Raw genomic sequence first — 41,479 nt, 5'->3', positions numbered from 1 at the left:
TACTTATTCAGAACTTTCGAGGATGTGTTTCACTGTTTAATTATCAAGGATCTCTGCCGTTCCGACTCGGATCAGCTCGTTTATTTTATCACAGAGCTTTTCATTTGTCAAGAACTTTTTTAATTAATTTTTTTGAAGCTCTTTCGAACTCCCTGAGAACGTTTTGTTCTCTGCCGTTCTCTCGATCAGCAACTCGTTTATTCTATCAAACTCATTTGCTTTTGTCAAGAACTTTTTTCAAGTTTTTTTGAAGTAGTTTTGCAACCCGCGGCAGCCACCCGGCTCCGAACTAGGTTTTTCTGTTTCAAAAGAACTCATTCACTGTAGCTCTCGCTGACAGCTTAGTTATAATAACACCCCCGAAAGCAAAAGTCAACACCTTTTTTCGAATTTTCTTATTTTTAGAAAAATACGGTCAATTCTGCATATTCAGTATTTTATCTGACTATTTCTTTTTTTACTCCATCATCAAAATCTTTTTCGGCTGATATCGTACAATCTGGTATACCATAACCATAGAAGAAGCCAGCACAACCCCCATTCCACAAAGATACAATATTATAATCTGCTGTGTCTTAATTGCAGCCTGCACACCGTTCGAAAGATCTACAGCTATTTTTATCACATTCGCCAAAGGATAAGAAAAAATTACCCCCGCTGTAATTGCCAGCAATACCGGGCAAAAAGATTCCATCAACATCTGCAGCATAATCCGCATCTTTGTTTCTCCAACAGAAAGAAGAATGCCAATCTCAAACATGCGATCCCGCAAATTCATAAGAATCAAAAAACTTAATGTGATAGTTCCAAGGATTACGGAAACTATCACCATGAGATTCGAAATCCCTGCCAGGCTCTTCAGGCTGTCGGCCACCGCTTTATAAGCTGAAACATTTACCGTATAGTCCATATCATATTCTTCTTTGATATATTCCGGCATTTTTTTCGCATCTTCAGCAAACGCTCTTCCTTCTTCCGGGTCCTTCAACTGCAATGTAATTTCTTTTACATTATCATTTTCATTCATCTCATAAACTGGTGTATCCAGGGTATAGATAGCATTTGCTGGGTTATTATATACCACATTTCCACTGTAAGCTGCCTCGTTCGTACTGTAAATACCACTGATTTTAAATGTATACCGCTCCTTTGTGTATGGTGAAAGAACAGCTATGGTATCTCCTATTCCCAGTCCATTCCGTTCCGCAATCCCATCACTGACTACCGCTTCTTCTGCATTCTGCGGTACATGTCCCGAAATCAGTGTAACTACAGAAGAAACAGAACTAAAATACTCGACAGGATCAGATGATCCCTCCACATAAATATTTTCTGTTCCATTTTCTTCCTGTCCGTCCATAATTTCAGCTGTAAAGTTATCCGCCAGAGCAGCTGTCACCGTATTACAGCTGCCAAACCGAATTCTTTCATCAGCGCAGAGTTCCAAATATTTTTGATGTGAAATCGAATTCACACCGCGCGGCTCTTCACTGTATATCTGACGCTCATTCGATACAAGCACGCTTCCTCCGATGCTCGTCCGAATCTCCCATATCCGTTCCCGACTTGCCGCGCGGATACATAAGCCAAACAGGATCAGGATGGATAAAATCAGGAAACTTAAAAACATCAGAATTGTATTTTTTTTATGATAAGAAATACTGCGAAATGCTCTTTTGATCCAGTTCATAAAAACTTTCCCTCCCCCTCATGTTTAATCCTGCAATTTTTTCTTTTCCAGCCGTACCACCACATCTGCCTCCGCGGCAAATGCTTCCGAATGTGTAACTGCTATTACACATTTCTTATCTTCATGAGCCAGCTCTTTGAAAATTTTCACAATGCCAGCCGCCGTATCAACGTCCAGATTTCCCGTCGGCTCATCCGCAAGAATCACCTCTGCATTTGTCGAAATCGCACGCGCAATCGCTACGCGCTGCTGTTCGCCTCCTGAAAGTTTATTGATATTGCGGTTCATCTGATCTTCTGTAATTCCCATTCGTGTCAGAAGTTCCCGCGCCCGTTCTTTTTTGTTTTTAATCGGATTTGACGTAATTTCCATTGCCGCCAGCACATTCTCCAGCGGGGTCAGATAAGGCAGCAGATTATACGCCTGAAACACAATTCCAATCTTGCTGTTTCGATATCTTGTATAGCCAATTTCCCGGATATCTTTTCCTTCAAAGCACACGCAGCCGCTCTTAGGTTCTTCCAGCGCACCCGCCAAAGTCAGCGTCGTTGTTTTCCCCGATCCAGAAGGACCAACAATCGTGTAAAGAGTACCCTTCTCAAATGAATAGCTGGCTTTATCCAAAATATCAATTCTCTTTCCGCCGCTCTCGTAAAAATAGCTTACCTCTTTTAATTCCAGTTCTGCCATATTGTTCCTTTCTACTATAATCTAGTCGCCTCTACATTTTTCCAGTTCTCACTTCCGTAAGAAACCCATCTTTTACCAAATATACTTTATCAAATTTTTCCAGTTTATCATAATGATGTGTAATAAAAATCACAGATTTTTCCGGCATTTCTTCTGTTATAATTTTATAAAGATATTCATTGGCTTCTACATCAAATCCACTGGACGCTTCATCAAAAAGCATAACCGGCGCATCTTTCAATAGTGCCCGTGCAACCACAAGCTTTTGTCTTTCTCCTCCTGAAAGAAATGCTCCATCATCTCCTATTTGTGTTTTTTCTTTTTCTGGAAAACGTTGCAAGTATTTTTTCACGCCACTTTTCCTTAGTACCTCATTCAGTTTTTGTCTGTCTGCTTTCCCCTCCAAATCTATATTCTGCACAATGTCCCCCAAAAACAACGCTGATTTCTGACTCACAACAGAAAAAAGGCTTCGGTATTCTGATAATTTTAGCACTTTTATATTTTCACCATTACATAAAATTTCTCCTTCTTCCGGTTCATAAAATCGTAATAGTAATTCCAAAATTGTTGATTTTCCACTTCCATTTTTTCCAATAATAGCCACTTTTTCTCCCGGCTCAAGTTTAAAAGATACTTTCTTTAACACTTCCCTATCCTTTGTATACTGAAATCTCACATTTTTAAATTCTAATATTGGCGAAATCTCTTTTTCCACTCTTTTACTTCCACTTCGTTCCTCTTCCATATTCAAAAATGTATAAAGTCGTTCAGCGGACGGTTTGACACTTGCAAAATGCATACGCAGATCAATTAAACTATTTACCGGTCTTGTAACATAACTAGAATAAGAAACAAAAGCAAAAACTGAACCTATGGAAATTTTTCCCACGAACACCAAATATCCACCAACTAAATAAATAAGAATTGTTACACCCCACTCTAAAACAGCATCCCCAAAAATATTCCATGTCTCAATCATGGTTCCTTTCATTTCAACCGCTAACGATTTACAAATCTGTTTTAAAAATTCGCATTTTCTTAATTCATATAGATTCCACAATTTAATTTCTTCCACAGTATTAATTGTATCGCCAAGCCATCCTCCAAATTGTTGCTCAACTTGAATATACATTTTCATGTTTTTCTCACGCTTTTTAGCAAGACATTTTACTAACACGTATTTCACTGGAATTACTATCACTACAATGCATAACAGTTCAGGACTCAACAGCATAAGTCCAGCAAGTCCACTAATTACACGAAAAACATACGAAAAGCTCATCACTACATATCTATCTGTCATAGACGCAACCTGAGATACATCGCATTGTAACATTTGCACTATTTCCATACTATTTTTCATTTGAAAATAATGTTTTTTTAAATGCAATAATTTTCGAAATACATTGCAATACAAGTTCTTATAGAATGAATTATGTATTTCTGCAAAAGTTTTTGCCTGCACAACTTCAATCATTAAATATACCAGCACACAAACAAATAAACCGGCTACTCCATTAACAATTTGGGGCATATTTTTTTCGAGTATTCCGATGTCTGTGATCTGTTTTATCAATAATGGTTGCAGAAATACAGTTACTGTAGAAACAATAGTGCTTATACTCAAAATACCTATTTCTTTTTTATATTTGAGTAACTCTTTTAAAAAATATAAACATTTATTATTCTCTATTATTTTCTTCATTGTTCACAAATATAATATTTTTAATCCTTTAAGCAAACACTGATTCCTATTAGTCCAACCATACACACCCCAAGAAATATGTCCATCCAGACTATTTTCCCACTTTGCTTTTCTCCACTCGAAGGAGCCTTAAAAAATACTTTTTCAAAGCCTGTATCATTTTTATCAAAATATTTTTGTCCTATAACCTCTTCTTTCGTTTCATTCTCCTTCTTCTCAAGCCAATACTGGATCGAAATTTCCTGCATTTCTTCACCACCATATTCGGCTCTTTGATTATCTTTTGCAAGTTCTTCCGCTATTTTTCCGCCAAAAATCTTCATCGCACTATCTTGACTTTCTTCATAGGGTTTTCCAGCTCCCAAAAATAAAAATTGTCCTACTTTCTCCACGCTATCTGGAATCCGTATTTTTGACAAAGAAGAGCAATACATAAAGGCATTATCACCAATGCTCTCTAAACCATCATAAAAATAAATCTGTGTGATTCTAGTTCCCTGAAATGCGCTTTTTCCTACCTTTTTTAGTGTTTTTGGCATTACAATGCTGATAAACCCAGCAGTTGTATCACTGTACTGACCATCTTCCGCAAAGGCAGATTCCCCGATTTCAACAATGCCTTCGGATATCTGCACTGCCCGAAGATCCGTTTTTCTCAAAAAGCAGGAATCTCCGATTCTCGTCACTTCTTTCCCACCTACTTCTTTCGGTGTGACAATCACGCTTTCCGTCCCGATATAGTTTCGTAAAGTTACAGTTTCATCTTCTTCCACGCTATACTGGTAATCTCCCTCTTGGAGCCAGTCTGCCTGTAGCGAAACCTGTGTCGTTCCAGATTCCACTGCAAAAACGTCTTCCCGCCATACCAGCACCAGAACCATCGCTACGATCATTATCATTCTTTTTTTCTTCATGAACACCTACTTTCTGTCCAGCAATATAGATGCCGGGCTTTCTCTAGTTATTTTGCCGACTTGCAGAATTAATATCAAAAGGAAAAGATCTAAAATACCAAGAATCATCCCCGTCATGATTTTCCAGTTCCACTCAATGGACAAATCCGTATCAACAGTTACTCCCGTTGATTCATACGCAGCTATTTCGCTTGTCGGGAGCGCGTTTTTAATATTTCCCGACAGATCTTCATTTTCCTGCTCCACTTTCTCAGCCTGATTCGAAATCATCCGATCTGCGAAATACTCTGCTGTTGGTGTCGCACACAGCGCCGCAAAAACCAGGGCAATCAAAACCGGAACCAAATTCTCCAAAACGAACTGTCCTAAAATCCTTTTTCTGTGTTCCCCCATCGAAAGTAAAATTCCAATCTCACGTTTTCGCCCTTTGACTGACAGGCTGGTCAGAATGCCGAACAGTAAAATTCCGGCAGTCACAAATCCTACGATCATATATCCTATCAGACGATTCAATTTTTCAACAGGTTTCGCAACCATCTCATACCATTCCTTGTTTCGAATCAACTGATAGGACCATTCTCCAGATTCCAAATCCTGCTGTGATATTACCATTGGCTTTACGCTGGAACGTATTCCATTTTCATCGGTCTGTACAACATCATCCACACTTCCTATTTTTATTTTGTTTTTTGTTTCTTCTATGAATGGTTCAACTGATTTTGTATCTTTCAAATAGACCGTAACTGTATTAAATCCCACATTTTGAATTTTTAATGCTTTCATAGAATACTCGCAGAAAATATCCAGTGGAATAAAAATTAAATTATTGTGCCAGTCATTCACAACGGAATCGGACTGATAAACCTCTGGAGTTCTGTAAATGCCTCGAATTTTGAAACTAATTTCTTCCGGGGCACTTACTTTATAGTATTCGATCGTTCCCTGCTCCATTTTATATTTAACAGTATCGCCCACATGGAGATGATTTTTTTCGGCGTATTTTTCTCCTACCACAGCTTCGTATTTGCCCCGTTCTCCGTAGCTCAGTCCGCTTCCTTCCACAATCCTGTAACCCTTTGCCAGAAAATAGGTATCGTATGCGCAGTCCAGTGTTCCAACAGCCGTCATCGTATACATGCCTGAATCTTTCAGATAACCTTTTAGGCGCTGTTGTGTCTCCTCGCTGATATATGTTTCCGTATCCACCGGATCAAGCCAATATGTTCCCGCTTCCATGGTGTACCCCTGAACATAATTGCTGTCAATGAACTTTTCTACGATTGCGGACGGGATCGCATATACAGTACATGATTTTCCAGCTTCTCCCTCGGCCGGCCCGCGCAGAGTAATAGAGTTGGCCAATGTTTCCTGTGCTCTTTTCACTTTATTTCCACTTGCAATTCCAATCATCAGCATAGAAAATATCGCCAGGAAAAGTACTAAAAACAGTATGATATACATCAATGTTTTCGCAGGAGTACTTCTTAATTTTCTGCTTGCTCTTTTCAACATATTCTTTCTTCCCCCTATATATTTCAAAATGCGACAAGCTTATGTTTAATTTTCAAGTGTCCAAATAATCCTATCGCTCAATTTTTCTATTTGAGAATCACTTTTAATATCAACAACTGATATTTTTTTCAAATGCTCAAAATCCCTTTCCTTGTCAATTAATTTTAAAAAACACATCTTTTTTTGTTCAAAACTCGCATCCATATCAATTGCAAATTCTGATATTCCAATATCATTAATTGTAATATCATATCTTTTTTGAACCTCATCTTTAACATGACTAATAAACGCTTCTTCATAGCGCATATATGGTAGCATCAAAACACTATAATCTGGTTCTATTGCACACATAAACAATTGTGTAGTAATGCCAAAATCATTAGAATATTGTGGATTAAACGAGAGACATGCTCCTGGTATCCCAACAATTACAATATCATAATCTTGTTCTAACCGCTTTACAGCCGCATTTATATTTATAATTATCTCTTCATTCCTATTTTTCCCATTTAAATATTTCTTTTCAAAGCAAAATGTATCTTTCCCAATTAATCCATTTAATCCAGAAACAATTGCTGCAACTTTATATCCTTTTTGTTTCAAACATTTTTGCAGTTCTAATTCCATTTTCAATTTTCCACTATTTTGTGTCAAACCCAAAACGCAAATAACCGGAATATTTATCTTTCTTACTCTTAAATCGTCACACTTTTTTTGAATTTTTAATTTTTTAGCAACAACGACATTTTCATAATGCTGATCTATCTCTAAACTGTTCCTGATATTATTAATAGAAACTATCGTTATGGATTTCTGCTTTGCTGTTTTCACCACGCTCTTTATATATTCAGGCGATGCATCGTGCCAACTTTCAAGAAGAATTAACACTTCACATTCTTTTATAATATTACCTATTCCCTCCTCTATTATTATCTCACTACCATCACAACGTTGAATTTTTTTCCCGCAAAGTCCCCATGCTTTTATTGAAGCAATATGCATAATTTCACCATATCTACATTCATGTATGTTCTCAAATAGTGTTATACTTTCTTGATCTACCGGAAATATACCTACTCTTTTTAACATTTTCATTCATACTCCTCAAATTTATAACCAAGTTCTTTTAAAGTACAGTAATTTTTCATTGCCTCTTCAAATCCCCCTCTAACCTTCCAGCAATGTTTTTCTATTTCTTTATTTGAAATATTTTTAGTGTCATCTGCACATGCTATACAAATTGTGCAATGTTGATATGCCCAACAATCCTTACACCGGTCTTGCGAATATCGTTCTATATTTAGCAAATTTAACACTTTGTTTTTATCTATTCCTTTTTTTATATCACCTATTTTGGAAACTTCTGATATTTCACTCACTCGCTCACACGGATATATATTTCCTTCTGCTGTTACAAAAATTTTTTTCGCGCCTGGAATACAGGGACCACTATGATGATTTACCTTTGAAATCTCTTCTTGCATTTTTTCCTCATGTTGTTTAATTTCTCTCATTTCATTATCAAATTCTTCTTTTACTGCTCTAGCCACAAATTTTTCATTAATTCGTTTTAATTTTGAAAGAAAACATTTAAAATATTCATATTCCTGTTCTTCAACAAATTCTCCGCTAAATTCACATTGTTTATCCGTATAATTATCATTCAAAACAGATATTCTACTCAAATTTTTCGAAATCAGCCTATCTTTATCCAAAAACTCATATATTGTTCTTAACTCATTTTGGGGATCTAACACTGTGTTGAAAGACACATTTTTTTTATAATATTTTCTGTCCATACTATATATCATTTTCATGCTATCTCTCAATTTTTCAAATGATCCTCTATTACTTCCTGCAAATATTCTATTTTTATCGTGCACTTCTTTAGGCCCATCCAAACTAAACATAATTTGTATATTATTTTTAATAAAATACTGAACAATTTCTGGTGTAAACAACGTTCCATTAGTGGTCAAATTAAAATGTACCGTTCTTTGGCAATATTCTCTCTTCACATACTCAACTACTTCTTTTATCAATCTGAACATTAATAATGGCTCTCCGCCATAAAATGATATATATATGTCTTCGCTAGACATCGAATGCCCATACAAATAATCTACTGCTTCTTTTGCAGTTTCCCAGCTCATTTCTTTTTGACTATGATTTCTATTTTTGTAATCACCAGAATAAACACAATAACTGCAACGCAAATTACATTTTTGTGTCACTTGCAAAACTAACTGATTCATTCTATTTTCTAAATAAGATTCTAAAAAGTCCGTAGCAAAATGTTTTACCTCTTCTACCCGCGTTCTTTTCAAATATCCTTCATTTATTAGCTTTTCTATTTCTCTTTCCGCTTTTTCATCCCAAATATTGTTTTCCAAAAAATTATATGTTTCGAAAGACACCTGAATAATTTTATCAGTATTCACATCATATACATAATATTCTTTTGCAGTTTTGAAACAATGAATAAATGGTTTATGCATGTTCTTTTCCTCTTGTTTTATATGCTATTTCTTTGTTAATCAATTTTATTATGTCATCAAATGTATCAAATTTTCCAGCCACAATATCTTTTTCCTTAAAATGAATATCAAATTCTTTTTCTAACTCCACATATACATTTATCAAATCTCTTGCGCTGAATTTTAGATCATTTCCTAAAAGCTTTTGATTTTTCCAGTCTTTTTTCTGTTCTAAATTTCTATATTTCTTTAATATATCTTTCACTTTTTCTTCTATCATTTCTATTCTCTTTCATCAAATCTACTATTGTCAGCATTTTTACTCTACAACAAACATATCAACATTTTAACAAACGCTATTTCAAAGGATCTATAATACTTCTAGCCATATTCTTAAACGATTTTTTATAATGCTTAAATCAACTTTTAAACTTATCCTCTAATTAAAATGAGGACTACCACTAATTAACACTGTAGCAACCCTCATCTTTCTTACATTTTAGTGATTAGCATTAGATCCAAATACACTTGTGTATAACTGATTCTGCGCCTGAGCTTTCTGAACATAGGCAGACCCACACGTAGAAAAGCATGTGCATGAACACGGTCCATTTGCATAAACACTCACATTATTTCTTCCCTTATGTTCTTTCTTTTTAAGCGTTTTCTTCATTTGAATACCTCCCTTCGAGCATAATTTTATTACCCATTGCGATCGCAAAAGTAATCCAGTAAATTTTAGTCGTCTAAAAGTTGCATTATTATCCATTTATATGCGTTATAACAATTTTCAAACTGCATTTGCTCCATCCTTGTTTTCACATTCCATCCTTTTTTATCAAAAACCTCAAAATCTATCAAACTATTACTTTCAAATATATTTTTATCCGTTTGAATAATAAGCACATCTGGATTGTATATTGTATTTACTGCCATTATTAACGTCTCTGTCACATTCCCATGCGTATAAAATTCTAATGGAATTTCTGCCACGCAAGACTCTTTTAGGTTCTTTTCTGATGTTAATACTATACACTCATAGTCTTCCTTCCCAAAACACTCATATAACAACTTTGCCCCAATAACAGTACGTGTTAAAATTATCGGAATTGACCACGCTTTATTATTCACAATCCCATTCCATTCCAATTCTTTTTCATAGATACATTTGTTTATATGATTCATAATAAATTTTTTTGCATCTTGGTATGAACCTTTTTTATTTTTCCTTAAATAACATATCAAAAGCACAGTAATAATCGGAGCTGCAAAACTATTTGATTTGTATTCTTTCCCAACAATCTTCTTTAAAACGTCATCAAAATTTAACTGTATCGAATTCATTTCCGAAAAAGGAAATGATTTAGACACCGAAATTTCTTTTTCCTGCAATTTAGCAATATAATTTCTTACCCCGAAAACCCCATCAAAGCATGCCGGCCATGTAGGAAAGTTTGTATTTGATAGCGCTGCACATAATATCATTTTATTAGAAACCATTTGTTTTATAATATTTTCTATCTTTTTTGCATCTATATAATTTGTTGTTCCAACACTCATATGCACAAGTTTTATCTTTTCTTTTAAGCACCATTCTAACGCCGCTTTGAATGAATCAATGCTACCTCTTTCCCCTGTTTCCATAATTTTTATAGAGATAAATTCTACCTCTGGGCAAAAATATTTGATGATACTATAACACTTATCGCCATGTGTTAGTTTATATCTCTTTCTAAACAGATTATCTTTTTTTTCAGAATTGCACAAAACAACTTTTTTATTCTCATCAACATAGTATTCATTCTCACTCAGAAACAGTCCCCCTGCTGTCCCGTCATCTATAATTACATATTTTCCATCGTTTTTTTTATTTTTCATATGCAAATAGTCTTGTTCAGCTTTTCTTTTTCGTCTACATACTTACATTATATCTATATTTCTTCTTTTTTCAATGTGCTTTTTGTACATATTTTCAGTTTTTATTCATTATAAATTCACATAAATATTTTTTTCACAAAAACATGTAATTTTTTTTATATAAATACGTATATTTATAGATATTTCTTTTCATATCAGTTCAACCCCCATATTTTCCACAACTCTCAACTTTTTCCACTAATATCCTATTTGTTCTTTCATTTCCATTCTTATCCCCTTCTATCTAGCAGATTCTTCCGCTCTCAACTTCAGAGAAAAAGCGGTCGGCGTGTGGGCGGCGGATGCGGTGGGAGGGGAGAAACGTGCCGGGGCGCGGGGCATTGATTTGGGTGGGAGCGGAACCTGACGCGGACGGGACGGAACGGGGGAGATGAAATCCGGCTCACAAAGCCGGATTTCAAGAGACACTGAGTCGGGAAAACATCAGTTTTCCTGACGAATTGTCTCGGTGCTCCCCCGTTCCGTCCCATCCACGCCAAGGTCTCCGCCCCACCCAAATCACAGCCCCGCACCCCGGCACGTTTCTCCCCTCCCACCGCATCCGCCGCCCACACGACGCCCGCTTTTCCTCGTCCCCCCTCCCACCAAAAAACGGCCCCACAAGGAACCGTTTTTTCTCATCTTATAATACATTCTTCAACAGCATCAGCACCGGATTATTCTCCCGAATCCATGCCAGCGCCATATCGCCCTGGATCTGCTTCATGCATACATTCCCCCAGTGTGTCGCCTGAAAGCAGTACACCACCGCAAAGAAAATCCAGATCCACAGCACCGCACGCACGACACCAAGTCCTGCTCCTCCCATGCGGTTCAAAAAGCTGATCCCCGGAATCTCCGCAATCAATTCCACAATTTTCACCGCAATCGTCACGAAAACAACGGCAAGCACCAGCGTCAGAAAGAAAGCAATCCCTTTCATAATCTTTTCCGATACCGCCTTCGCCGCGTAGGATGCCAAACTGTGCAGCTGTTCCTCCTGGTACTCCCGCACCGCGCCGCTTCCGAGAATCTGGTTCACCAGCTCCTCCGGCACGCCCATGCTCTCCAGCCATTTCTTCTGCACATCCTGGTTTTCCCCCGACAGAAATTCATTGTTTTCAAATGTCTCTAAGCATTTCTTCTCCACATACTGCGGCAGCTCCGTCCGCTCATTCAGCACATCCGTCACATACGGATTCATCCAGATCGCCAGTCCTGTCACCAGAATCAGGGACACCATGGACAGCACTGTCCGGACCAGCCCCTTTCGATATCCAGCCAGCGCGGAAAGAATACACACCGCAAGTAATACGTATCTCAGCCAATTCATGTTTTTCTTCTCCTATTTCAGCCGGATCATCGAAACGCCGTCCTCCTCCGCGAGCAGATACCGGTTCTGCCCCATGCCGAGGATCTCGTGAATCTGTGTTTCGCTGACCACGCCGCTGTACTTCTTTCTTCCATTTAAGGTATATACACACAGCTCCTGCCGGTTCGTCAGCAGAATCTGTTTTTCTTCTATCTGAAGGTTCTGGTAATAGAAATCCAGATTTTCATCCGCAAGCTGCTTTCCTTTCAGATTGTAGATTTTCATCCGGTAAGGATGATCGTCACTCTCCCCGCGCAGAATCAGAACCACGCGGTCGTCCGCATACGCGCAGCTTAAAATTTCTCCATCTTCCGATACGCTCACCGTTTCCTTCGGCTTGTTTGTTCCTTCATAAACGCGGAAGCCGTTGTCAAAGAAGGCAACCCATGAGGATGTTCCCGCGGTTTCGATCTGTGGGCACAGCATATCGGTGTAGCTCGATGAGCTTGCAAGATTGTCCACCAGATCCTCGCCCCTGCTTCCGAAATTGTAGAAAGCGACCTGTGATTTCATCTTGCCGCCGTCTTCGTAAGCGTAGGAAACCGCCATCCAGAGTCCGTCCGCAGAAAGTGAGAGATCCATCGGATAGCCCGGGCTGTCCATGTTCGGGTGAGAGGAGGCGATCTCCGTTCCATCGGTATTATAGTATTTGATCCAGCTCTCCCCGTTGTTTTCCAGAATCGCCGCAACGACGCCCTGGCCTGCAATGGATGCTTTCACGATCGGATACGACGCGGTAATTTCGCCGGCCTTTCCATCGGCATCGTATACAACAATTTTGGTTCCGTTTTTATCGTAAATGGCAATTGCATCGCCGCAGGATATCATCTGCGGATTTTCCATGGTATAATGATCGCTCCAGAGGGTCTGATTTTTCCGGTCGCGCAGTTCGATGCCGTCGATACCGTAGCGCACGATCTTATTTCCGGATTTCTGAAACATATACGTATCGATGTCCTCGGTCTCTGTTGCCTGTACTGTGTCGTATCCCTGAAAAGTACGCAGCTGAAGCCATACCCCTGTACCAATTCCGGCCGCGAGAATGGCTCCTGCAAGGATTCCAACGGTGATCCGGCGTCTGCGTTTTCTTTTTCTGTTTTCTGCTTTATACTCCTCAAGATCCCGGACTTTTGCTCCGTTCTCCTGTTCTTCTCTGTTTTTTCCGTCCATTTTCATTCCCCTTATGTTCTTTTCGGACTTATTTTCTGCCGCCCTTTCGGCCGCAGTTTGATTCCGCTCTAGTGTACCATATTTTTCTCTATTTTGGGAGGTATATTTTCTGCCCCGCATATATGAGATCTTCCACCGCGATCTGGTTCAGTTCGCAGATATCTTTCACTCTGCTCATCGTTCCGTAATATCTCTCACTGATTTTCGAGAGGCTGTCCCCCTTCTGTACGGTGTACTCCTGCCAGACCTGTGCGGCGGTTTCTGCCGTCTCACTGCCGGAAGCAGTTCCCGGGGCGGACGATGGCTCTGCTCCCGGTGCTGGATCTGTCTGCGCCGTACCGGTATTGTTCTCCGCTGCACCAGTCTGCTCCCCGCCGGATGTGCTTTGCTCTCCGCTGCCTGCCGGATCCGTTCCGGATAAATTCTGCTCCTCACTTACCGCCGCGCTCCCGCTCTCATTTTCCGTTTCCAGTTCCGTTCCTGTGCTTTCCGGCGTCGAAGTATTTTCCCCTGTGTTTCCCTCTTCCGCCGCTGATGCTTCCGCTGCACTCTCCGCCGTCTGTGTCTTCTCTCCCTGTACGTTTCCCGCCACTGCTACCGTCTGCTCCTTTGTTTTCCCCGGAAACGGCAGCGCATCTCCGTATTTCTGCGTCACCGTTACAAGAAGCGCCGCAGCCGCGCATGCTGTCATCGCATAGAGGATCGGCTTTCTGTGATCGTGTTCCGGCTCCTCCCCGCTCTTCTCCTCAATCATCTTCCGAAAATCGCTGACCGCGCGGTCGGGCACGCTCTCTCCGTTTTCGATCGACCGGTTCTGATTCTGATCGATCAGATACGACTGCATCGGCTCATTCTTTTCATAATAAATGTAAAAGCCTCCCGTGCTCCGCAGGGTGCCGCCCTCGTACGTATAGAAGGTTTCCTCTTTTTCCTGTCCGTTGACGCGGAACAGCGTCTTGTCATTTCCGCCGAAGTGGTTCAGATGCGCTCGGATGATCTGTTCATTCAGATCCTCCCCGTATCCCGGAAGAGAAAGTGCCCAGCCGAGGATCTGCTGGTTTTTGAAATATTTTTCCATCACATCGTGGACCTCCGTCCATACTGCATCATCGAAGACCAGGTGATCCGGCGCCGGCTCCATCGTATGAATCGCGGCCGCGCTGCGGATAAAAAAGTAGGAAATTCCGTCCGCCCACTTAAATTCGCCGAACAGCATGGCGGCACGTCCCTCCGGTGCGGAAAAATATTTTTTCAGAAAGGTTCCGACATAATCTTCCAGATAAATCCGCTCCCTGCCGTTCGTATCACCGACCTGGCGGATATTTTTCGGCAGATGAAAGTATCCTTCGTTGCCGTTCGCCTGCTCTTTGTTTTCTTTATAGACAATCTCAATCATGCTTTTCACCCCTTTTTGCCTACTTTATCACGGATGTTCCGCGAAAAAGATCGTTTTGGGGCAGGGCTGTCACGGTTTTTTCCGACTGTTTTCCCGTTTTTCTGCACCGGAGGGCATGTCATGTTTTTTTCATTGCAGGAATAGTTTATACCATATACGGTTAAACTGTGGATGATTCTTCTGAAAGGCAGGTACCGGTCATGTTTCGAAAAAAAGACGCCGAAGTTTACTACATCAATGAGCGAAGCCGCAGCGCCAGCGAAGAGCTGGCGTCGCTGTTTTCTTACTGCATTCAAAAGGACGGACGCATGTTCCGTGAACTGGTATTTCTCTGCATCGGAAGCGACCGGATCACTGGGGATTCCTTAGGACCGCTGATCGGGTACCAGCTTTCGCCGTACTGCAGCCGCGTTTTTCATGTCTATGGAACGCTGGATGACCCGGTGCACGCCCTGAATCTACCGGACCGGATTTCGTACATCCATTCCCGCCACCCGGAGGCACTGCTCGTTGCGATCGATGCTTCGCTTGGTTCGCGGCGTCATCAGGGATATATCACGATCGGAAACGGGGCGATCCGGCCGGGCGCGGGGGCAGGGAAGACGCTGCCCGAGGTCGGGGATATTTTTATCACAGGCATTGTGAATGTATCGGGCAGTTTTGAACAGCTTCTTCTGCAGACAACCCGGCTTGCCACGATTTTCCATATGGCGGAATCCATCTCGCAGGGAATCCTGCTCGCCTGCCGGGAACTTGAGGCGGCCGGGACAAGCGAACTTCTGCTTTAAGAAAAACTGCAGACAACAAAACAGGCAGAGACCGCACCGTTTTCCGGTGTAGCCTCTGCCTGTTTTCTTTTGTCATTTATTTCGAAAAATCTTATTTACAGAACTCTTTTACCTGCTCGTAAACGCCCTCGCCGTCGAGTTTGTATTTTGCAAGAAGAGCGGCTGCCGGGCCGGACTCTCCGAAGACGTCCTGTACACCGATTTTCTTCACCGGAACCGGGCATTTCTCTGCCAGTGCGTCGCAGACTGCGCTTCCAAGTCCTCCGATCACCGAGTGCTCTTCTACGGTTACGACTTTGCCAGTCTCTTTTGCTGCTGCAACGATCAGCTCCTCATCCAGCGGTTTGATGGTGTGGATGTTGATGATCTTGGCATCAATGCCGTCTGCGGCAAGTTTCTCTGCTGCTTCCAGAGCGGAGCTTACGCAAAGGCCTGTTGCAACGATGGTGACATCCTTGCCTTCACGAAGAACAACGCCTTTTCCGAGCTCAAATTTGTAATCCGGTCTGTCGTTGATCACCGGCACTGCCAGACGTCCGAAACGAAGGTAAACCGGTCCGTTGTATTCATAAGCTGCTTTCACGCAGGCTTTTGCCTCTACATCATCTGCCGGGTTCAGGATGACCATGCCCGGGATGGTTCTCATCAGGGCGATATCCTCGTTGCACTGATGTGTTGCGCCGTCTTCTCCTACGGAAATTCCGGCATGGGTAGCACCGATTTTTACGTTCAGATGCGGGTATCCGATGGAGTTGCGCACCTGCTCAAACGCACGGCCTGCGGCAAACATCGCGAAGGTGCTTGCGAACGGAACGATGCCTGTGGTGGAAAGACCGGCAGCGATTCCCATCATATTACATTCTGCGATACCACAGTCGATGTGGCGGTCCGGATATGCTTTTTTGAACACACCGGTCTTGGTTGCTGCTGCAAGGTCAGCGTCGAGTACGATCAGATTGTCATGCTCTGCGCCAAGTTCAACCAGTGCATTACCGTAACTTTCTCTTGTTGCGATTTTCTTTACTTCTGACATAACGCTTCACCTGCCTTTTCCAGTTCTGCCATAGCAATTGCGTACTCTTCATCGTTCGGAGCTTTTCCGTGCCAGCCTACCTGGTTCTCCATGAAGGAAACGCCTTTTCCTTTTACGGTCTTTGTGATGATGGCGGTCGGCATGCCTGTTACGGTGCGCGCCTCATCAAATGCAGCTTTCAGCTGATCGAAATCGTTGCCGTCCGCTACGTTGATTACGTGGAAGTTGAATGCCTCGAATTTTTTGTCGATCGGGTACGGACTGTTGACATCTGCTACGTTTCCGTCGATCTGAAGTCCGTTGTTGTCTACGATCACAACGAGGTTGTCCAGATGTTTTGCTCCGGCAAACATGGCTGCCTCCCAGACCTGACCTTCCTGGATTTCACCATCGCCAAGAAGTGTATAAACACGAAATGCTTTGTTCTGCAGTTTTGCACCGAGTGCCATTCCGACTGCTGCGGAGATTCCCTGTCCGAGGGAACCGCTTGACATATCAACGCCCGGGATATGTTTCATATCCGGATGTCCCTGCAGGTAAGAGCCAAGGTGACGAAGGGTCAGCAGGTCTTCTTTCGGGAAGTAACCTTTTTCAGCCAGTGCTGCGTAGAGTCCCGGCGCTGTGTGGCCTTTCGAAAGTACAAAACGATCGCGGTCCGGATCTTTTGGATTTTTCGGATCCACGTTCATTTCTTCAAAATACAGATACGTGAAAATATCGGCTGCAGACAGAGATCCGCCCGGATGGCCGGCCTTTGCTGCATGAACGCCGCTGACGATCCCTTTGCGGATCTCATTGGCCGTCTTCTGAAGTTCTAACTTGTTCATGTCTTTTCTCCTTGTTTAGTTGGATCGGAATCAAAAGCTGGAAATATCGCTATTGTTCACTTCGTTCACAATACCATATTTCCAGCTTTTATGCAATCATGTTTAGGTCTTATTCGCCGAATACAGCTTTGTAGTCAGCCTGGAATTTTGCGATTCCGGCGTCGGTCAGAGGATGTTTGGTCATCTGCACGATTACGTTGTATGGAACAGTTGCAATGTCTGCACCAGCCAGTGCGCAGTCGGTTACGTGGATCGGGTTGCGGACGCTTGCTGCGATGATCTCGGTGTCGATGCCGGCTACGTCGAAGATCTCAACGATTTCACGGATCAGATCAACGCCGCGGGTGCTGATGTCATCGAGTCTTCCAAGGAATGGGGAAACATAAGTTGCACCTGCTCTTGCAGCCAGAAGTGCCTGGTTTGCGGAGAAGATCAGGGTTACGTTTGTCTTGATGCCCTCTGCGCTCAGAACTTTAACAGCTTTGAGTCCTTCTACGGTCATCGGGATTTTAACAACCATGTTTGGATGGATGGCTGCGATCTCACGGCCTTCTTTGATCATGCCTTCTGCATCTGTTGTGGTAGCTTTTACCTCGCCGCTGATCGGTCCGTCTACGATCTCGGTGATCTCTTTGATGACCTCTTTGAAGTCACGTCCTTCTTTTGCGATCAGGGACGGGTTGGTGGTAACGCCGCAGATAACGCCCATGTCGTTTGCTTTTTTAATGTCCTCTACTTTTGCTGTGTCGATGAAAAATCTCATGTTGTTTTTCCTCCCATATTCATACTTTCGTAAGGTTTCGGGGCCTGTTGTTTTCCGCAGAACGGCTCCGTTTTTCTGTTATCTCCAGTATAGATATGTTTGGTTTTTCCGTCAAGTCTGCCTCATTTTTATTAATTAATTTTATTATTTATAAATACTATTTTATAAATTATTCTGGCGGATTTTTTCTCATTTTTTCCGGTTTTTCCTTTTCTTTGTGTTTTCCCGGTTTGCGTCAGAGCTGTTTTATTCAAAATTATTAATAATAATTTCAGCCGTCCTATTTATTTTTTAATTTTTCGGTTCTTGCATACGAAGTGCTGCGCCGCACGATCAGTTTCGGCTCATACTCGACATGATACGTGCTTAAGGGTTCATTGCCGTCCTGGCTTTCCCGAAGAGACTGGATTTTCCGCAGGATGATATCGCACGCATCGCGGCCCTTCAATGGCACATAGTGGTCGATCGTCGTCAGGGAAATCGAGCGGAAGCTGGAATAGACAGTGTTGTCACATCCCACTACGGAAATATCCGCCGGAATGCGCAGTTTGCTCTCGAGCACGGCGTCCATGATCCCGAACGCGATCATATCATTCATGCCGACGATTGCCGTAAGGTTCTTGTCCTCCCGCAGCAGTTCCTTCGTCAGATAATAGCCCATCTTGTACTCAGAATCCATGCTCGGGATCACCTCGTCGAGGTCCTCATCCGCCGATTTGACGATCACGCCGTCGCCGTATCCTGCCTCCTCAAACTCGCGCACAAAGCCCTCCACGCGTTTCAGGCGCTGGCCCTGTTTGGAAGTCAGCGGAGGTGAAACAAACGCCACATGCCGGTGTCCCAGTTCCAGCAGGTGGCGTGCCATCAGCCTGCCGGGTTTTGCATTGTTCAGCTCGACCGCATCAATTTCCAGCAGTTCTTCTCGGTTGTTGATGATGACAAGCGGAATCTCCGCGGCCAGCTCCTCCACTTTTTCCTTGCAGCTTCTGCTCGGATTGCAGGTGTAGATAATGCCGCGCGGGCGCACACTCTTCATCATCCGAAGATAATTCTCTTCGATTTTCAGGTCCCTCTGCGTATTGCAGACAAAGACCCCGTAATTCTTCTCTTTTGCAACTTCTTCGATGCCGTGCAGCAGCATCACATAGTAAGGATTCGTCAGCGTCGGACAGAAGACGACGATCAGCTTGTTGCCGTTCGACTCTCTTCTCATCTTCCGCCGCGGAATCTGGTAGCCCAGCTCTTTTGCCGCCGCCTCCACTTTTTCTACGGTTTCCCGCGAGAACGAAACGTTTTCCCGCCGGTTCAGGATCATGGAGACCGTCGCCTGGGATACGCCTGAGGCTGCTGCGACATCACTGGATGTCACTTTTTTTCTGCCCATAATTACAGCTCCGTTCTGCCCTCTAACGCACGCAGAAGGGTGACTTCGTCAATATTTTCCAGATCGCCGCCCACCGGAACACCGCTTGCAATCCGCGTCACCTTGATGCCGGTCGGCTTGATCAGCTTGCTGATGTACATGGCCGTTGTCTCGCCCTCCAGGCTGGAGTTCGTGGCAACGATAACCTCCGAGACATCGCCCTGGAGGCGCTGCATCAGCTCTTTTAACCGGATGTCGTCCGGCCCAATCCCCAGCATCGGGGAGATGGCCCCGTGCAGGACGTGGTAAACGCCGTCGTATTTTCCGGTTTTTTCATATGCCGCAAGATCCTGCGTCGTCTCCACCACCATGATCACGCTGTGGTCGCGCTTGACATTTGCGCAGATCGGGCACAGCTCTTTGTCGGTCAGGGTCTGGCAGCACTTGCAGTACTGGACGTGGGATTTTGCTTCTGTGATCGAATCGGCCAGCCGTTTTGCCTGGTCGGCTGGCATATTCATAATATGAAAGGCCAGTCGCTGTGCGGTTTTCACACCGATGCCAGGCAGATGGGACAGCTGCTCGATCAACTGATTGATGTATCCGCTGTAGTAATCCATCAGAACGGGAATCCTCCGCCCATGCTGCCGAGTCCGCCGGCAAGTTTGCCCATAGCTTTGGCTGCCTCGTCCTCAACTTTGCGCAGTGCTTCGTTGGTTGCTGCCATGATCAGATCCTCGAGCATTTCTACGTCGTCCGGATCTACGGCATCTTCGCTGATTTTAACTTTGGTTACTTCTTTTTTACCGGAAATGGTTACTTCTACGGCTCCGCCGCCTGCTGTCGCAGTGAACTCTTTCTCCTCCAGTGCTTTCTGGTTCTCTTCCATCTGCTTCTGCATTTTCTGAGCCTGCTTCATCAGATTGTTCATGTTGCCCGGCATTCCTCCCGGGAATCCTCCTCTTTTTGCCATGGGTAATATCCTCCTGAAAAATTTGTTTTTAATTTATTCTTCCCCGTCGTCGAAGTCGCTCTCGTCGTCCTCCTCGACCGGGATTCCATGAATCGCCTGCGTCAGTGCATCATCCACGGAAATCGTGGAGAGCGCGGCGTTTGCATGCTGGTCTGCTAAAATGAGCTGGACCTCTACGGTTTTTCCAGTCATCTGTTCAATAATGGTGCGGATCTCATCGGCTGCCTCCGGCCGCTCAACGTAGATGGATGCGAGCTGGTCTGCAAACTCAACAAACAGTTTGGCGTCGCCCGTCTCGCTGTTGTATTTCGGAACGGCGCTCTGCAGAAACTGGCGGAACATGCCGCTTGTCTGGCCGACAATTGCCTTCCAGGACGCGCTGATGCGCTGTAAATCCGCCGGTGCAGCTTTCACTGGTGCCGGTGCACTCTGCGGTGTTTCTGCCGCCGCATAGCCGTCTCCGGCCGCTCCGGAGCCTCCTGCACTGCCGTTTCCTGTTCCCGGTGCATTTGTCACCATCATCGGGATTCCGCGCTCCATTTTTTCTTCGAGAATCCTAAGCCGTTCCAGCACGGATTCGATGTTCTGCTCCATCTGCGGTTTACAGAGTTTGACGAGCGCCACCTCAACGAGCACGCGCTTCTGCGCCGCATAGCGGAGCTGGCCGGAGAGCTCGGATAAAACGCGGATATAGTGGATCAGCGTCTCATCGTCTACCATCGTGCTCTCTTCTTTTAAGAGCTTCAGGTTTTCTGTAGAGACGTCGAGCAGTTCTTCGGTTTCATCTGCGCTTTTTACCAACAGCAGATTCCGCAGATACCACGTAAAGTCGGTAACGAACTGTCCCAGCTCTTTTCCGCGGTTTAAAAGGGTTTCCAGCGTGCGGATGCTTCCCGTTACATCCCCGGCGAGGATCGTGCGGAGCATCTGGCTGAAGATTTCGGTATCAACAGTTCCGAGAACTTCAAGAACTTTATCGTACGTCAGCTTCTGCCCGAGGTAGAAGGCGATGCACTGGTCCAGGAGGCTTAACGCGTCTCGCATGGAGCCGTCGCCCGCCTTTGCGACGTAGCGGATGGCTTTTTCTTCGACGTCCACGCCCTCTTTTTCCATCAGTTCACCAAGACGCGCCGCGATGGTGTCGATCGTGATGCGGCGGAAATCGTACCGCTGGCATCTGGAAAGGATCGTCACCGGGATTTTGTTTGCCTCTGTGGTCGCCAGAATGAAGATGACATAGGACGGCGGCTCCTCCAGGGTTTTTAAGAGTGCATTGAACGCTCCGGTAGAAAGCATATGCACCTCGTCGATGATATAGACTTTATACCGTCCCTGTGTCGGCCGGTAGGCTACCTCCTCACGGATTTCACGGATGTTGTCGACACCGTTGTTCGATGCCGCATCGATCTCGATGACGTTCGTGGAAACGCCCGCCAGAATCGCCTTACACGTCGGACATTCGTTGCACGGGCTTCCGTCCACGGGATGTTCGCAGTTGACCGAGCGGGCGAGAATCTTGGCGATCGTCGTTTTTCCTGTTCCGCGGGTTCCGCAGAACAGATACGCATGACCGATGCGGTCCGCGCGGATCTGATTTTTTAATGTTGTTACAATGTGATCCTGTCCTTTTACATCCTCAAAGGTGGAAGGACGGAATTTTCGGTACAGAGCAGTATAGCTCATAAAATTTTTCTCCTTTTATTGCATCGGCATGGAAGCCTGCCGCCGGCAGTTTCTTTTGGACAGCAGTGCAACAGAAGAACGGAGACCTTGTTGTTCTTGCTTTAAGGCCTCCGTTCTTTTTCCTTGCCTTTTTCGGGAACGCATCAATCGCCGAAGCTGATTCCCATCCGTTTTGCCTGCAGGACTTCCTGTGCATTCGGATCTACGGTCTTTAATTTTCCGGCGCACTCGCCCAGCGGAATTTTCTTTACTTTTCCGTTGACCATTCCGACCATGTAGCCGTACTGTTTGTCCAGAATAAGCTGTGCTGCCTCGGATCCGAGTCTTGTGGAAAGGACACGGTCATACGGACACGGGCTGCCGCCTCGCTGCATGTGGCCCGGTACGGTGACGCGGATTTCCATGCCTGTCTTTGCCTCGATTTCTTCTGCGATCTTGTAGGATACGGACGGGTATTTCTTTGCGATTTCTTCCTGACGTTTTTTCAGCTCTTTCTTCGGAAGTGCTGCGTCTTCTTTTGCAATTGCACCCTCGGCAACGGCAAGAATGGTGAATCCGCTTCCGCGCTCTTTTCGTCTGTTGATGGCCTCGCATACTTTTTCAATATCGTATGGAATTTCCGGAATCAGGATAACGTCTGCGCCGCTTGCGATTCCGGCGTACAGCGTCAGCCAGCCTACTTTATGACCCATAACCTCTACGATAAAAACTCTCTGGTGAGAGGAGGCTGTTGTATGGATGCAGTCGATCGCATCGGATGCAATATTGACGGCACTGTAGAAACCGAAGGTCATATCCGTTCCGTAGATATCATTATCGATGGTTTTCGGAAGATGGATAATATTCAGTCCTTCCTCTCTCAAGAGGTTTGCTGTTTTCTGGGTTCCGTTTCCGCCAAGAATGACAAGGCAGTCCAGAAGGAGCTTGTGGTAGGTATGCTTCATTGCTTCCACTTTGTCCAGACCGTTTGCATCCGGGGTACGCATCAGCTTAAACGGCTGACGTGAGGTTCCGAGAATAGTTCCTCCCTGTGTTAATATACCGGAAAAATCTTTTGCACTGAGCATGCGGTAATCGCTGTAGATGAGGCCTTTATAGCCGTTCATGAATCCGTATACTTCGAGATCTTTTACATTGTTTGCAAGGCCTTTTACGACTCCGCGCATGGTCGCATTTAATGCCTGGCAGTCTCCGCCGCTTGTTAACAGACCAATTCTTAACATATGACTTTTCCCATCCTGTTCTTTATTAGATTTTCACGACTGCTTCTTGTTTCTTGGCAGTATTATGGAATGTTTACATTATACCCTATTTTTTTCGTTCTCACAATAGTTCGGGGGAAGAAAGCGCGGGAGTTTCTATTTTTTGTACGAAAAAAGGAAGTCTGGGGTTCAGGCTTCCTTGGATTTTCTTTTTTATGCGCGCCGCACTTCGAACTCTCACCACGAACGTTACTCCTACAGCCTACTCGGCCCAGGCACCCTCACGGCACACAGGAGATTCCACTTAGTGCTGCTGCATTCCTGCCCTGACACGGTTCATGGAGTCCTGTTGCGTAAGACCCAGACGTCAACGTCACTTATAGAAGGCAGCTTCGCAATGAAAGAGCCCTCGGATTGGCATCACCCCCGCTGTAGCGGATTGCGGGTACAGGGCACCGCTATCTCCCCGGCTGCGCATTGTTTAGTATACGGGATTTCGGAGGGGATGTCAAGGAATTTGTGAATTGAAATATTGGTATAGCACGAGTATAATTTATAGTAAGGCCAGAAAATAACGCAAAAATTCAGTACCGCAGAGTGTGAACGACTGCTTTTTTCATTATTTTCAAGATTTGCTATCGATAATTTTTTGAAAATGATACATTTTTTTCTTATAGAAGGAGGATGGACGAATGATACGAGTTACGGTCTGGAATGAGTTTCAGCATGAGCGAACGCAGGAGAAAGTGAAAGAGATTTATCCGGACGGGATTCACACCTGTATTGCAAAGTTTCTGAGACAAGAGGAGGAGCTTTCGGTTCGGACAGCTGTGTTTGACGAGAAGGAGCATGGGCTGACGGAAGAAGTGCTGGCAAATACCGATGTGCTGGTGTTCTGGAATCATATGCTGCAGGAGGAGTTCTCGGACGATGTGGCCGAGCGGGTTCGGCGTCATGTGCTGGCCGGAATGGGGCTGGTAGTTCTGCATTCAGGGCATTATTCCAAGATTATGCGGAAGCTTCTCGGAACAAGTATGACGCTTCGGTGGCGGCATGGGGATCGTGAGAGACTGTTCTGTACGTGTCCGACCCATCCGATCGCGCAGGGAATTCCGGCATGGGTGGATATTCCGGAGGAAGAGATGTACGGGGAGTTTTTTGATATTCCCAAACCGGATGATGTGGTATTTACGGGATGGTTTGCAGGCGGTGAGGTGTTCCGCAGCGGATGCACCTTTACACGTGGGCTGGGCAAAATTTTCTATTTTCAGCCGGGACACGAGGAATACCCCATTTACCATATGCCGGTGATTCAGAAGATTATCAAAAACGGGGTGCGCTGGTGCGTTCCTGTAGTACGAAGACCGGCACCACTGGATAATGCATGGGTGAATCCATCTACAGAGGAAGTGTATCTTTCTTCACACGAAAAATAGCAACTGCAGTTTACCGATATCTGTATCCCGTTTGATTTTTTCAAAACAGGGGTCTGATTTCACGATCAAAAATGTTCTGCAATACGCGGATGGAATCTGCGTACACATTGCATAAATCAGGAGGAAATGTTATATGAGAAAGCTTTCCGTTTTTTACGAACACATTCTACAGGCGTGTGAGCAATCCGGTAAGACGATTCCGGAAGTGCTCGCGTTCTGCAGGGATCAGGGAATTTCGGCTGTTGAGATGAACTACAGTCTGTTTGCATCAGAAAAAGAGGTCATTGCCCCGATGCTTTCCGATGCGGGGCTGGTGATCAGCTGTATGCATGAAACCTTTGATTTTTCCCATGATACGGATCTTGGCAGAGCACAGCAGATGCTCGATACTGCGGCATCGCAGCAGGTTTCGCGTGTCCTGTTTGTTGCAGGCGCGCTTGAAACTGCCGAAGCGGCAGAGCTTGCAGCCTGCAGCAGCACCTATGAGGCAACGAGTACTTTTATGGCCGAAAACAAATCGATTCAAAATATGGTACATGCGCTTTCCTCACTCGCCGAATATGCGGCTTTGCGTGGCGTTACGATTACCTTAGAGGACTTTGACGGTTTTTTACAGCCGTTTGCACGCACATATCCGCTGCTCTGGTTTATGGAGCACGTGCCGGGGCTGCGGTATACGCTTGATATCGGAAATTTTGCTTTCAGTGATGAGGATGTTTCGTATGCTGCCTGGCTTCTGAAGGATTATATTGTCCATGTTCACTGTAAGGATCGTGCCGAAAGCCCGCTCGTTCACGGACGTTTCTGCCGCGGCCTTGGCCAGACACCGGCCGGAACGGGATATCTGCCGATGGCAAAGCTTCTTACAGATTTAGAAGCGTGCGATTACGACGGTTATCTCGCCATCGAGCATTTCGATGCGCCGGATCAGTTATCGTTCATCGAACAGTCCGCAGCGTTTCTGCGCCAGTGGGTTTCCGAATAATTCCGCCTCTTTCATAAGCGCTCTGATTTTCGGAAAAATTCGTATTTCCGGGGAGAATTTCAGCAAAAAAATTATGTCGAAAAAATTCTTTACTATCTTTGGTTTTTTCGTATCTTTTCCTTGCTTTCCATGGAAAACATGGTAAACTAAATTTGAAGCTTTTTGAGAAGGCGTGATTCGAAAAGCAAATCTAAAACAAGAGGGTTTTAAAGTAATGGGAGAAATTATTATTCCGCAGGGTTACAAATCTGCATTAAACCTCCACGATACACAGGTGGCGATTAAAACAGTAAAGGATTATTTCCAGCACGAGCTGACACATCGTCTGCATCTGCTCCGTGTAACAGCTCCGCTTTTTGTACAGCCGGAAACCGGCTTGAATGACAATCTGAATGGCGTAGAACACCCGGTTTCTTTTGAGTTAAAGGATCAGGGTACCAAGAAAACCGCTGAAATTGTTCAGTCTCTGGCAAAATGGAAACGGTACGCGCTTCACAAATACGGCTTCTCTGAGGGAGAAGGCATCTACACCGATATGAACGCCATCCGCCAGGACGAGGTGACCGACAACATTCACTCCGTTTACGTGGATCAGTGGGACTGGGAAAAAATCATGTCCCCGGAAGAACGCAATCTTGATTTCTTAAAGAGTACCGTAAAAGATATCTATGAGGCACTGAAAAACACGGAAAAACATATGGCAGACCAGTACGACTACATCGAAACCATTCTGCCGGATGAAATTTTCTTTATCACTTCCCAGGAACTTGAGGATCGCTATCCGGATCTGACTCCAAAGGAAAGAGAGTATACAATCACCAAAGAAAAAGGTGCTGTCTTTATTATGCAGATCGGCGGCGTGCTTGCTTCCGGAGAGCGTCAGGACGGACGTTCCCCGGACTACGACGACTGGTCCTTAAACGGCGATCTGATCGTTTATTATCCAGTGCTTGACATCGCCCTTGAGCTCTCCTCCATGGGTATCCGCGTCAACGCAGATGCTCTCCGCGCCCAGTTAAAGGAGTGCGGATGCCAGTCCCGCGCGAAGCTTCCCTTCCAGAAATCTATTCTGAACGGCACTCTCCCGCAGACAATCGGCGGCGGTATCGGACAGTCCCGTATCTGTATGTTTTTCCTGCGCAAAGCGCACATCGGAGAGGTACAGTGCTCGGTATGGCCGATGGAGACACGAGAGGTGATGGATGTGATGAATATTCAGCTTCTGTAAGAAATTCTCTGTCTTTTCTCAAATTTCTGTTCTTCTTTCAGAAGATCAAAAAGAAGAATTCCCATGCAGTATTTCCGCACAGGAATTCTTCTTTTTTCTTATTTTTTTATCTTACATCCACGTAACCTTCGGCATTCCGCGAAGATCTGCTTTTACATCACAAGAAAATGTTTCCCCCTCATGGGCCTCTATTACTTTTGCATTTTTTAATCCATCTTCTCCAACTGCCTTTTTGCCTAAATGGCCGCCTAAAACAGCTCCCAGTCCGCCGCCAAGAGCAGCTCCAAAGGCTGCATTTGCAACATCACCGGCTCCGATTTTTCCCATAGGCTTTCTTGTAATCGCAATCGTATGGGCACCTGCTTCGATTGGAATTACATACGGTTGTTTTGCAGCTCTCAACTTTTGCGGTTCTTGATCATCTATATACAGACAGAAAAACCCCGGTCGCCTTACGGCGCCGGGGTCTCTTACGTTTGAGCACAAGTATCTTTCGATACAATTATATTTTATTTAGAATAGTCTACCGATAATTAGTCGATCAGAGTAGCAACACGGCCTGATCCAACGGTACGGCCACCCTCACGGATAGCGAAGGTAAGACCCTGATCCATAGCGATCGGGTGGATCAGTTCGATGGTCATCTCTACGTTATCGCCAGGCATGCACATCTCAGTTCCTTCCGGAAGAGTGATAACACCTGTTACGTCAGTTGTACGGAAGTAGAACTGCGGACGATAGTTGTTGAAGAATGGAGTATGACGGCCACCCTCGTCTTTTGTCAGAACGTATACCTGAGCGGTAAATTTGGTATGGCAGTGAACGGTACCTGGTTTAGCCAGAACCTGTCCTCTTTCGATCTCTGTTCTCTGAACACCACGAAGCAGAGCACCGATGTTATCACCAGCCTGAGCCTCATCGAGGAGTTTACGGAACATCTCGATACCAGTTACAACAGTTTTCTTGGTCTCTTCTTTCAGACCTGCGATTTCAACTTCCTCATTCAGATGAAGAACACCAGCCTCAACACGGCCAGTAGCAACAGTACCACGACCAGTGATGGTGAATACGTCCTCTACAGGCATGATGAAGTCTTTATCTGTGTCACGCTGCGGATCCGGGATCCAGCTATCTACTGCATCCATAAGCTCCATGATTTTATCTCCCCATGGGCCAGCCGGATCTTCCAGAGCTTTCAGAGCAGAACCCTGGATGATCGGAGTGTCATCTCCCGGGAAGTCATACTCGTTCAGCAGCTCACGGATCTCCATGTCTACCAGCTCAAGCAGCTCTTCGTCGTCTACCATATCGCATTTGTTCATGAATACAACGATGTAAGGTACACCTACCTGACGGGACAGAAGGATGTGCTCTTTTGTCTGAGCCATAACACCGTCTGTAGCAGCTACTACAAGGATAGCTCCGTCCATCTGTGCAGCACCAGTGATCATGTTCTTTACATAGTCAGCATGGCCTGGGCAGTCAACGTGTGCATAGTGTCTTTTCTCTGTCTGATACTCAACGTGTGCAGTAGAGATTGTGATACCACGCTCTCTCTCTTCCGGAGCTTTATCGATATCTTCGAAGTTCTCAGCAGTGTTTCCTTCTACTCTGGTAGAAAGTACTTTTGTGATAGCTGCGGTCAGAGTTGTTTTACCATGGTCAACGTGGCCGATGGTACCAATGTTACAATGCGGTTTTGTTCTTTCAAATTTAGCTTTAGCCATTTTAAAATGTCCTCCTTAAAATTGCGCCCAGTGGGCTTTTTTGAGACTAAATTGGTGGCAGGAACCCACCTGAATCGTAAACCTGCTAAGTCTGATTATATTGCATTTCCGTCTTATTTGCAAGGGAAATCTCAGAAAAATAATACTTTTAGGCTGTGCAGCCTTTGACAGCTGCACACCCGATTATTTTTCTTACATTATTTTGCTTTTGCAGACAGAACTTTTTCCTGTACGTTTTTCGGAACCTGCTCGTATTTATCAAAGAACATGGAGTAGTTACCACGTCCCTGAGTTTTAGAACGAAGGTCTGTTGCGTAACCGAACATTTCAGCCAGCGGTACGAATCCACGGATCATCTTTCCGCCGCCGATGTCATCCATACCCTCGATACGACCACGACGGGAGTTGATATCACCGATAACATCACCCATGTAATCTTCCGGAGTGGAAACTTCGACTTTCATGATAGGCTCAAGAAGAACCGGAGCACCCTTCTGCATAGCTTCCTTGAATGCCAGAGAACCAGCAATGTGGAATGCCATCTCAGAAGAATCGACCTCATGATAAGATCCGTCGTATACATTTGCATGAACACCGACTACCGGGAAGCCTCCCAGGATACCGGCTTTCATAGCCTCTTCGATACCTTCGCCTACAGCCGGGATATACTCTTTCGGAATAGCTCCACCGACAACGGTAGACTCGAATTTGTAAATCTCTTCGCCGTTTGCATCCATAGGCTCGAATTTAACTTTACAGTGACCATACTGTCCACGTCCACCAGACTGTTTTGCATATTTGCTGTCGATGTCTGCCGGTTTGGTAATGGTCTCTTTGTATGCAACCTGCGGAGCACCTACGTTAGCCTCTACTTTGAACTCACGAAGCAGACGGTCAACGATGATTTCCAGATGCAGCTCACCCATACCAGCGATGATGGTCTGACCAGTTTCCTGATTGGTGTGTGCACGGAAGGTCGGATCCTCCTCAGCCAGTTTTGCAAGGGACTCGCCCAGTTTGCCCTGGCCTGCTTTTGTCTTAGGCTCGATAGCCAGCTCGATAACCGGCTCCGGGAACTCCATAGACTCAAGGATTACCGGATGCTGCTCGTCGCAGATGGTATCACCTGTTGTGGTGAACTTGAATCCGATTGCAGCTGCAATGTCACCGGAGTAAACTTTATCCAGCTCCATACGTTTGTTTGCATGCATCTGAAGGATACGTCCAACACGCTCTTTTTTATCTTTTGTTGCATTCAGTACGTAAGAACCGGAGTTCATGGTTCCTGAATACACACGGAAGTATGCCAGCTTACCAACGAATGGGTCTGTCATAATCTTGAATGCCAGTGCGGAGAACGGCTCGTCATCGGAAGAATGTCTTACGATCGGGTTTCCGTCCAGATCGGTACCCTCGATTGGCGGGATATCGGTCGGAGCCGGCATGTACTCAAGAATAGCGTCCAGGAGTTTCTGAACACCTTTGTTTCTGTATGCAGAACCGCAGCATACCGGTACAGCTGTACACTCGCAGGTAGCTTTACGCAGAACTGCTTTCATCTCGTCTACAGACGGGATATCATCATCCAGATAACGCATCATCAGCTCATCATCCAGCTCGCAGATTTTCTCTACCAGCTCGGTGTGATACAGCTCAGCGTCGTCTTTCATATCTTCCGGGATATCAACGATGGAGATATCATCGCCCTTATCGTCGTTGTAGATGTAAGCTTTCATCTCGAACAGATCGATAATTCCCTTGAATTCATCTTCCTTACCAATTGGAAGCTGAAGGCAGATAGCATTTTTACCAAGTCTGGTCTTGATCTGATCTACAGCGTTGTAGAAGTCAGCACCAAGGATGTCCATCTTGTTGATGAATGCCATACGCGGTACGTTGTAGGTATCAGCCTGACGCCATACGTTCTCAGACTGAGGCTCTACACCACCTTTTGCACAGAACACGCCGACAGCGCCGTCCAGTACACGAAGAGAACGCTCTACCTCTACGGTAAAGTCAACGTGGCCTGGGGTATCAATGATGTTGATACGGTGCTCAAGAGCGCCCGGTTTCGGCTTGCAGTTCTCTTCCAGAGTCCAGTGGCAGGTTGTAGCAGCTGAAGTAATTGTGATACCACGCTCCTGCTCCTGTTCCATCCAGTCCATGGTAGCAGTTCCTTCGTGAGTATCACCAATCTTGTAGTTAACACCGGTATAGTACAGGATACGCTCGGTCAGGGTTGTTTTACCTGCATCGATGTGAGCCATAATACCAATGTTTCTGGTTCTCTCTAATGGATATTCTCTTCCAGCCAACGGATTTTCCTCCTCTTAGAATCTGTAGTGAGCAAATGCCTTGTTAGCCTCTGCCATCTTATGAACTTCTTCTTTCTTCTTCACAGAAGCACCTGTGTTGTTAGATGCATCCAGAATCTCGTTTGCCAGTCTGTCTTCCATGGTACGCTCGCCTCTCTTACGAGAATAAGCGGTCAGCCAACGAAGGCCAAGAGCCTGACGTCTGTCCGGTCTTACCTCGATCGGTACCTGATAAGTAGCACCACCGATACGTCTTGCTTTTACTTCAAGAACCGGCATGATATTGTTCATTGCTTCTTCAAATACTTCGATTGCTGGTTTTCCAGCTTTTTCTTCTACTTTAGCAAATGCGCCGTATACGATTTTCTGGGCAACGCCTCTCTTACCATCCAGCATGATGTTGTTGATCAGCTTGGTTACCACTTTGTTATTGTATAACGGATCTGCTAAAACATCTCTTTTCTGAGTATGTCCTTTACGTGGCACGTTACTTCCCTCCTTAACCATCATTCGATTAAATCATCGGTACTCACACTTATTTGCAGTATGTCCGCGCGTGTAAATTCTCTATAAATCCGCAGCCGTGGGGATTTATGGAATAACGCACAACATTTCGCTTTTTTTGTGATACTAGATATATCTCGAACTCGTTTTACTTAATTATTTCTTTTTCGGTCTCTTAGCACCGTATTTAGAACGGGCCTGTTTTCTGTTAGCAACACCTGCAGTATCAAGTGTACCACGGATGATGTGGTATCTGGTACCTGGCAGGTCCTTAACTCTTCCTCCACGGATCAGAACAACGCTGTGCTCCTGAAGGTTGTGACCTTCTCCTGGGATGTAACTTGTTACTTCGATTCCGTTGGAAAGACGAACTCTGGCGATTTTACGAAGAGCTGAGTTAGGTTTTTTCGGTGTAGCAGTTTTAACAGCTGTGCACACACCTCTCTTCTGAGGAGAAGACATATCTGTGGATTTCTTTCTCAGAGAATTGTAGCTTTTCTGCAGTGCCGGCGCGGTAGATTTCTTTACGGAAGTCTCACGGCCTTTTCTTACTAACTGGTTGAATGTTGGCATTCCATTTCACCTCCTGATAGATTTCTCCGTGTGTCCCACGGGGTTTCATACGGCTGCTTTAGTTCAACATAATTGCTTTGCAGCTTTTGCGCGCACAAAAAACAGTCTTTTACGCACGCTCGTTTATTATAGCGTCTGTCCTTTCAAAAGTCAAGGGGGAAATTCGCAAAAAATCGCGTATTTACGCGGCTTCTGCGGATTTCCCCCATTGATGCATTACTGTGCAAAAGTATTTTTTCTTCCTATTATAATCTCACCAGATTATTTTCTGACATTTTCTGTTTTTCGTTAAAGCGGACGGTTCCTGAAGGCCGGACACGCATCACACCGCTTCGGCTTCTCCTCGCTCTGTGCATTGCCCCAGAGGTCACGCGCTTTCTCTTCGGCACACCCTTTGCACCAGGGAAACATGCGGACATTGCTGATGTAAAAGTTCTCAAAGTTTGTCTCGTCGTTGTTGATGTCAAACTGCTGCTTTCTCGACAGCTCTTCCGTATGTTCTGCAATCCAGGCCTTCTGCCCTTCGGTCGCCGGATACCCCGGTCCGCCGAGGACGTAATCCATATCGGCATGGAGATTTTCCGGTTCGCCTGGTTTGTGGAATCCTACAAATAAAATATAACCGCGACGTAAAAGCTCCTGGATCGGCTCGTCCGTCTGGCCGTCCTGACCTAAAATCGCCCGCGCGGTCTGCGCATGAAAATTTTCTGTTTTGGGATAGAATTTCCCAGTTGGTGCTAAAAATCCATCTGCCATTTTCTTTTCTCCCATGTTCTCATTTGCTGTATGCTTTTCTATACCATAACCGATTTTTTCAAAACAGGCAAGGTTTGTTTTACTGGATTTTTTTTTTTATCTGTGCTATACTCTTTCCCGTGCATTTATGCAATCGGATTTTCCCGTCTTTTTGCGGGTGTCCGGACTGGTTCGTGAACTTCCCAGTATAAAAAACCAAGTATCTCAAAATTTTCATCAAAGGAGATTGGAAAATGAATGCAAGAAAACTGGTCATCGACTGTGATCCGGGCATCGACGATTCTCTCGCCCTGATGCTTGCCGCGGCTTCGAAAGAGCTGGATCTTGTCGGCATCACCACAGTCAGCGGAAATGTACCCGCTTCTATGGGCGCTAAAAATGCCCTCAAAATTCTTTCTATGATTGGAAAACCAGATGTCCCGGTTTATGTCGGCGAGGAGACGCCTCTGGTCCGCGACTACGTGGACGCGATGGACACCCACGGCATGGACGGTCTCGGCGAATCGGGCTGGCCGGATGCCGAAGGCCTTACGCCCAACAAGGACGCTGTTTCTTTCCTGATCGAAACCTTAAAAGCAACCCCTGATGTTACCATTCTTGCCCTCGGACCGATGACGAACCTTGCAAAAGTCATCTCCCGCGCACCGGAGTGCCTGACAAACCTGACGGCTCTTGTCTCCATGGGCGGAAGCTATAAGAGCCATGGAAACTGCTCCCCGGTTGCCGAGTACAATTACTGGTGCGACCCGGATGCCGCAGCCGAAGTATTCCGCGCGTTTTCCGAGCTGCCGCAGCTTGCAGGCAAAAAGCTTCATATGATCGGGTTGGATGTCACACGAAAAATTGTCCTGACGCCGAATCTTGTGGAATATATGAAGTGCGTAAATCCAGGAGTCGGAACCCGCATTGAGGAGCTGACGCGCTTCTACTTTGATTTCCACTGGAAACAGGAAAAGGTCATCGGATGCGTGATCAACGATCCGCTCGCGGCCGCTTATCTTGTGGATCCGTCGCTCTGCAGCGGTTTTGATGCGTATACGCAGGTAGAAACCGGAGGTCTCTGCATCGGACAGACGGTTGTGGATGCCATGAATTTTTATCAGAAAGCACCGAACAGCCACATTCTGACGCAGGTCGATGTGCGCCGTTTCTTCCTGATGTTCTTTGAGCGCGTTCTCGGCGTGCCGCAGGAGGAATCCGCACCGGTTCTCGACCAGATTCTCACCGCACCGCCGGTCTTCCCACATGAGACGATGTTTCAGAAGGGAGGCGAGGCATGATGAATACTAACCGTACGTTAAAACTCACGACACTCGCGCTCTGCGGTGTCATCAATATTCTCGGCGGTACCATTGCTCTGCTGCTGCGTCTTCCGGTTTATCTGGACTCCATCGGAACAGTTCTGGCAGCCGCTCTGTTCGGACCTGCTGCAGGCCTCGTTCCGGGACTGATCTCCGGACTCATTTCCGGCATGACGAGTGATGTCTATGCGTTTTACTATATTCCGGTGCAGCTTGTCATCGGTCTCGTTGCCGGCCTTGTATTCCGCAGACTCCGCCCGTCCCATACGGCAGGATCCCGCAGCGAGAGTCTTTCCCTCCGCTCCATGGGCTGGAAGCTGTTTCCGGCAGCGCTTGTGATCTCACTTCCGGGTACTGTGGTAAGTTCCACAATCACCGCGGTTGTTTTCGGTGGAATTACTTCCTCCGGCTCCACTGTGCTGGTGCAGCTGCTTCACAGCCTCGGTATGAATCTGACTCTCTCTGTCTGCGTTGTACAGGCCATGACAGACTTTGTGGATCGAATGATTGTCCTTGCAGTCGTCCTCGTGATTCTGCCCGCCGTTTCTTCTGCTTTCGGCAGTCTTTCTATGAGAAGCAGAAAATAATCTGTACCAATAGCACAAAGAATCCTGCAAAAAATTCACTTTCTTTTTTGCAGGATTCTCATATTTTGGCATAACAAGAACTCCGGAAAAAAGGGGAGGCTGCATCAGGAGCCATCCCTTTTCCGGAGTTTTTTATTTCTTCTTTAATAAAATCATTCACATGCGCGGATCCATACCTGCATTTCGCCCTCACCTCGGTTGTTCCACATATAATATGGAATCAGCTTCAGTTTCGTCTTTTCCTCTTCCTCTTTCTGATACAGATGATACAGCGGCTGTTTTTCCGCATCGCCCAGCTTCATGCGACGTCCCTCGGCCGTTACGCACACAAAGTGCTCGCCCAGCTCATCGGCTGCTTCTGCGGTTTTTTCACCATTCACACAGAGTTTTGTCAAATGCAGATTCTTTCCGTTGTCTGCTTCTTCCATACAGTAAACAACCGGTCCTCGTTTTACGGCAACACGGCCGGCGTCCTCGCGTACAAGCGGATTGGATGCCAAAAACTGGATTTCCATCGGGAAGTTCAGGCGGATCGTCTCACCCTTCGCCCATACTTTTGTCACATACAGATACCCGTCTTTTTCTTCCAATTCTGCGCCTTTTGGAATCTCTTTTTCATAAGAAGCACACCATCCCGGGATGCGGAATGCAAAGGTGTACGGCTCTTTGGTATCGCTCTCGCAGGTCACGGAAACATGGCCGTCCCACGGGAATTCGGAAGTGATGGATGCTTTTACTTTTTCTCCTTCCACTGTTCCACCCATGTACAAGTGGACAAACAGGGTTGTGTCGTTTTCCGTGTATGCGTAAGATGCAACTGAGCTTACCGTTCTTGCCAGGTTCGGAGGGCAGCAGGCACAGCCGAACCATTTCTGGCGGATCGGTTTTACATGGAATTTCCGCTCATCCTTGTGGCATGCCTCCGGCAGTACCTCCAGCGGATTGACATAGAAGAAGCTCTTTCCGTCGAGCGCCATTCCGGAGAGAACGCCATTGTAGAGGGCTAATTCCATCACATCCGCGTACTCTGCTTTTGCCTGAATCTCCAGCATGCGGCGAGCAAAGAACACAAGACCGATGGATGCACAGGTCTCTGCGTAAGCGGTATCGTTTGGCAGGTCATAGTTGAAAGAGAATGCCTCTCCTATATGAGTGGCACCGATTCCGCCGGTGACGTACATTTTCTGATGCACCATGTTGTTCCAGAGAGTTTCACAGGCTTTCAGCAGGCTCTCATCCTGCGTTGCCCTTGCCACATCCGCCATGCCGGAATAGAGATATACGGCGCGTACGGAGTGCCCCTGCACCTCATCCTGCTGACGCACCGGGCGGTTTGCCTGATTGTAGCTATATCGTTCCTCGCCCTCCGGGCAGGTCAGACCGCGCTCGATATCGTAATAGTATGGTTTTGTTCCGCGTTCATCGATGAAGTATTTTGCAAGATCGAGATACTTCTGCTCGCCGGTCAGATCATAGAGACGCATCAGAGCCATCTCTGCAATTTCGTGACCAGGATAACCTGCTTTTTTCCCCTCGCCGTGACCGAGTTTGCTGGCAATAAAGTCCGCGAAACGCTCTGCTGCTTTTAAGAGACGGTCTTTTCCGGTCGCCTGATAATAGGCTACGGCGCCTTCCGTCAGATGACCGAAGCAGTACAGCTCATGGTTGTCCTTAAGGTTTGTAAAAATCATATCCTGATCGTTGATCAGATAGTAGGTATCGAGGTATCCGTCTTCTCTCTGTGCTGCGCAGACAGCTTCAATTGCTTCATCTGCCGTTTTTTCCAGCTCCGGATCGGGATGCTGTGTCAGGGAGTACGCAACTGCCTCCACCCATTTGGTAAAATCGGTATCCTGGAACAGGAAGCCATAAAATCTTCCGTCCATTTTGCCATCCTTCGGCAGTGTCTCAAAAGTATCCAGAGGGTATTTGATCTGAACAAATTTGTCTCCTTTTGCTTTCCGCTCTTTTTCAACTTCACCGGCGCGGCGGTAGTTCCGCATACAGAAGCTCGGTGCTGCTCCCGGAACATTGTCATTTAAGGCATTCCACTGATACGGAATTACTTCGGTGCGGACAAGCTCCATCTCTTTTTTCCAGAATGCATCAGTAACCTGGACTTTTGCCAGGGATAATGGTTTGCTGAAGTTTTTCTGATCCATTTTTTCGGTCTCCTTTTTCGTTGTCTTCCGCCGCCTCCTGGTTTGAAAAAGATATTTTCCTTGCTTTCAGGGATGGGAAGCGTTACACTTCTTTTGACGGCTGTTTTCCTGTTTTTCTATAGTTTTATTTTAGCAAAACGGACCTCCGTTTAAAATATAAGAATGTTTGAAAAGGTTTGAAAAAGTCATATGATCTCTGTTTTATTTCCAGATGCCGCCTGTTTTACCTACGACCTCTGCGGCAAATTCCAGTCCCCGTCCCCGGAGTGGATGCACCTGACACGGAATCTCGTCAATTTTGAACTGATGGTTGTGACGGAAGGAACGCTTTTTATCGCGGACGAACGCCGCTCTTACGAGGTTCACCCCGGCGAATATCTTCTTTTGCCGCCGACCGTCCATCAGCATGGTTCGAAAAAGGGAAGCTGCTCTTTCTACTGGCTCCATTTTATCCCGGGTATCCCCTCCGCACCGATCGTCGCTCCTTCTGACCCGACCGCCGGATCGGTTCTGGATGAGTTTCATGCTGCACCGCCATCCTCCTACCGCCTTGAGGACCTCGCTCCCGCCCAGCTTCCATCCAACTACCCCGAAACGTTATGCATCCCGCTCCAGAGAACGCTTTCCTCCCCGAACCGCGTCATCATCCTCATGAAGCAGCTCCAGGACACTTCCCTGCGTTTCCACAACACGTTCCTCAACAACAGCCTGACTGCCGCTGTTCTCGGCGAAATCAACTGTCAGAGTCCCTTCTACCGCACCTACACTTCCGAAACGCAGCGGACGCAGATCCTGCAGGACATCATCAGCTACATCCAGTACCACAGCAGCGAGTCCCTCAAAGTCACCGAACTCGCCCGTTATTTCGGCTACAACGACAAATACCTCTCCTCCCTCTTCCACGAGGGCACCGGGATGACGTTAAAACAATTCATCCTGAAATCCAAAATGGACAGCGCTATGGCCGAGCTGACGGACACAAATCACACGGTCTCTCAGATTGCCTATAACGTTGGATTTCAGGATGCGCATAATTTTTCCACGGCTTTCCGAAAACTCACCGGGATGACGCCGGGACAGTACCGGAAGAGTTATGGGAACCGGAAACTTTCTTTTGAATAGGACGGGAGGATACGACCCCCAGGCACCGCGGGGGGCGGACGCTCCGCTGCGCCTGGGGACCCATCTACGTTTTGGCGGACGGAAGTGATTTACTCAATGGATGGATTCACTTATTCTTTAGAAATTTACTGTTTCTTTTAGAAAATAGACATACTTTGCTCACATTTCTTCACTATACTATATCTCAGATAGTTGATGAACCATTCAAAACTATCTCCCCCCTCATTATGAAAGAGCAGCCCGCATATCCGCGGGCTGTTCTTATTTTTTGTCTTTTTGCACCCCACCTAACGTAAATGCCGCCTGCGGTCGGGGAAAACATCCCGACCGCAGGCGGCCTCACAATCTACCGTGGAATCACATTACTCTTCCGCAGCTTCAATTGCTGCAGTCTCGATAATAAATTTCACGCTTCCATCCATTCCATTTGCCTTACCACTGTAAGAAGTATAAGCACATTTATCCGAATTCAGCGCCTGAATCCGATCCAGTACATCTCCCAGATCATCCTCAAAGGTACTCTTCAGCTTGCTGGTACCCTCTTCTTCAAACTTCTTCGTACCGTCAGCCAGTTCTTTCGCCCCATCGGACAGCTCGTCAATACCATCAACAACCCTGCTGCTTCCCGATTTCAGATCAGAAGCTCCGCTTGCCAGAGAAGAAGTTCCATTTGCCAGTGTAGAAGCTCCGCTCGCCAGCGTAGATGCTCCGCTTGCCAGCGTAGATGCTCCGCTGTTCAGTTCAGAAGCTCCGCTTGCCAGGGAAGAAGTTCCATTTGCCAGTGTGGAGGCTCCGCTTGCCAGCTGGGATGCTCCGCCTGCTACCTGAGAAGCACCGCTTCTTAAGCTTCCGCTGTTTGCAGAAAGTTTTGCAGATCCATCGCTTAACTGGCTTCCCAGCTGTCCAAGACCTGCGGTCAGCTGTGTCGTGCCGCCCTGCAGAGTCGTAACACCCTCAACCAGAGCCGGTGCATTTGCTTTCAGCTGGCTTGCGCCGGAAAGCAGCGTATCATTGTAAGCACTCAGCTGAGTAAATCCTGCGTTCAGTGCATTGATGCCTGCTGTTGCTTTTGCAAAACTCTCATTTGTGCTGCTGTACAACTGGCTCACACCTGCGGACAGAGTACCGATGCCCTTGTACAGAGCGCTTCCGCCTGCATCAAGCTGTGCCACACCTGCGGTCAGTTTCTGCATTGCACCAAGATTCTGCTCAACAACTGCTTTATTATCGGTGATGGTCTGCATCTGTTTCTGCATGGTCTCAAGCTGCGGCATCAGAGCTGCAACCGTCTTCTGCAGATCGCTGTACTGGCTCTTGATGTCGCTCATCTTCTGCTGCATTGCTGCAAGACCGGAGAGATCCGGGCGCTCGATTTCGAAGTTCAGTTCCGGAAGAGTAATCTGCGGAGCTGTAACCGGAGTAACCGAAACGGTTCCTGCTGAAGCGGAAACGCTGACACTTCCGATCTGGTTTCTTGCTTTACTTAAGGAATCGGCAAGTTCTGTATTTCCAGCGCTCTTAGCTGCGGAAATCTGTGCATCCAGTGTAGCTGCTGCTGCAGAGAGCTGATCATTTGCCTGTTTTGCTGCATCGGCGGATGCCTGGCTTGCTGCTGTATCAGCTGCGCTCTGTGCTGCTGCTGTTGCTTCCTGGTTCAGCTGTGCTGCTGCTCCGTCTGCCCATGCCTGAACCTGTGCTGCCATCTGGGTTCCCATCTGCGTTGCCTGATTCGTGATCTGTGCCTCCAGACCGCTTAAGTAGCTCTCAAGTCCTTTGGACAACGTATCCATCTGGCTCATCAGCTCGTTGCCGTTTGTCATCATGCTGTTGACAGATCCTGCGATTGTGGTGTTCAGAACCTCGGAGAGTGCCTCGGTCTCGGAGATCAGGGTAGAACCGGTGCTGGTCATACCGTCTACCATCGTCAGAAGGCTCTGTACATCGGTGCTCTGCAGCTGCTCGTTCAAACTGGTCAGTCCTTCGGAGAGTTGTTTTGCTCCTGCTAAAATATCATTCTCATCTTTTCCGTCGAGTGCTGCGTTCAGTGTTGCGATTGCACTGTTTACCTCGGTCAGGCGGTCTGCCAGAGGCTGAAGCTTCTCAGCGCCTGCTGCAAGCTGTTTCTCGCCTGCTACATAAGAAGCAACGCCGTCGGACAGCTGTGTTGTTCCGTCAGTGTACTGTTTTACGCCTGCAACGACTTTATTCACACCGTTTACATACTCGGTTACGCTTCCAGTCAGCACACCGTTCTTTCCAAGATACGTCTGGATTGCTTTATTCAGGGTATCAGCGCCCTCGGTGTAGGAGTTTACGCCGCTTGCCAGGGAAGAAGCTCCGCTGCTTAAGGTGGATGCTCCGTTGGACAGGGTAGCTGCTCCGCTGTTTAAGGTAGAAGCTCCGCTGTTCAGAGTAGAAGTTCCGTTTGCCAGAGTCGATGCTCCGCTTGCCAGTGTGCCGGCTCCGCTTGCCAGTGTGCCGGCTCCGCTGTTCAGCTCGTCAGCGCCGTCTTTTAACGTTCCGATACCGTCATCCAGCTCTTTGTAGCTGTCTTTTAAAGTATCCACACCATCGGAGAGTGCCTTGGAACCGTCAACCAGTTCCATTGCAGCATCCTCAAGATCACTCAGTGCATCCTTCAGGTCATCGTATCCGGTGATGTTGTCGATATCGATGGTGTCGAGAACATCGTCAAGTGCAACGGTGAAGGTAGAATCCAGAGAGAAGTTCTCCACATCTGCAGTGATCTCCAGGCTTTCCGGCAGTTCGAAATCGCTGTCACCGGATACCAGATCTTCAAGGGAATCGGAATTTAATCCCAGGCTTTCCTGCAGGCCCGGCATACCAAATCCGATTACGATGTTTCTGCTTCCATCGGAAATGACTTTACCATTGTCGATCTTGACATTGGAGAAAGTATCCTGCGGAAGAATCATTCCGGTCATCAGGACGAATGGGGTGTACATCGTCTCTTTCTTGCCATTGATGTCAACCGTTGTCTTTGTGTTGTTTGTATAGTCAACTTTGATTTTCAGTTTTCCGCTCTTTCCGGCCAGGTCATCCGGTTTGATTTCCTTGCCGTCCAGATAATAGGTGAACTTCACGGAAACCGGAGGCTCTTTTGTGGTTGTTCCCTGATAATAGATATCCTCGCCGTCTGTCTGCCAGGTCAGCTTGTTTCCGCTCTGGGTGAACTCCTCGTCGCCCTTTACGTTTTTGATGTCCTTCAGTTCACTCTCATCTTTCAGGTTCTTTTCCGTTCCTGCGTTCTTCAGCCAGTTGGATACGGTGATCTGATCTTCCGA

General features: G+C 46.1%; 35 protein-coding genes, 1 other RNA gene and 1 riboswitch (1 of these 37 cut by a window edge). Of the genes, 7 read left to right on the top strand and 29 right to left on the bottom strand.

What is annotated here, in order from left to right:
- Positions 1-457 precede the first annotated feature (457 nt).
- The 12 genes from DXD92_RS16235 to DXD92_RS16180 all read right to left on the bottom strand — a co-directional run bounded on the left by DXD92_RS16235 (position 458) and on the right by DXD92_RS16180 (position 14,846).
- Positions 458-1,690 carry an ABC transporter permease gene (locus DXD92_RS16235; protein ID WP_055226878.1) on the bottom strand — a complete coding sequence of 411 codons (1,233 nt, stop codon included), beginning with the start codon at positions 1,688-1,690 and terminating at the stop codon, positions 458-460.
- Between the two features lie 24 nt (positions 1,691-1,714).
- Complete coding sequence (locus tag DXD92_RS16230; RefSeq protein WP_055226876.1) at positions 1,715-2,380, bottom strand: ABC transporter ATP-binding protein; 666 nt, start codon at positions 2,378-2,380, stop codon at positions 1,715-1,717.
- A gap of 31 nt (positions 2,381-2,411) precedes the next feature.
- Entirely contained in the window at positions 2,412-4,088 is a 1,677-nt protein-coding gene (locus DXD92_RS16225; RefSeq protein ID WP_055226874.1) for an ABC transporter ATP-binding protein, read from the bottom strand.
- A 20-nt stretch (positions 4,089-4,108) separates the two neighbouring features.
- The gene (locus DXD92_RS16220; RefSeq protein ID WP_022463281.1) at positions 4,109-5,002 is read right to left on the bottom strand and encodes a leucine-rich repeat domain-containing protein; all 894 of its coding nucleotides are present in this window, start codon (positions 5,000-5,002) and stop codon (positions 4,109-4,111) included.
- Between the two features lie 6 nt (positions 5,003-5,008).
- Positions 5,009-6,418 carry an ABC transporter permease gene (locus tag DXD92_RS16215; RefSeq protein ID WP_158554998.1) on the bottom strand — a complete coding sequence of 470 codons (1,410 nt, stop codon included), beginning with the start codon at positions 6,416-6,418 and terminating at the stop codon, positions 5,009-5,011.
- Positions 6,419-6,559: 141 nt separating this feature from the next.
- Positions 6,560-7,603, bottom strand: coding sequence for a DUF1611 domain-containing protein (locus DXD92_RS16210; protein ID WP_055226872.1), 1,044 nt, complete (start codon positions 7,601-7,603; stop codon positions 6,560-6,562).
- Positions 7,604-7,605: 2 nt separating this feature from the next.
- Positions 7,606-9,012, bottom strand: a complete 1,407-nt coding sequence (gene ccpM / locus DXD92_RS16205; RefSeq protein WP_055265672.1) for a Cys-rich peptide radical SAM maturase CcpM — start codon at positions 9,010-9,012, stop codon at positions 7,606-7,608.
- Positions 9,005-9,271 carry a hypothetical protein gene (locus tag DXD92_RS16200; protein WP_055226866.1) on the bottom strand — a complete coding sequence of 89 codons (267 nt, stop codon included), beginning with the start codon at positions 9,269-9,271 and terminating at the stop codon, positions 9,005-9,007. The genes ccpM and DXD92_RS16200 overlap by 8 nt, the downstream gene beginning before the upstream one ends.
- Before the next feature lie 458 nt (positions 9,272-9,729).
- Positions 9,730-10,869 carry a hypothetical protein gene (locus tag DXD92_RS16195; protein ID WP_055226864.1) on the bottom strand — a complete coding sequence of 380 codons (1,140 nt, stop codon included), beginning with the start codon at positions 10,867-10,869 and terminating at the stop codon, positions 9,730-9,732.
- 682 nt (positions 10,870-11,551) lie between these two features.
- Positions 11,552-12,241, bottom strand: a complete 690-nt coding sequence (locus tag DXD92_RS16190; RefSeq protein WP_055226862.1) for a CvpA family protein — start codon at positions 12,239-12,241, stop codon at positions 11,552-11,554.
- A gap of 12 nt (positions 12,242-12,253) precedes the next feature.
- A complete protein-coding gene (locus DXD92_RS16185; protein WP_118641040.1) occupies positions 12,254-13,450 on the bottom strand; it encodes a DUF5711 family protein in 1,197 nt (398 codons plus the stop codon).
- Between the two features lie 88 nt (positions 13,451-13,538).
- On the bottom strand, positions 13,539-14,846 hold the full coding sequence (locus DXD92_RS16180) for a LysM peptidoglycan-binding domain-containing protein (protein WP_226906423.1): 1,308 nt from the start codon (positions 14,844-14,846) through the stop codon (positions 13,539-13,541).
- A gap of 200 nt (positions 14,847-15,046) precedes the next feature.
- Here DXD92_RS16180 and yyaC point away from each other — a divergent pair, with 200 nt between their 5' ends.
- A complete protein-coding gene (yyaC, locus tag DXD92_RS16175; protein WP_022463275.1) occupies positions 15,047-15,634 on the top strand; it encodes a spore protease YyaC in 588 nt (195 codons plus the stop codon).
- 91 nt (positions 15,635-15,725) lie between these two features.
- On the opposite strand, the gene DXD92_RS16170 is transcribed toward yyaC, so the two are convergent.
- The 9 genes from DXD92_RS16170 to ffs all read right to left on the bottom strand — a co-directional run bounded on the left by DXD92_RS16170 (position 15,726) and on the right by ffs (position 23,956).
- The gene (locus tag DXD92_RS16170; RefSeq protein ID WP_055219295.1) at positions 15,726-16,667 is read right to left on the bottom strand and encodes a transketolase family protein; all 942 of its coding nucleotides are present in this window, start codon (positions 16,665-16,667) and stop codon (positions 15,726-15,728) included.
- Positions 16,655-17,494 (bottom strand): transketolase, encoded by an 840-nt coding sequence (locus DXD92_RS16165; protein WP_055219293.1) that lies wholly within the window; start codon positions 17,492-17,494, stop codon positions 16,655-16,657. The genes DXD92_RS16170 and DXD92_RS16165 overlap by 13 nt, the downstream gene beginning before the upstream one ends.
- A gap of 109 nt (positions 17,495-17,603) precedes the next feature.
- Positions 17,604-18,257 (bottom strand): fructose-6-phosphate aldolase, encoded by a 654-nt coding sequence (gene fsa, locus DXD92_RS16160; RefSeq protein ID WP_022463272.1) that lies wholly within the window; start codon positions 18,255-18,257, stop codon positions 17,604-17,606.
- A 280-nt stretch (positions 18,258-18,537) separates the two neighbouring features.
- The gene (locus DXD92_RS16155; RefSeq protein ID WP_022463271.1) at positions 18,538-19,641 is read right to left on the bottom strand and encodes a LacI family DNA-binding transcriptional regulator; all 1,104 of its coding nucleotides are present in this window, start codon (positions 19,639-19,641) and stop codon (positions 18,538-18,540) included.
- A gap of 2 nt (positions 19,642-19,643) precedes the next feature.
- Positions 19,644-20,240, bottom strand: coding sequence for a recombination mediator RecR (gene recR / locus DXD92_RS16150; RefSeq protein ID WP_022463270.1), 597 nt, complete (start codon positions 20,238-20,240; stop codon positions 19,644-19,646).
- On the bottom strand, positions 20,240-20,593 hold the full coding sequence (locus DXD92_RS16145) for a YbaB/EbfC family nucleoid-associated protein (protein ID WP_022463269.1): 354 nt from the start codon (positions 20,591-20,593) through the stop codon (positions 20,240-20,242). The genes recR and DXD92_RS16145 overlap by 1 nt, the downstream gene beginning before the upstream one ends.
- 33 nt (positions 20,594-20,626) lie before the next feature.
- A complete protein-coding gene (dnaX, locus tag DXD92_RS16140) occupies positions 20,627-22,276 on the bottom strand; it encodes a DNA polymerase III subunit gamma/tau (protein WP_118641038.1) in 1,650 nt (549 codons plus the stop codon).
- Between the two features lie 143 nt (positions 22,277-22,419).
- A complete protein-coding gene (locus tag DXD92_RS16135) occupies positions 22,420-23,499 on the bottom strand; it encodes a 6-phosphofructokinase (protein ID WP_022463267.1) in 1,080 nt (359 codons plus the stop codon).
- Positions 23,500-23,693: 194 nt separating this feature from the next.
- Positions 23,694-23,956, bottom strand: an RNA gene (gene ffs / locus DXD92_RS16130) — signal recognition particle sRNA large type.
- Between the two features lie 214 nt (positions 23,957-24,170).
- On the opposite strand from ffs, the gene DXD92_RS16125 reads away from it, so the two are divergent.
- From DXD92_RS16125 to asnA, 3 genes are all read left to right on the top strand, one after another.
- On the top strand, positions 24,171-24,914 hold the full coding sequence (locus DXD92_RS16125; protein WP_118641036.1) for a ThuA domain-containing protein: 744 nt from the start codon (positions 24,171-24,173) through the stop codon (positions 24,912-24,914).
- Positions 24,915-25,047: 133 nt separating this feature from the next.
- On the top strand, positions 25,048-25,899 hold the full coding sequence (locus DXD92_RS16120) for a sugar phosphate isomerase/epimerase family protein (protein ID WP_117805070.1): 852 nt from the start codon (positions 25,048-25,050) through the stop codon (positions 25,897-25,899).
- Between the two features lie 214 nt (positions 25,900-26,113).
- Entirely contained in the window at positions 26,114-27,127 is a 1,014-nt protein-coding gene (gene asnA, locus DXD92_RS16115) for an aspartate--ammonia ligase (RefSeq protein WP_022463264.1), read from the top strand.
- Positions 27,128-27,238: 111 nt separating this feature from the next.
- Here asnA and DXD92_RS16110 read toward each other — a convergent pair whose 3' ends face one another.
- From DXD92_RS16110 to DXD92_RS16085, 6 genes are all read right to left on the bottom strand, one after another.
- Complete coding sequence (locus DXD92_RS16110; protein ID WP_147397741.1) at positions 27,239-27,529, bottom strand: hypothetical protein; 291 nt, start codon at positions 27,527-27,529, stop codon at positions 27,239-27,241.
- Positions 27,530-27,660: 131 nt separating this feature from the next.
- The gene (gene tuf / locus DXD92_RS16105) at positions 27,661-28,854 is read right to left on the bottom strand and encodes an elongation factor Tu (RefSeq protein WP_022463261.1); all 1,194 of its coding nucleotides are present in this window, start codon (positions 28,852-28,854) and stop codon (positions 27,661-27,663) included.
- A gap of 197 nt (positions 28,855-29,051) precedes the next feature.
- Entirely contained in the window at positions 29,052-31,169 is a 2,118-nt protein-coding gene (fusA, locus tag DXD92_RS16100) for an elongation factor G (RefSeq protein WP_055219269.1), read from the bottom strand.
- A gap of 15 nt (positions 31,170-31,184) precedes the next feature.
- Entirely contained in the window at positions 31,185-31,655 is a 471-nt protein-coding gene (gene rpsG / locus DXD92_RS16095) for a 30S ribosomal protein S7 (RefSeq protein WP_022463259.1), read from the bottom strand.
- A 174-nt stretch (positions 31,656-31,829) separates the two neighbouring features.
- Positions 31,830-32,246, bottom strand: a complete 417-nt coding sequence (rpsL, locus tag DXD92_RS16090) for a 30S ribosomal protein S12 (protein WP_022463258.1) — start codon at positions 32,244-32,246, stop codon at positions 31,830-31,832.
- A gap of 288 nt (positions 32,247-32,534) precedes the next feature.
- A complete protein-coding gene (locus DXD92_RS16085; RefSeq protein WP_118601390.1) occupies positions 32,535-33,002 on the bottom strand; it encodes a hypothetical protein in 468 nt (155 codons plus the stop codon).
- 160 nt (positions 33,003-33,162) lie between these two features.
- Positions 33,163-33,207, top strand: a riboswitch (PreQ1 riboswitch).
- Between the two features lie 28 nt (positions 33,208-33,235).
- Here DXD92_RS16085 and DXD92_RS16080 point away from each other — a divergent pair.
- Both DXD92_RS16080 and DXD92_RS16075 read left to right on the top strand, forming a co-directional pair.
- Positions 33,236-34,282: a nucleoside hydrolase gene (locus DXD92_RS16080; RefSeq protein WP_118641030.1), complete on the top strand. Its 1,047-nt coding sequence runs from the start codon at positions 33,236-33,238 to the stop codon at positions 34,280-34,282.
- Entirely contained in the window at positions 34,279-34,890 is a 612-nt protein-coding gene (locus DXD92_RS16075) for an ECF transporter S component (RefSeq protein ID WP_022463255.1), read from the top strand. The genes DXD92_RS16080 and DXD92_RS16075 overlap by 4 nt, the downstream gene beginning before the upstream one ends.
- A 152-nt stretch (positions 34,891-35,042) precedes the next feature.
- Here the strand turns inward: DXD92_RS16075 and DXD92_RS16070 are convergent, their stop codons facing one another.
- Positions 35,043-37,052 carry a glycoside hydrolase family 127 protein gene (locus DXD92_RS16070; protein ID WP_118641028.1) on the bottom strand — a complete coding sequence of 670 codons (2,010 nt, stop codon included), beginning with the start codon at positions 37,050-37,052 and terminating at the stop codon, positions 35,043-35,045.
- 189 nt (positions 37,053-37,241) lie between these two features.
- Between DXD92_RS16070 and DXD92_RS16065 the strand changes: the two genes are divergently transcribed.
- Positions 37,242-38,174, top strand: coding sequence for an AraC family transcriptional regulator (locus DXD92_RS16065; RefSeq protein WP_117509907.1), 933 nt, complete (start codon positions 37,242-37,244; stop codon positions 38,172-38,174).
- A gap of 362 nt (positions 38,175-38,536) precedes the next feature.
- Here the strand turns inward: DXD92_RS16065 and DXD92_RS16060 are convergent, their stop codons facing one another.
- Positions 38,537-41,479, bottom strand: the 3' portion of a protein-coding gene (locus DXD92_RS16060; protein ID WP_118641026.1) for a hypothetical protein. It continues 156 nt past the right edge of the window; 2,943 of the gene's 3,099 nt are visible here — the last part of the coding sequence; its start codon lies beyond the right edge, outside the window; the stop codon is at positions 38,537-38,539.

Origin of the sequence: Blautia sp. TM10-2 (assembly GCF_003480845.1) — a bacterium.
GTDB lineage: Bacteria > Bacillota > Clostridia > Lachnospirales > Lachnospiraceae > Fusicatenibacter > Fusicatenibacter saccharivorans.
The sequence above is the reverse complement of the archived record's forward strand: the minus strand, read 5'-3'. Positions and strand labels throughout refer to the sequence as shown.

Excerpts from the sequence above, each read along its gene's own strand:
- DXD92_RS16235 (WP_055226878.1), bottom strand. The coding sequence starts at position 1,690 with ATGAACTGGATCAAAAGAGCATTTCGCAGTATTTCTTATCATAAAAAA.
- DXD92_RS16230 (WP_055226876.1), bottom strand. The coding sequence starts at position 2,380 with ATGGCAGAACTGGAATTAAAAGAGGTAAGCTATTTTTACGAGAGCGGC.
- DXD92_RS16225 (WP_055226874.1), bottom strand. The coding sequence starts at position 4,088 with ATGAAGAAAATAATAGAGAATAATAAATGTTTATATTTTTTAAAAGAG.
- DXD92_RS16220 (WP_022463281.1), bottom strand. The coding sequence starts at position 5,002 with ATGAAGAAAAAAAGAATGATAATGATCGTAGCGATGGTTCTGGTGCTG.
- DXD92_RS16215 (WP_158554998.1), bottom strand. The coding sequence starts at position 6,418 with ATGCTGATGATTGGAATTGCAAGTGGAAATAAAGTGAAAAGAGCACAG.
- DXD92_RS16210 (WP_055226872.1), bottom strand. The coding sequence starts at position 7,603 with ATGTTAAAAAGAGTAGGTATATTTCCGGTAGATCAAGAAAGTATAACA.
- ccpM (WP_055265672.1), bottom strand. The coding sequence starts at position 9,012 with ATGCATAAACCATTTATTCATTGTTTCAAAACTGCAAAAGAATATTAT.
- DXD92_RS16200 (WP_055226866.1), bottom strand. The coding sequence starts at position 9,271 with ATGATAGAAGAAAAAGTGAAAGATATATTAAAGAAATATAGAAATTTA.
- DXD92_RS16195 (WP_055226864.1), bottom strand. The coding sequence starts at position 10,869 with ATGAAAAATAAAAAAAACGATGGAAAATATGTAATTATAGATGACGGG.
- DXD92_RS16190 (WP_055226862.1), bottom strand. The coding sequence starts at position 12,241 with ATGAATTGGCTGAGATACGTATTACTTGCGGTGTGTATTCTTTCCGCG.
- DXD92_RS16185 (WP_118641040.1), bottom strand. The coding sequence starts at position 13,450 with ATGGACGGAAAAAACAGAGAAGAACAGGAGAACGGAGCAAAAGTCCGG.
- DXD92_RS16180 (WP_226906423.1), bottom strand. The coding sequence starts at position 14,846 with ATGATTGAGATTGTCTATAAAGAAAACAAAGAGCAGGCGAACGGCAAC.
- yyaC (WP_022463275.1), top strand. The coding sequence starts at position 15,047 with ATGTTTCGAAAAAAAGACGCCGAAGTTTACTACATCAATGAGCGAAGC.
- DXD92_RS16170 (WP_055219295.1), bottom strand. The coding sequence starts at position 16,667 with ATGTCAGAAGTAAAGAAAATCGCAACAAGAGAAAGTTACGGTAATGCA.
- DXD92_RS16165 (WP_055219293.1), bottom strand. The coding sequence starts at position 17,494 with ATGAACAAGTTAGAACTTCAGAAGACGGCCAATGAGATCCGCAAAGGG.
- fsa (WP_022463272.1), bottom strand. The coding sequence starts at position 18,257 with ATGAGATTTTTCATCGACACAGCAAAAGTAGAGGACATTAAAAAAGCA.
- DXD92_RS16155 (WP_022463271.1), bottom strand. The coding sequence starts at position 19,641 with ATGGGCAGAAAAAAAGTGACATCCAGTGATGTCGCAGCAGCCTCAGGC.
- recR (WP_022463270.1), bottom strand. The coding sequence starts at position 20,240 with ATGGATTACTACAGCGGATACATCAATCAGTTGATCGAGCAGCTGTCC.
- DXD92_RS16145 (WP_022463269.1), bottom strand. The coding sequence starts at position 20,593 with ATGGCAAAAAGAGGAGGATTCCCGGGAGGAATGCCGGGCAACATGAAC.
- dnaX (WP_118641038.1), bottom strand. The coding sequence starts at position 22,276 with ATGAGCTATACTGCTCTGTACCGAAAATTCCGTCCTTCCACCTTTGAG.
- DXD92_RS16135 (WP_022463267.1), bottom strand. The coding sequence starts at position 23,499 with ATGTTAAGAATTGGTCTGTTAACAAGCGGCGGAGACTGCCAGGCATTA.
- DXD92_RS16125 (WP_118641036.1), top strand. The coding sequence starts at position 24,171 with ATGATACGAGTTACGGTCTGGAATGAGTTTCAGCATGAGCGAACGCAG.
- DXD92_RS16120 (WP_117805070.1), top strand. The coding sequence starts at position 25,048 with ATGAGAAAGCTTTCCGTTTTTTACGAACACATTCTACAGGCGTGTGAG.
- asnA (WP_022463264.1), top strand. The coding sequence starts at position 26,114 with ATGGGAGAAATTATTATTCCGCAGGGTTACAAATCTGCATTAAACCTC.
- tuf (WP_022463261.1), bottom strand. The coding sequence starts at position 28,854 with ATGGCTAAAGCTAAATTTGAAAGAACAAAACCGCATTGTAACATTGGT.
- rpsL (WP_022463258.1), bottom strand. The coding sequence starts at position 32,246 with ATGCCAACATTCAACCAGTTAGTAAGAAAAGGCCGTGAGACTTCCGTA.
- DXD92_RS16085 (WP_118601390.1), bottom strand. The coding sequence starts at position 33,002 with ATGGCAGATGGATTTTTAGCACCAACTGGGAAATTCTATCCCAAAACA.
- DXD92_RS16080 (WP_118641030.1), top strand. The coding sequence starts at position 33,236 with ATGAATGCAAGAAAACTGGTCATCGACTGTGATCCGGGCATCGACGAT.
- DXD92_RS16075 (WP_022463255.1), top strand. The coding sequence starts at position 34,279 with ATGATGAATACTAACCGTACGTTAAAACTCACGACACTCGCGCTCTGC.
- DXD92_RS16070 (WP_118641028.1), bottom strand. The coding sequence starts at position 37,052 with ATGGATCAGAAAAACTTCAGCAAACCATTATCCCTGGCAAAAGTCCAG.
- DXD92_RS16065 (WP_117509907.1), top strand. The coding sequence starts at position 37,242 with ATGATCTCTGTTTTATTTCCAGATGCCGCCTGTTTTACCTACGACCTC.